At 50.3% G+C, this 57671-nt stretch carries 54 protein-coding genes (1 of these 54 running past the window's edge); 29 read left to right on the top strand and 25 right to left on the bottom strand.

All coding sequences use genetic code 11. The annotated features are described in order from the left end of the window. The 3 genes in view from rfaC to GW579_RS22630 are tightly spaced (at most 2 nt apart) and all read left to right on the top strand, a layout consistent with a single transcriptional unit that may run on beyond the window. A protein-coding gene (rfaC, locus tag GW579_RS22640; RefSeq protein ID WP_165062011.1) for a lipopolysaccharide heptosyltransferase RfaC crosses the window boundary here: on the top strand, nt 1-123 show its end. Its footprint begins 846 nt before the window's first position; only the last 123 of its 969 coding nucleotides appear in the window; the start codon falls outside the window, past its left edge; the stop codon is at nt 121-123. Between the two features lie 2 nt (nt 124-125). Next, the gene (locus GW579_RS22635) at nt 126-1043 is read left to right on the top strand and encodes a sugar glycosyltransferase (RefSeq protein ID WP_152324995.1); all 918 of its coding nucleotides are present in this window, start codon (nt 126-128) and stop codon (nt 1041-1043) included. Next, the gene (locus tag GW579_RS22630; RefSeq protein ID WP_235937450.1) at nt 1018-2184 is read left to right on the top strand and encodes an O-antigen ligase family protein; all 1167 of its coding nucleotides are present in this window, start codon (nt 1018-1020) and stop codon (nt 2182-2184) included. Before GW579_RS22635 ends, GW579_RS22630 begins: the two co-directional genes overlap by 26 nt. Nucleotides 2185-2235: 51 nt before the next feature. Here GW579_RS22630 and GW579_RS22625 read toward each other — a convergent pair whose 3' ends face one another. Continuing rightward, nucleotides 2236-3330 (bottom strand): glycosyltransferase family 9 protein, encoded by a 1095-nt coding sequence (locus GW579_RS22625; RefSeq protein WP_235937449.1) that lies wholly within the window; start codon nt 3328-3330, stop codon nt 2236-2238. 1 nt (nt 3331) lies between these two features. Beyond that, entirely contained in the window at nt 3332-4288 is a 957-nt protein-coding gene (locus tag GW579_RS22620) for a polysaccharide deacetylase family protein (RefSeq protein WP_165062009.1), read from the bottom strand. A 206-nt stretch (nt 4289-4494) separates the two neighbouring features. Here GW579_RS22620 and rfaQ point away from each other — a divergent pair, with 206 nt between their 5' ends. The 7 genes from rfaQ to coaD all read left to right on the top strand — a co-directional run bounded on the left by rfaQ (nt 4495) and on the right by coaD (nt 11491). Beyond that, a complete protein-coding gene (gene rfaQ, locus GW579_RS22615; protein WP_371819783.1) occupies nt 4495-5577 on the top strand; it encodes a putative lipopolysaccharide heptosyltransferase III in 1083 nt (360 codons plus the stop codon). Beyond that, entirely contained in the window at nt 5574-6704 is a 1131-nt protein-coding gene (locus GW579_RS22610; RefSeq protein WP_165062007.1) for a glycosyltransferase family 4 protein, read from the top strand. The genes rfaQ and GW579_RS22610 overlap by 4 nt, the downstream gene beginning before the upstream one ends. Further along, nucleotides 6704-7795 carry a glycosyltransferase gene (locus tag GW579_RS22605; RefSeq protein WP_165062054.1) on the top strand — a complete coding sequence of 364 codons (1092 nt, stop codon included), beginning with the start codon at nt 6704-6706 and terminating at the stop codon, nt 7793-7795. The genes GW579_RS22610 and GW579_RS22605 overlap by 1 nt, the downstream gene beginning before the upstream one ends. Before the next feature lie 51 nt (nt 7796-7846). Next, on the top strand, nt 7847-8833 hold the full coding sequence (locus tag GW579_RS22600) for a glycosyltransferase (RefSeq protein WP_165062005.1): 987 nt from the start codon (nt 7847-7849) through the stop codon (nt 8831-8833). A gap of 127 nt (nt 8834-8960) precedes the next feature. Continuing rightward, complete coding sequence (waaA, locus tag GW579_RS22595; RefSeq protein ID WP_193333112.1) at nt 8961-10235, top strand: lipid IV(A) 3-deoxy-D-manno-octulosonic acid transferase; 1275 nt, start codon at nt 8961-8963, stop codon at nt 10233-10235. Then, nucleotides 10235-11002: a glycosyltransferase family 2 protein gene (locus tag GW579_RS22590; protein ID WP_165062003.1), complete on the top strand. Its 768-nt coding sequence runs from the start codon at nt 10235-10237 to the stop codon at nt 11000-11002. Before waaA ends, GW579_RS22590 begins: the two co-directional genes overlap by 1 nt. A gap of 6 nt (nt 11003-11008) precedes the next feature. After that, nucleotides 11009-11491 (top strand): pantetheine-phosphate adenylyltransferase, encoded by a 483-nt coding sequence (gene coaD / locus GW579_RS22585; RefSeq protein ID WP_152324982.1) that lies wholly within the window; start codon nt 11009-11011, stop codon nt 11489-11491. Between the two features lie 7 nt (nt 11492-11498). Here coaD and mutM read toward each other — a convergent pair whose 3' ends face one another. From mutM to radC, 4 genes are all read right to left on the bottom strand, one after another. After that, nucleotides 11499-12308: a bifunctional DNA-formamidopyrimidine glycosylase/DNA-(apurinic or apyrimidinic site) lyase gene (gene mutM / locus GW579_RS22580; protein ID WP_165062001.1), complete on the bottom strand. Its 810-nt coding sequence runs from the start codon at nt 12306-12308 to the stop codon at nt 11499-11501. Nucleotides 12309-12448: 140 nt separating this feature from the next. Further along, a complete protein-coding gene (gene rpmG / locus GW579_RS22575; RefSeq protein WP_004392084.1) occupies nt 12449-12616 on the bottom strand; it encodes a 50S ribosomal protein L33 in 168 nt (55 codons plus the stop codon). Nucleotides 12617-12627: 11 nt separating this feature from the next. Then, the gene (rpmB, locus tag GW579_RS22570; protein ID WP_101079928.1) at nt 12628-12864 is read right to left on the bottom strand and encodes a 50S ribosomal protein L28; all 237 of its coding nucleotides are present in this window, start codon (nt 12862-12864) and stop codon (nt 12628-12630) included. Between the two features lie 264 nt (nt 12865-13128). Further along, on the bottom strand, nt 13129-13809 hold the full coding sequence (gene radC / locus GW579_RS22565; RefSeq protein ID WP_152324979.1) for a RadC family protein: 681 nt from the start codon (nt 13807-13809) through the stop codon (nt 13129-13131). Nucleotides 13810-13992: 183 nt separating this feature from the next. Here radC and coaBC point away from each other — a divergent pair, with 183 nt between their 5' ends. From coaBC to slmA, 3 genes are all read left to right on the top strand, one after another. Then, nucleotides 13993-15210, top strand: a complete 1218-nt coding sequence (coaBC, locus tag GW579_RS22560) for a bifunctional phosphopantothenoylcysteine decarboxylase/phosphopantothenate--cysteine ligase CoaBC (RefSeq protein ID WP_165062052.1) — start codon at nt 13993-13995, stop codon at nt 15208-15210. Then, a complete protein-coding gene (dut, locus tag GW579_RS22555) occupies nt 15188-15646 on the top strand; it encodes a dUTP diphosphatase (RefSeq protein ID WP_013577627.1) in 459 nt (152 codons plus the stop codon). Before coaBC ends, dut begins: the two co-directional genes overlap by 23 nt. 171 nt (nt 15647-15817) lie before the next feature. After that, nucleotides 15818-16414 carry a nucleoid occlusion factor SlmA gene (gene slmA / locus GW579_RS22550; RefSeq protein WP_152324977.1) on the top strand — a complete coding sequence of 199 codons (597 nt, stop codon included), beginning with the start codon at nt 15818-15820 and terminating at the stop codon, nt 16412-16414. Between the two features lie 63 nt (nt 16415-16477). Here slmA and GW579_RS22545 read toward each other — a convergent pair whose 3' ends face one another. The 4 genes from GW579_RS22545 to rph all read right to left on the bottom strand — a co-directional run bounded on the left by GW579_RS22545 (nt 16478) and on the right by rph (nt 20684). Continuing rightward, nucleotides 16478-17014 carry a GDYXXLXY domain-containing protein gene (locus GW579_RS22545; RefSeq protein WP_165061999.1) on the bottom strand — a complete coding sequence of 179 codons (537 nt, stop codon included), beginning with the start codon at nt 17012-17014 and terminating at the stop codon, nt 16478-16480. After that, a complete protein-coding gene (locus GW579_RS22540; protein ID WP_165061997.1) occupies nt 17001-19208 on the bottom strand; it encodes a DUF2157 domain-containing protein in 2208 nt (735 codons plus the stop codon). Before GW579_RS22540 ends, GW579_RS22545 begins: the two co-directional genes overlap by 14 nt. A 32-nt stretch (nt 19209-19240) precedes the next feature. Further along, nucleotides 19241-19882, bottom strand: a complete 642-nt coding sequence (gene pyrE, locus GW579_RS22535; RefSeq protein ID WP_152324973.1) for an orotate phosphoribosyltransferase — start codon at nt 19880-19882, stop codon at nt 19241-19243. 85 nt (nt 19883-19967) lie between these two features. Then, nucleotides 19968-20684 carry a ribonuclease PH gene (gene rph / locus GW579_RS22530; protein WP_152324971.1) on the bottom strand — a complete coding sequence of 239 codons (717 nt, stop codon included), beginning with the start codon at nt 20682-20684 and terminating at the stop codon, nt 19968-19970. 126 nt (nt 20685-20810) lie between these two features. On the opposite strand from rph, the gene GW579_RS22525 reads away from it, so the two are divergent. Next, entirely contained in the window at nt 20811-21674 is an 864-nt protein-coding gene (locus tag GW579_RS22525) for a YicC/YloC family endoribonuclease (RefSeq protein ID WP_152324970.1), read from the top strand. Between the two features lie 89 nt (nt 21675-21763). Here the strand turns inward: GW579_RS22525 and fabF are convergent, their stop codons facing one another. Together fabF and GW579_RS22515 are read right to left on the bottom strand one after the other, a co-directional pair. Then, nucleotides 21764-23038: a beta-ketoacyl-ACP synthase II gene (fabF, locus tag GW579_RS22520; RefSeq protein ID WP_152324968.1), complete on the bottom strand. Its 1275-nt coding sequence runs from the start codon at nt 23036-23038 to the stop codon at nt 21764-21766. A 139-nt stretch (nt 23039-23177) separates the two neighbouring features. Next, on the bottom strand, nt 23178-23798 hold the full coding sequence (locus tag GW579_RS22515; protein WP_152324966.1) for a TetR/AcrR family transcriptional regulator: 621 nt from the start codon (nt 23796-23798) through the stop codon (nt 23178-23180). A 344-nt stretch (nt 23799-24142) separates the two neighbouring features. Here GW579_RS22515 and GW579_RS22510 point away from each other — a divergent pair, with 344 nt between their 5' ends. Next, entirely contained in the window at nt 24143-24760 is a 618-nt protein-coding gene (locus GW579_RS22510) for a trimeric intracellular cation channel family protein (protein ID WP_152324964.1), read from the top strand. Nucleotides 24761-24781: 21 nt separating this feature from the next. Here GW579_RS22510 and ligB read toward each other — a convergent pair whose 3' ends face one another. Beyond that, a complete protein-coding gene (ligB, locus tag GW579_RS22505) occupies nt 24782-26479 on the bottom strand; it encodes an NAD-dependent DNA ligase LigB (protein ID WP_165061995.1) in 1698 nt (565 codons plus the stop codon). A 278-nt stretch (nt 26480-26757) separates the two neighbouring features. On the opposite strand from ligB, the gene gmk reads away from it, so the two are divergent. From gmk to GW579_RS22465, 8 genes are all read left to right on the top strand, one after another. Further along, a complete protein-coding gene (gmk, locus tag GW579_RS22500) occupies nt 26758-27381 on the top strand; it encodes a guanylate kinase (protein ID WP_104923929.1) in 624 nt (207 codons plus the stop codon). Nucleotides 27382-27435: 54 nt separating this feature from the next. After that, a complete protein-coding gene (gene rpoZ, locus GW579_RS22495; protein ID WP_015699238.1) occupies nt 27436-27711 on the top strand; it encodes a DNA-directed RNA polymerase subunit omega in 276 nt (91 codons plus the stop codon). Nucleotides 27712-27730: 19 nt separating this feature from the next. Next, nucleotides 27731-29839: a bifunctional GTP diphosphokinase/guanosine-3',5'-bis pyrophosphate 3'-pyrophosphohydrolase gene (spoT, locus tag GW579_RS22490; protein WP_120509389.1), complete on the top strand. Its 2109-nt coding sequence runs from the start codon at nt 27731-27733 to the stop codon at nt 29837-29839. A 5-nt stretch (nt 29840-29844) separates the two neighbouring features. Beyond that, entirely contained in the window at nt 29845-30543 is a 699-nt protein-coding gene (gene trmH / locus GW579_RS22485; protein WP_165061994.1) for a tRNA (guanosine(18)-2'-O)-methyltransferase TrmH, read from the top strand. Further along, nucleotides 30540-32621: an ATP-dependent DNA helicase RecG gene (gene recG, locus GW579_RS22480; protein ID WP_165061992.1), complete on the top strand. Its 2082-nt coding sequence runs from the start codon at nt 30540-30542 to the stop codon at nt 32619-32621. The genes trmH and recG overlap by 4 nt, the downstream gene beginning before the upstream one ends. Nucleotides 32622-32867: 246 nt before the next feature. After that, nucleotides 32868-34193, top strand: a complete 1326-nt coding sequence (locus GW579_RS22475) for a PTS sugar transporter subunit IIC (RefSeq protein WP_165061990.1) — start codon at nt 32868-32870, stop codon at nt 34191-34193. A 266-nt stretch (nt 34194-34459) separates the two neighbouring features. Beyond that, nucleotides 34460-35851 (top strand): uracil-xanthine permease family protein, encoded by a 1392-nt coding sequence (locus GW579_RS22470; protein ID WP_152324957.1) that lies wholly within the window; start codon nt 34460-34462, stop codon nt 35849-35851. Nucleotides 35852-36005: 154 nt separating this feature from the next. After that, the gene (locus tag GW579_RS22465; protein ID WP_165061988.1) at nt 36006-37697 is read left to right on the top strand and encodes a translocation/assembly module TamB domain-containing protein; all 1692 of its coding nucleotides are present in this window, start codon (nt 36006-36008) and stop codon (nt 37695-37697) included. A 68-nt stretch (nt 37698-37765) separates the two neighbouring features. Here the strand turns inward: GW579_RS22465 and fabY are convergent, their stop codons facing one another. The 5 genes from fabY to typA all read right to left on the bottom strand — a co-directional run bounded on the left by fabY (nt 37766) and on the right by typA (nt 42644). Next, nucleotides 37766-38698 carry a fatty acid biosynthesis protein FabY gene (gene fabY, locus GW579_RS22460; protein WP_152324954.1) on the bottom strand — a complete coding sequence of 311 codons (933 nt, stop codon included), beginning with the start codon at nt 38696-38698 and terminating at the stop codon, nt 37766-37768. A gap of 33 nt (nt 38699-38731) precedes the next feature. Continuing rightward, nucleotides 38732-39169, bottom strand: coding sequence for a D-aminoacyl-tRNA deacylase (dtd, locus tag GW579_RS22455; RefSeq protein WP_165061986.1), 438 nt, complete (start codon nt 39167-39169; stop codon nt 38732-38734). A 9-nt stretch (nt 39170-39178) separates the two neighbouring features. Beyond that, nucleotides 39179-40057 (bottom strand): virulence factor BrkB family protein, encoded by an 879-nt coding sequence (locus GW579_RS22450; protein WP_152324951.1) that lies wholly within the window; start codon nt 40055-40057, stop codon nt 39179-39181. Nucleotides 40058-40068: 11 nt separating this feature from the next. Then, nucleotides 40069-40656, bottom strand: coding sequence for a glucose-1-phosphatase (gene yihX, locus GW579_RS22445; RefSeq protein ID WP_165061984.1), 588 nt, complete (start codon nt 40654-40656; stop codon nt 40069-40071). 164 nt (nt 40657-40820) lie between these two features. Continuing rightward, nucleotides 40821-42644, bottom strand: coding sequence for a ribosome-dependent GTPase TypA (gene typA / locus GW579_RS22440; protein ID WP_152324949.1), 1824 nt, complete (start codon nt 42642-42644; stop codon nt 40821-40823). Nucleotides 42645-43115: 471 nt separating this feature from the next. Between typA and glnA the strand changes: the two genes are divergently transcribed. From glnA to glnG, 3 genes are all read left to right on the top strand, one after another. Beyond that, nucleotides 43116-44525 (top strand): glutamate--ammonia ligase, encoded by a 1410-nt coding sequence (gene glnA, locus GW579_RS22435; protein ID WP_152324947.1) that lies wholly within the window; start codon nt 43116-43118, stop codon nt 44523-44525. Between the two features lie 253 nt (nt 44526-44778). Next, complete coding sequence (gene glnL, locus GW579_RS22430) at nt 44779-45828, top strand: nitrogen regulation protein NR(II) (RefSeq protein ID WP_152324945.1); 1050 nt, start codon at nt 44779-44781, stop codon at nt 45826-45828. 7 nt (nt 45829-45835) lie between these two features. Beyond that, a complete protein-coding gene (glnG, locus tag GW579_RS22425) occupies nt 45836-47248 on the top strand; it encodes a nitrogen regulation protein NR(I) (RefSeq protein WP_152324944.1) in 1413 nt (470 codons plus the stop codon). Nucleotides 47249-47310: 62 nt separating this feature from the next. On the opposite strand, the gene hemN is transcribed toward glnG, so the two are convergent. Together hemN and yihI are read right to left on the bottom strand one after the other, a co-directional pair. Next, on the bottom strand, nt 47311-48684 hold the full coding sequence (gene hemN / locus GW579_RS22420; protein ID WP_165061982.1) for an oxygen-independent coproporphyrinogen III oxidase: 1374 nt from the start codon (nt 48682-48684) through the stop codon (nt 47311-47313). A gap of 187 nt (nt 48685-48871) precedes the next feature. Then, nucleotides 48872-49423, bottom strand: a complete 552-nt coding sequence (gene yihI, locus GW579_RS22415) for a Der GTPase-activating protein YihI (protein WP_152324940.1) — start codon at nt 49421-49423, stop codon at nt 48872-48874. A 580-nt stretch (nt 49424-50003) separates the two neighbouring features. On the opposite strand from yihI, the gene yihA reads away from it, so the two are divergent. Further along, on the top strand, nt 50004-50648 hold the full coding sequence (gene yihA / locus GW579_RS22410; protein WP_152324939.1) for a ribosome biogenesis GTP-binding protein YihA/YsxC: 645 nt from the start codon (nt 50004-50006) through the stop codon (nt 50646-50648). Nucleotides 50649-50810: 162 nt separating this feature from the next. Here yihA and spfP read toward each other — a convergent pair whose 3' ends face one another. The 5 genes from spfP to GW579_RS22390 form a co-directional block, all read right to left on the bottom strand. Next, nucleotides 50811-50858 (bottom strand): small protein SpfP, encoded by a 48-nt coding sequence (spfP, locus tag GW579_RS24025; RefSeq protein WP_071892919.1) that lies wholly within the window; start codon nt 50856-50858, stop codon nt 50811-50813. Nucleotides 50859-51038: 180 nt separating this feature from the next. Then, nucleotides 51039-53843: a DNA polymerase I gene (polA, locus tag GW579_RS22405; protein ID WP_165061980.1), complete on the bottom strand. Its 2805-nt coding sequence runs from the start codon at nt 53841-53843 to the stop codon at nt 51039-51041. A 388-nt stretch (nt 53844-54231) separates the two neighbouring features. Next, nucleotides 54232-54855 (bottom strand): thiol:disulfide interchange protein DsbA, encoded by a 624-nt coding sequence (dsbA, locus tag GW579_RS22400; protein ID WP_165061978.1) that lies wholly within the window; start codon nt 54853-54855, stop codon nt 54232-54234. 46 nt (nt 54856-54901) lie between these two features. Then, on the bottom strand, nt 54902-55888 hold the full coding sequence (locus GW579_RS22395; RefSeq protein WP_152324937.1) for a serine/threonine protein kinase: 987 nt from the start codon (nt 55886-55888) through the stop codon (nt 54902-54904). Nucleotides 55889-55980: 92 nt separating this feature from the next. Further along, nucleotides 55981-56250: a YihD family protein gene (locus tag GW579_RS22390; protein ID WP_152324935.1), complete on the bottom strand. Its 270-nt coding sequence runs from the start codon at nt 56248-56250 to the stop codon at nt 55981-55983. Between the two features lie 153 nt (nt 56251-56403). Here GW579_RS22390 and mobA point away from each other — a divergent pair, with 153 nt between their 5' ends. Both mobA and mobB read left to right on the top strand, forming a co-directional pair. Continuing rightward, on the top strand, nt 56404-57000 hold the full coding sequence (gene mobA / locus GW579_RS22385; RefSeq protein WP_165061976.1) for a molybdenum cofactor guanylyltransferase MobA: 597 nt from the start codon (nt 56404-56406) through the stop codon (nt 56998-57000). Continuing rightward, a complete protein-coding gene (gene mobB, locus GW579_RS22380) occupies nt 56990-57520 on the top strand; it encodes a molybdopterin-guanine dinucleotide biosynthesis protein MobB (protein WP_165061974.1) in 531 nt (176 codons plus the stop codon). The genes mobA and mobB overlap by 11 nt, the downstream gene beginning before the upstream one ends. Nucleotides 57521-57671: the final 151 nt, after the last annotated feature.

Below are 57671 nucleotides of genomic sequence, written 5' to 3'. Positions count from 1 at the left end.
GATCCTGGGCTGATCGGGGGATATGGGAAGAATCAGTTTATTTGCCGCCCGCTATCCGGGAATCAAATGGCGGACATTCTTCCTGAACAGGTAAAAACACTGCTCGATAAGGAGGCCGGTTAATCGTGGGATCTTTTTTCAAACAGATTTACCGATACACGCACCCGCGGTCATACAGGCACAATGAAAATTTATGGCCCTATATGAAAATAGGCAGAGCGCGTTCGGGGGAAATAACTAAACTCGAATATCGCGGCCAGTATGTACCCATAGCCGATCTTTCCTCCTTAAAAGGAAAGTTTTCCGGGCCGGTAATGCTGACTGCCACCGGGCCTTCCGTAAAAGAAATTGATTTTACCCAACCCCCTCTCCCGATTCCGGCTTTTGGCGTTAACGGAGCCTGGTCGCTGAGCCAATTTTTTGAATTCTCGTTTTACGTTATCGTAGACATGGGATTCTTCGATAAAAAGCCCGAAATCGTAGCTAACATTATTGCCGCACGTAATTTGACCTTATTTACGACGGCGCATGGCATAGCCAGAATCGTTGATCGCTTCGGATTAAAAAATATTCAGTGTACATTAGCGCTTATCGAAGATGCTGCTTGTAGAATTTACCAGCCTGCACTCAAACCTCATGAGCTAAAAGGTTTTTATGTTGTTAAAGAGAGCTCAGCTGAGTTTGCTCCGGACCGCGCAGATATCGGTTTTTCAACGGATATCCGGCAGGGGATTTTTGATGCCGGTACCGTGATTTACTGGGCATTACAGATTTCCCTGTATCTTGGTTTTACCGAACTGTTTATCGCAGGCCTGGATATGAACAACTTTGATAAACCCCGGTTTTATGAAAGCCAGAGCGATATGCAACCCACGAACCTTAAAGGTATTTTCACAAACCTTGTTTTACCTGCATTTCAACATGCCAGCTTATTACTTAAAGATAAGAAAATAAGAGTTGTTAATCTTTCAGTCAATAGTGCTATTCCAGACTACATTTTTGAAAAGGTTTCATATAATGATGCATTTTTTAAGAAGAATTAATGCAGAGCATCTTTATTATTTATTCTTTACATTGTTTCTTTTCTTCAGTGCAATTTTTTGCGGCTATACAAGATCGACCAACCTTTTCCATTTATCGGGAATAGTTTTCCTTTTCCTAATTTTCAGAAACAAAACATTTCGCGATACCCTTCTGCATAAAAAACAGATGCTTTATGGGCTGCTTTTTTGCTCAATTTATCTGTTGTATTTTTCGCTGAGCACCCTTTGGGGAGACATCCCGTCAAACCTTGAGTCAGCGTTAACACACAGTTTATACATTCTGATCTTTGTCGCCATGGTCGCGAAAATATTAAGCAGCGAGAAAAGAGAGATTGCTCTGGCAGCGATAATTTTCGGATTTGTTGCTTTGGCGCTTTTCTTAATTGTTGTTGATTATCAAAATTTACTGACCAACCGACTGATGAGCCCAATATCTCCCGGCCCGAGTAATGTCATCGATGTCGGCGGATACTTTTCAATCGGGATAATTCTCTCATTGCTGGCGTTCAAAGAGAGTAAGAAACCTGTGTTTATCATCACAGCCTCTATACTTTTCATCGCATTATTACTCACTCAAAGCCGCGGGCCCTTTATTGCTCTGGTGATCTCGCTGATCGTCACGTCACACTATAAAATTCTTTCCAGGAAAAACGTTTTAATTGCAGCCATCGCACTGGCCGTTGTCATTACAGCCATGTCATATATTGGCATTACTGAGATGGTCATTGAACGTTTTCAGGAGTTGTCATCGCAGGTTTACTTACGTCTCAGTATCTGGCGACATACGTTTGAAGTGATCTCTCCTGACATTGTTTTCGGTTACGGTTTTGATAAGAGTCTGAATTTCATTAATTACAGTGGCGAACACATCACAACGACACATAGCTTGTATCTTGGGAGCATGCTGAAAGGCGGGTTGGTCGGTGTCATTTCACTTCTGATGCTGCTGAGTTATATCGCTTACAGGGCGTTATGTTACATCAAGGAAGAAAGACGTTTTGAGGCAGCTATCTTCATATTCATGCTGATCTTTTATGTTTCGCAGGGAATGTTCAATATCAGTAATCCCAGCGAAAGCTGGTACTTATTCTGGTTCCCGATAGGTGTTTTGCTGGCCGGAGAAATAAAGAAAGCCCGATAGTAAATGGCGAAACAGAGCAAGGGAAAAATAGCTATTCCCTTGCTCTCACCCTCAGAGCGGTAACAATAATTCGATTCTTTCCAGAACATCCTCAGCATTAATGATAGCTAAAGGCTGTATTTTTATATCTGCTGCCAGATTTTTAATATCTGTAGAAACACGCATGACCTGATGCAATTCCATATCCTGATAAGGCCCCGTATGGTCAGGATTTGCTGTCACGAAAAGGCTGACAGTTTTGGTTTTCAGCGCGACGGCAAGATGAAGCGGTCCGGTATCTCCGGTAACGAGTACATCCATGTTTTCTATAATGCCCATCAATTGCTTCAGATCGGTTTTCCCGATATAGCTGGTGACCCGTTTTACTTCATCTTCCGACAATGAATTCAGGAAGAATTTTTCATAGGCCAGTTCTTTTTTTGTCCCAATCAGCACAACTTCATACTCTGGCCCCAATTGGAAAAGTACTTTCGCAAGCTCAGAAAATTTTGATATTGGCCAGCATCTTATTGGTTCAGAGGCGCCCATCTGAAAACCAATAATTTTCTTTCCGGCTTCTTTATTAAGATGCGTGAAATCAACTGGAATAACCATTTCATTATTGGATACATCGCAACCTAACAAACTGCACATATTCAATTTTCGTTGAATCAGATGGCAGCTTAAAAACGATCCTTCATTAACAAGCCACTTTTCCATCCCAATCTTCTTACCGCCGTATATATCCTTGACGATATATTGGGAGCCGGACATCACTGCGCTAAGAATGTCGTAGGGGGCTTTTGAGTGTAAGATTACCGTTAATTCAGGCGGCCGCTCTCTAAGTTGTGTGACCAGTTTTCTGACGTGTTTTACCTTCTCATCCCAATATACTATCCGGTCAAAAAAAAGACTTCCCTCAACGAGGGTTTTATTTTTTTCACTGGAGACCAGTGTAATGAACGCATCCGGATAGCGTTGTCTTACCGCACGAATGGCTGGCGTATTGAACATTAAATCGCCCAGCGCCGTGGTCGAGTAAATAGCAATACTTTTAAAATTCTCTTCTGCCGAGAATGACTTCCGGCTTTTCAGAGTGGGCTTAATCTTTACATAGCAATGTAAGAAAAGATTAATCCAAAATATTTTCATCCTTTTCTGCGACATCTTAGTTCATCTTCCATTGATAATATTCTGCCAGAGTCATCCCCTGTGCCCGTTCGCTTATCCAGCTAAACAGCTTTTCCAAATCGTCGTAGAGTCTTTCAATGTCTTGTTCGTTTTTGAACGTCGGGCTTCCGCCGGGCATGAACTCTGAAGAGTGCAGCATGAACTCGATATAGTCAGAACCCTGCATAAGAGTCTGCTCAGCAACCTTTTTCATATTCTCAACATTGCCACCGGATGGGCGCAACCAGAGCGTAGAAGGCGACCGGGTTTTTCCGCGAAGTTTATCGTAGCCGCTCTTAATATGATTGAGCATTCCCGAGTGCTTAAGCTGAATACTCATCGGGACTTCAAGAAGCGGAGAATTGCCCGCTTTTGCAATATCATTGAGGTCAATGAAATAAGCCTCTTTCGGAAAACGGCTGTAATCCGTTCCGCCTGCCCCTTCAGGGTTACCCGGTGAAGATGACCAGTTCACATGCGGCGTCACCGAACAATCAACCAGATATCCCTGCTCAACCAGCAGCGACGCATAAAACTCATTAAACGCCCAACGACCCGCGCGATGGCTGAGCATTTTTGTCTGGAAATTTTCTTCCAGCAGTTTCGTCATAAATGCCACTTTAGCCTTGATTTGGTCTTCCGGGAATTCGATCAGGTAAGGCTTGTGTCGCCAGTCATCATCGGTCAGCGCGACAAGCGGAGGGCTATTCCAGGCATGTAAATGCATGCCAACTTCACCTTGTCCCCGCCGGATCACATCACTGGCAAACTCCACATAAGCAGCATCCTGCGCCATTTCATAATTCGTCAGATAAACCGGCTTAAAGGCGTACTTTTCGCAAAGGCTCTGGAATCGCGGCAGAAAGCGGGTGTTCTCAGTGGAAATGCGCTCATGATTTTGCCAAAGATTGTCACCCTCGGTATCTATGGTGATGATAAATGCGGGTTTTTTCATTGAACTGGCCTAATTTTATCTTATTAATCAAACATACAGGATGACGGTTACGCGGGCATGCCAATGCAAACATACCGCTATGACAACAATTTATTGGATTGTTTCTATTTTTTGGGATTTTCACCCTCAACGCAAGAACCGTGTTGGGTGTAGCCTGAGGCTTCAGTGTACTTTAGAATCGTGCTTTGATTCCTAAACAGTGATGAATTATGACGACTGCTCAAGCACAAAATCCGGATTCCTCTATCAGGCGTATCCTTATCATCAAACTACGTCATCACGGCGATATGTTGCTGACGACCCCGGTCGTCAATACATTGAAGGCGCGTTATCCTGACGCTGAAATTGATATGCTGATATACCAGGAAACCCGGGATATGCTGGCGGCCAATCCTTCCATTCATCACTTGCATTGCATTGACCGCACCTGGAAAAAACTCGGCGTGTGGTCCCATATGGCTCATGAAATTCGTTTAATGAAACAGGTCATGTCCCGCCATTATGATCTGACGCTCAACTTAAGCGATCAGTGGCGAAGTGCCATTGCAACCCGACTTACGGGCGCGTCTGTCCGCCTGGGTTTCGATTTTCCAAAACGTCAGGGCGCATTTTGGCGTTTTTGCCACACCCAACTGGTCAGTACGAAAAACCATCATGCACTTCATACCGTTGAACAAAACCTCTCCCTGCTGGCCCCCCTTCAGCTTCCCTTGATAAGACCGGAAGCCACGATGAGTTATGCTCAGGAAGACGGTGAAAAGGTACAGCATTTATTACAGCAGAATCAGGTTTCTGGCCGTTATATTGTGGTGCAGCCTACCTCTCGATGGTTCTTCAAATGCTGGTCAGAAGAAAAGATGGCCGCCATGCTTACGCAATTGCACGCTGAAGGCTATCCACTGATAGTCACTTCCGGGCCGGACAAACACGAGCTCGCCATGGTCGATCGTATCCTGAAACTTTGTCCTCAGATCAATCTGATTTCTCTGGCCGGCAAATTAACGTTACCCCAGCTTGCCGCCTTGATTGATGGTGCCGCACTATTTATCGGCGTGGATTCTGTCCCGATGCATATGGCGGCGGCTTTGAAAACTCCTCTCGTCGCTCTGTTTGGCCCGTCAAAACTGGTTTTCTGGCGCCCATGGGAAGCCACAGGTGAAGTGATTTGGGCCGGTGATTTCGGGCCACTTCCTGATCCGGACAATATCGATACCAACACGTCCGAACGTTATCTGAATGCCATTCCCGTAGACGTCGTGACTGATGCGGCCAGGAGATTATTAGCATGAAAGCATTCCGGCTTGCTTTAGTTCGCCAGAAATACCGCCCTGACGGAGGCGCCGAACGGTTTGTTTCCCGGGCGCTGGAAGCACTTGAAAACCAAAATATCGAGCTTAATGTCATCACCCGCGAATGGCAGGGTGACATTAACCCCGATTGGAATGTGCATTTGTGCAACCCGTGGAAATTCGGTCGTGTAAGCAGGGAGCGCGGTTTTGCCAACGCGGCCCGGCAAATCTGGCAAAAAGAGAAATTCGATTTGGTGCAAAGCCACGAACGAATACCTGGCTGCGATTTATACCGGGCCGGTGATGGCGTTCATGTCAGATGGCTGGAAGAGCGTTCGCGATTGTTGCCTCAGTACAAAGCAAAAAGACTTTTCACCGACAGGTTTCACCGTTACGTCATGCAAGCCGAAAAGGATATGTATGCCGCGCCAGAGTTGAAAGCGGTTATCTGTAATGCCGAAATGGTTAAAAAGGAAATCATTGAGCGGTTTTCTGTGCCCGCAGAAAAAATTCACGTCATTTATAATTCTGTAAATAACCAACATTTCATACCGGCGACCGCCCCGCTGCGCGCTCAGCTTCGCCAGCAATATGGTGTGCCGGCGAATGCGACTTGCATGATCTACGTTGGCTCGGGCTTTGAGCGTAAAGGCCTGGACGCGGCAATTAAAGCCATTTCAGGAACGTCGCGACATCTTCTGGTTGTCGGCAAAGATAAAAATGAGCCACGGTATCGCGAATTAGCGGCTGCAAGCGGCTGCAAAGATCGGGTGCATTTCTTTGGCGTTCAGCAAAATACGCTGCAGTTCTATCAAATGGCTGACGGGTTGCTACTCCCTACTCTATACGATCCGTTCCCCAACGTGATTCTCGAAGCCATGGCCTGTGGCCTGCCCGTGATCACTACCCCAACCTGTGGTGGAGCCGAGTTTATAGAAAATGGGAGAAACGGATTCGTTTGTGATGCGCTGGATATCAATGACCTGCAGCAAGCGATTATGGCTCTGCCGTCGAATGTGGTAGATTCTCGCGAGTCTCTAAACTCACGGGAAACGGTCATGAACAATACGCCTCAGCACCTTTCAGAGCAGCTTCTTAACCTCTATAAAGAGCTTCTGAACCGATGATAAATATTCTGATTGTTATCGATGGTTTGCCAGGCGGCGGTGCCGAAAAGGTTGTTCTGACATTAGCCGAAGGCTTTCTGCGCGCCGGACACCGTGTTTCGCTATTTTCATTAAGAGACATTTGTGAGTATCCGCTGCCAGACGGTCTGACTTACCGGGTGATAAAAGATAAATGCCGTGCGCCGTGGCGTAAAATCACTGAGCTTACACGCCGTGCCCGGTTGCTTGATCAGGCCGTACAATCCAGCGACGAATTTGATTTGGTATTATCAAACCTGCACAAAACCGATCGTATCGTTTCCCGCAGCAAATACCTCCCCCGCCATAAAGTCTGGTTCTGTTTACACGGGATGTTCTCAACGTCTTATCTGGGACACCGGACCGGCCTGAGCCGCTGGCTGAAGAAACTCAAGATAAAAAAGGTCTATCAGGACCGGAATATCGTGACTGTTTCACAGGCCGTCGCGGATGATTTAGCCCATTTCGAACTCCGTCCCTCTCAGCTTAAGGTGATCTACAACCCGTTCGATATTGATGCAATCAGACTGGCTGCCGCACAGGAATGTGAGCTTCCTCCGGGATCGTACCTGATCCATGTGGGGCGTTTTCATGAGAATAAGCGTCACGACCGGCTGATTCAGGCTTATGCAGAAAGCCGCATCGAACTCCCTCTGGTTCTGCTGGGCCAGGGTTCAGAAGCGAAAACTGAAAAGCTGAAAACATTAGCTCAGGATCTCGGCGTAGAAGACAGGGTTCTGTTTCCCGGATTCAGGCCTAACCCTTATCCTTTCATTCGAAATGCAGCAATGCTGGTACTGAGTTCGGACAGCGAAGGGTTTGGGAATGTATTGGTTGAAGCCCTGCTTCTGGGCACCCCGGTCGTCAGCACACATTGTCCGGGCGGCCCTGCTGAAATCCTGCAAGGTGAACTTGCCCGCGGGCTGGCTCAGTTGAACAGCCATAATTTAGCGCAAGTGATGGTGGATATTTACCAGAATCCCCCGGAAATCAATCAGGAAACATTATCGGGCTTTGGCATTGCACCTATTTGCGAACAATATTGCTCGCTGGCAAAAAATGCTGAGAGCTAAATAAGAATTCATTCTGAGCACCCGCTGCTCTACGTTTATTCCAGGATAATTATGCTGCAGACCCCTTCACTGAGTATTATCGTTGCCGTTTATAACGGGGAGCAATTTCTCTCCCAATTTTTCGACAATATCATCCAGCAGGCATTAACCGATTTTGAGATGATTATTGTTAACGACGGTTCAACGGATAAAAGTGCAGAAATTATTGAATCCTATCGGACATCTTTTGAGGCGTACAAGGTATTCACGATTGAAAACCAGGGCGTTTCTATCGCACGTAATCACGGTTTGTCACAAGCCACCGGCCAGTATCTGGCATTTCCGGACATCGATGACAATATTCATCCCGGAATGTACCAGAAACTGCTGGAGATGGCTGAAAAGAACTCGCTGGATGTGGCAACCTGTAATGGACGCTATGTCTATGAAAATAGCGAAAAAAACAAAATAATCTTCCCACCAGAACGCTTATCTTCGACAGGCGTTATTTCGGGTGACGTCTGGCTGAAACAGGCGCTCAACTCCCGCAAGTTTCTGCATGTGACCTGGCTGAACATCTACAATCATGATTTTATTAAACGTCATCACTTTTCTTTCGAGCCAGGACTCAGACATCAGGATATTCCGTGGACGACTGAGATTCTGCTGGCGGCAGAACGTGTTCAATATACCAGCGATATTTTCTACGATTATTTAATCCATTCGAATTCGGTTTCACATAGAACAGACGGTGACGCAACTGAAGTCCGCTCTGCACATCATTACATGAAGATTCTTCGTATGCTGGATGATATTAATCATCGGTATCAGGAAAAAGTCGCTAAAATTCCAGCGTGTAAATGGCAAATAGCAAAAGAAGGTCTGGGCATTCTTCATACCGTCGACAAAATAAAAGACCCGGCATTGAAGAAAAAGCTGGTTGAGGAAATTTTCCAGCAAGGTGTCTGGAACCTGATGTGGCGAAACGCCAATACTTTCCGCCTCCGCTGGCGGCTGGGGCGTCGGTATTTCAAATTGCGAAAATTAATCAGTGGATAGATCCCGTAACGGTCGGTAACCGCATCTTGATGCGTGAGCCGCCCAGCCTCTGGCGTTAAAAGTATTAGCTTTGATTTGGCTAAAAACTTAGAATTCCAACCCTACTCGAGACTTCACGGATATTATGTTGCAAACGCTGTATACAGTTCTTCTATACCTCATCCAGCCTCTTATCTGGATCCGTTTGCTGGTACGTGGCCGGAAGTCACCGGCATACCGTAAACGCTGGGCTGAACGTTATGGCTTCTGCAAAGGAAAGGTGGTTTCTGGCGGCATCATGCTGCATTCCGTCTCAGTGGGCGAAACTCTGGCGGCAATTCCTTTAGTCCGCGCCCTGCGCCATCGTTATCCTTCATTGCCCATTACAGTCACCACGATGACTCCCACGGGCTCCGAGCGTGTTCAGTCCGCTTTCGGTGCTGGTGTTCATCACGTTTATCTACCTTATGACCTGCCTGGATCGCTGAACCGTTTTCTCAATGAAGTGAACCCCAAGTTGGTTATCATTATGGAAACCGAGCTGTGGCCAAACCTCATCAGCGCCCTGCATCGCCGTAAAATTCCCTTAGTGATTGCTAATGCACGCCTTTCTGAGCGTTCGGCTAAAGGCTACCAAAAGCTGGGCAAATTTATCCGCACTGTTTTACAACGCATCACGCTGATTGCCGCGCAAAATCAGGAAGATGGCGATCGTTTCCTTTCACTGGGATTAAAACGTAATCAGCTCGCGGTTACCGGCAGCCTGAAATTTGATATTTCCGTGACGCCGGAGCTGGCCGCTAAAGCCATCGCGCTGCGCAGTCAGTGGGCATCACGCCGCCAGGTGTGGATTGCGACCAGTACGCATGAAGGGGAAGAAACCCTGCTGTTGGAAGCGCATAAAGAATTGCTGAAAGCTCATCCGACGCTGCTGCTGATCCTTGTGCCGCGCCATCCGGAACGTTTCCCCGTTGCCTGTGAACTGACACGCAAAGCGGGTCTGACCTTCACACAACGCAGTACGGGGGAAGTGCCTTCGTCGGGAACGCAGGTCGTGATCGGCGATACGATGGGTGAGTTAATGCTGCTGTACGGAATTGCCGATCTGGCATTTGTTGGTGGCAGTCTGGTCGAACGCGGAGGTCATAATCCTCTGGAAGCCGCAGCACACGCCATTCCTGTCCTGATGGGTCCGCATACGTTTAACTTCAAAGATATCTGCGCCAAGCTCACGCAGGACGATGGGTTGATCACCGTGACAGATACACCGTCGCTGGTCAAAGAAATCTCCACGTTGCTGACAGATGAAGATTATCGTCTGTATTACGGGCGTCACGCGGTAGAAGTTTTGCATCAAAATCAGGGAGCGCTACAACGCCTGCTGCATTTACTGGAGCCTTATCTGCCCGTGCGGGGTCATTAATGGCCGATAAAAAACGTTTATCCGTCGTGCTGATTGCACGCAATGAAGCAGATCTGCTGCCCGAATGCCTTGAGTCTGTGGCCTGGGCAGATGAAATCATCCTGCTTGATTCAGGCAGTGAAGATGCCACGCCGGACGTTGCCCGTCAGTTTGGCGCCAAAGTTTTCACCAACGAGCAATGGCCGGGTTTTGGTAAGCAGCGCCAGTTAGCGCAAAGCTATGCGACTGGCGATTATATTTTGATGATCGATGCGGACGAACGGGTTTCCCCGGAACTGCGTCAGTCGGTGGAAAACGTTCTGAATAATTCTCAGGAAAACACGGTTTACAGTTTTGGCCGCAGTAATTTATTCCTCGGAAAATTTATGCGCCACAGCGGCTGGTATCCCGATCGTGTCAACCGCTTATATCCTTCAGCCTTCCGCTATAACGACGATTTAGTTCACGAATCGCTGAACACGGGCAATGCCGCCGTTATCCCTTTGCAAGGCGATTTGCTGCACCTGACTTGTCGGGATTTCTTTGCTTTTCAGCGTAAACAGCTTAGTTATGCCGAAGCATGGGCCCGTCAGCGCCATCAGCAAGGCCGCCGTTGCAGCTTTTTCTCTGTCATTTCACACACATCAGGCGCTTTCATAAAAACCTGGATCCTGCGGGCGGGTTTTCTGGATGGGAAACAGGGTTTGATTCTGGCAGGCGTCAATGCACAGTATACTTTCAATAAATATGCCGCCCTGTGGGCACTCAGCCATCAACTGCAAAAGTGAGCTTGTATGAGCACTAAGGCAATTTATCCCGGTACTTTCGACCCGCTGACTAACGGACATCTTGATATCGTGACGCGTGCTGCGTTGATGTTCGATCATGTCATTCTGGCGATTGCCGCCAGCCCGAGCAAAAAACCGATGTTTACTCTGGATGAGCGTGTGGCGCTGGCCACGCAGGTCACTTCTCATCTGAAAAATGTTGAAGTGATTGGCTTTAGCGATCTGATGGCGAACTTTGCCAAAGCGCAGGGCGCGAATGTCCTGGTGCGTGGCTTGCGTGCGGTGTCTGACTTTGAATATGAGATGCAGCTGGCAAACATGAACCGGCATTTGCTGCCGACGCTGGAAAGCGTATTTATGATGCCATCAAAAGAGTGGTCGTTTATTTCATCATCTCTGGTGAAGGAAGTGGCCCGCCACGGTGGCGATATCACGCCGTTCCTGCCTCAAAAAATCACTCAGGCTCTGATGGATAAGATCAGCGCCTGAGTCTGTTCTACCGCTGGCAGTTAGGGCAAAAAAACGTGGTACGCTGAGCGTGTTTCTTACTCTCGACAGGCGTACCGCATATCCTGCAAGGCTCGCCAGCGCGGCCATAAACCTGTAACTCCTGCGCGAAATACCCCGGTTTGCCATCCGACTGAAGGAAATCTTTCAGCGTGGTTCCACCCTGCTCAATGGAACGCAATAACACCGCTTTAATGGTTCTGACCAGTAACTCGGCCTCATCGAGTTTGAGCGAATGCGCCAGCCTGTCAGGTGAAATACCCGCAACAAACAGCGATTCGCTGGCGTAGATGTTGCCTACCCCGACCACCAGTTTGTTGTCCATCAGCCACGGCTTGATGGGGGATTTTTTTGTGCGCGACTTCTCCAGCAGATAACCGGCGGTAAAATCCGTACTTAAAGGCTCCGGCCCGAGGTGCGCTAAAACATTGCTGGCCGCCAGATCTGAAGACCATAACCAGGCTCCAAAACGCCGCGGATCGGTATAACGCAACACAAAACCGGTATCCATCACCAGATCGACATGGTCATGTTTACCCGGTTCGGTTTCTTCCGACAGAATCCGCAAACTGCCAGACATGCCCAGATGAATGATGATCCAGCCCGTCTTAAGCTCAACCAGCAGATACTTTGCACGACGTTGAACGCTCAGCACCAGTTGGTCACTGAGCGACAGAATCCCTGTAGAAACAGGCCAGCGCAGACGCGGATTACGCACGATAGCGTGCATGATCGTGTGGCCTTTCAGATAGGGTTCAATCCCTCTGCGGCTGGTTTCAACCTCAGGTAATTCCGGCATAATTTCTCCCTTAGCAGAATGATTCTCAGAGTGTGTCGCAGACATCAGCATCAGGCAAACAAAAGTCGCTCTGAGCGGAAATGGCCAAATTCAGACAATAAAAAACCCGGCCGGAGCCGGGTTTTATTAATCCACTAAAATTATTTAATTTTAGCTTCTTTATAGATCACGTGTTGACGGACAACTGGATCGAATTTCTTCAGTTCCAATTTTTCCGGCTTAGTACGCTTGTTCTTCGTGGTGGTATAGAAGTGACCAGTACCAGCAGAAGAAACCAGCTTGATCTTCTCGCGAACACCTTTAGCCATGATGCAGTTCCTTAATACTTCTCACCGCGGGCACGCAGATCGGCCAAGACCGTCTCAATACCCTTCTTATCAATAACACGCATACCTTTAGCAGATACACGCAGAGTTACAAAGCGCTTCTCAGCCTCAACCCAAAAACGGTGGGAGTGCAGGTTCGGCAGAAAACGGCGTTTGGTCGCGTTCAGTGCGTGGGAACGGTTGTTACCGCTCACCGGGCGCTTGCCAGTAACTTGGCAGACTCGGGACATGTCTATTCTCCAAAAATCAAATCAGCTCGAGCTTCGTATAGGGTATGGCCGCCTCGTCAGGCTTTAGAGCCCATCTCAGCAAACTCCACTGAGAACCGACTCACTGTCGTCGGGTAAAAACCAATTCATCAGGTTAGAAACCTGCTGAGATAGGCTCTTAACGCCAAACCCAAGATTCTCAAAGGTGGCGTAGTATACGCTCTGTAGCGTAAGTGCTCAAGTCCCGAACAGCTAAAGATCCCTAAGGATCTTCAAAAAACGACGCTAAATCCAACCGCGTTCAGCAAAAGAGACTGTTTCTCCGTGGCCTACAACCAAATGGTCAAGGACGCGAATTTCCAGCAGTTGGCACGCTCGAATAATCTGTTCAGTCACTTTCCGGTCCATCAGGCTGGGCTCAGCCCGACCGGATGGGTGATTATGCGCCAGAATTAGGGCTGCCGCATTAACCTTCATCGCACCGCGAACAATTTCGCGGGGATACACTTCTACGTGCCCAATAGTACCAGCAAACATCTCCTCATGGCGAATAACGCGATGCTGGTTGTCGAGAAAAAGTACCAGAAAGACCTCTCTTTCCCGAAAAACCAGTAAATTCTGCAGATATTCCCGCATGACCTCCGGGCTGAGCATCGCATTCTCCGCATTGAGGTGACGTAAATATGACCGGCGCGACAGTTCTGAAACTGCAACCAACTGTGCAAATTTCGCGACGCCCATCCCTTTAATGCCCGCCATTGAATCAAAATCAGCCATCAGCAACTGATGCAGAGAACCGAATTTTTCCAGAAGATTCTTCGCCAGCGCCATGACGTGCATTCCCTGGCAACCGGTACGCAGATAGATCGCCAGCAGCTCCTGATCGGTCAGCCCTTTTGCGCCCTGTTGCAGTAATTTTTCCCGTGGAGGCAATTCACCCGGCCAGCTTTCCTGTACTTTCGTCATCCTGACTCCTTTTAGGCGCCGATTCTGGCACAGAGCCCTGCCCGTCGGGGTTTCCGGTTTAAAAGCCTGCGAGGCGTTACGCAGAATTTTTATTCATCCGCTTAAGAGCATCGCCAATAGCTGTCATCATTCCGCGTTATGCTAAAATGTCGCTTCTTTCGGCTTACAACCAATCGGACAATGATGATGACGGGACTTTCCGGCAAACATATTGTGCTCGGTATCAGCGGTGGTATCGCTGCCTATAAAGCACCAGAACTGGTACGTCGCTTACGTGAAAGAGGCGCAGAAGTCCGCGTGGTCATGACACAAGCGGCGAAATCCTTTGTGACCCCCCTGAGCCTGCAGGCCGTTTCTGGCTATCCGGTCTCTGATGACCTGCTTGATCCTGCTGCCGAAGCGGCAATGGGGCATATCGAGTTGGGCAAATGGGCTGACTTAGTTCTGATTGCTCCCGCCACGGCTGATTTACTGGCACGAATGAACGCAGGTATGGCGAATGACCTGCTGACGACTGTCTGTCTGGCAACCGCCGCGCCCGTCGCTGTTCTGCCGGCTATGAACCAGCAAATGTATCGCGCTGCCGTCACTCAGGAGAACCTGGAAAAACTGGCCGCACGTGGCACGTTAATCTGGGGCCCCGACAGCGGAAGCCAGGCCTGTGGCGATATCGGCCCTGGCCGGATGCTCGATCCGCTGGTGATAGTCGATTTAGCCAATACCCATTTTTCTGCACATAAAGATCTGGCGCATCTGAATATTATGGTGACTGCAGGCCCGACCCGAGAACCTCTGGATCCGGTGCGTTTCATCAGCAATCACAGTTCCGGGAAAATGGGGTTTGCGATTGCCAAAGCCGCCGCTGAACGCGGTGCGCAGGTCACGCTGATAGCCGGACCGGTCGTGCAACCGACACCTCTGAACGTTCGCCGGATTGATGTAGAAAGTGCGCTGGAGATGGAGAAAGCAGTGCAAGCTTTTGCAGCCTCCCAGCAAATTTTTATTTCCTGCGCTGCCGTGGCCGATTACCGCGCTGAAATCATTGCTGATGAGAAAATCAAAAAGCAAGGCGATGAAATCACTGTAAAAATGGTGAAAAACCCCGACATTGTCGCGGGCGTCGCTGCCATGACGGAAAACCGTCCCTACGTCGTGGGGTTTGCCGCTGAAACCCAGAATGTGGAAGAATACGCGCGGCAAAAAAGGATCCGCAAGAATCTGGATCTGATTTGCGCCAACGACGTTTCACTTGCCGGACATGGTTTCAATACTGATACCAATGCCTTGCATCTTTTTTGGCAGGACGGGGATAAAATCTTACCGCTCAGCGATAAGTCCCTGCTTGGTCAACGTTTATTAGAAGAGATTGTCAGCCGTTATGATGAAAAAAATCGACATTAAAATTCTCGACCCGCGCATCGGTTCGACTTTCCCTTTACCTGCCTACGCAACGCCGGGATCCGCAGGTCTGGATTTGCGCGCCTGTCTGGACGCGTCGGTAGAACTGAAACCGGGCGAAACGACGTTGCTGCCAACAGGTCTGGCTATCCACATTGGTGATGCAAATCTGGCGGCGGTTATCCTGCCACGTTCAGGTTTAGGCCATAAACACGGCGTCGTTCTGGGCAACCTGGTCGGTCTTATCGATTCCGATTATCAGGGTCAGCTGATGGTTTCCGTCTGGAATCGTGGTCAGACTACATTTGTTATCGAACCGGGCGAGCGCATTGCTCAGATGGTATTTGTGCCTGTCGTTCAGGCAGAATTCAATCTGGTGGAAGATTTTGACGCCAGTGAACGCGGCGAAGGTGGTTTCGGCCATTCAGGTCGCCAATAAGAACCTGTTCAGCACCGCAGATTTTGACGCGATATTGAACAGATCCTTATCACTATCAGACCGTAACAACACCAAGGGAACGAAATAAGCCGCAGGATCACAGCGATTCATGCGGCAGTTGTGCGGTTTCTCCATGATTTTAGCCGTTTTTTAGCAAGGGTCTATTCAGACATGGCAGAGAAAGAAACGACAAAAAGGAACCGGCGTGAAGAGATTTTGCAGGCGTTAGCGCAAATGCTTCAGTCCAGCGATGGCAGCCAGCGGATCACCACCGCGAAACTCGCCGCCAGCGTAGGCGTTTCAGAAGCAGCTCTTTACCGTCATTTTCCCAGTAAGACGCGGATGTTTGACAGCTTAATCGAGTTTATCGAAGACAGTCTGATTACGCGTATCAATCTCATCCTGCAGGATGAAAAAGATACATTGAACAGAATCCGTCTGATTTTGCTGCTGATTTTAGGTTTTGCCGAACGCAATCCGGGGCTCACCCGCATTATGACCGGTCACGCACTGATGTTCGAACAGGATCGCCTGCAGGGTCGCATCAACCAGCTTTTTGAGCGAATTGAAGCGCAGTTGCGTCAGGTTTTACGGGAAAAGAAAATGCGTGAAGGCAGCGGGTTTATCAGTGATGAAACCCTGCTTGCCAGCCAGTTACTGGCATTTTGCGAAGGGATGCTTTCGCGGTTTGTGCGTTCAGAATTCAAGTATCGTCCGACTCAGGACTTTGATACACGCTGGCCACTGATTTCTGCTCAGCTGCAATAACGTCATTTTCCAGCACAGGTTACAGATGCAAAAAAGGGCCGAAAGGCCCTTTTGTTTTTGGTCCTACGGCTGGATCATTTTTCCATGTTCATCCAGCATCGCAGTCAGCAAGGCCGTACCGTCTTGCCCTACCCGAAATGCACCATAACGCGCGCTGGCGAAACGCTCACCGTGACCTTCCTGGAAAAAGTAAGCATTCGTTCCCACCGTCAGCATTCCGGCATTCATATGATACTTCACCCGTAACTCCCCTGGCTTCAGCGGCTCGCCGCTATCAAACCTCGCCCGAGTGACCTGCCGCTGCTCATTGACTGTCACAATAATTTTGCCACTGACTGGCAGGCAAGGCGTCTGTGGAACCGAATCACACACCTGACGTTGCCGGGATGACTCCTGCTGCAAAGCCTGCGTTATGGCATAACTGAGAGCCATATAATCCCCCTGCATGAGAGAACGCGGATCAACCGGTGCAAGCGGCAATATCATCACCGCCCCCTGTTTAAGTATCTGTTCTTTTTGCCAGATACCGGCATTCACGGCGATCAGCGCCAGCAGTATCACTAATCCCGCCAGCCATTTTCTCAAATTAGTGGTTTGCATACGCTTCCTCCTTCCGCGCCGATATCAGTTTTTTGGCGGCAAATGCCAGCGCAAGCAGCGCCACGCCAGTGACAAACATCAGAAGGGATTTCTGCAATAAACTGACACCGAGGAAGTAATACCAGTCAATAACATAAAGCGCGAGGAAACAGCCGCTGGCGGCCAAAACCCCCTGACTTCCCTGATAACGCGCCATCAGTAATAACCACAGGCCCAGGCCGATTCCCGGTGCATAATAAGCAGCGAAACCGCACAACAAAGCAGCAACCAGAAGCAGCGGCGCTGATGACGTCTTTTTCACCACCGTCTGATACAAACACCCGATGATTAAACCTGCGGCAATACCTGCGCCGGTTCCCGTCGAAAGCGTGAAATACCCTGCTGGCCGCCAGAAAAAATCAAAGAGAAGTGAGGAATTAATACCGGAAAAACACTGCAATATCAGGCCGGACGGGATCCCCCAGAGGAGAGGGGAAACAGCCTCAGCGCCTGCAGTGGCTGCTAAGTTAATTTGTTCCCTGATAATCCACAGCCAGAAAATCACAATGACAGCAATCAGCGCTGAAACCATACAAAAACTGGCGACTGGCGGTAAATACATCCCGGCCAGCAAATTGCCGGAAAGTATCAGCAAAAAAGTCGCCGCTGTTACCGCCATAAAGCGGAATGTACGATCTGCCATCGCCAGCGCCATCACTGCGAGAACCGGCAATGAACAAAGTGAGCCCACCAGAAAATACATATCCCAACTGGCTTCAAAGAGCATACAGAAGCCAAAGCACAGGCCACAGGTTGCCGCTATCGCCCATGCCAGTCCGATATGATGTTTGCTCACACCCTGCGCGCGAAGAAATCCGCCCGCGACCAAGGCAAGGATCAGCGAAGGGATAATCACAGTGGCAGCATTAGGGTCATTGAGCAGGCCGGCAACATAGAGCACCAGTATCAGCAGGAACAGAATGATCATGGCCGCCACCCAGCCACCGACCCCCAGCGTCAGCCGCAGATACCAGGGGAGATGAGAGGAGTGATCGTATTGCTGAATCTCTTCAATTTGCGTCTGATTAAGCAAATTATGTCGGCGTAACTGTTCGGTCAGCAATGCCACTTTCGTGAAGGAAACCTCGACCGGCTGGTTCTCATAGAGTTTACGCCGCCAGTGGAGCATCAAAGCGCCACATCCCGCCAGCCATAGAGCCATCAGACAGCCCAGCATAAACAGCCCCCCCACATCGTAAGAACTGTCGAACATCTGCATGATCAACACGCACCCGATGGCCGCTCCACTGGCCGTCCCCAGCGTCAGCATACACAGGTCAGGATGGCGGTAGCGGTAGAAGAAGTAGCCCGCCAGTAAAACGAGCAGCCATAACGCCGTCGCAAAGTGATGAGGGGGACCGTAACGCCAGCCGGATACATTTCCGGCAACGATGGAGGTCAGCATTAACAGGAGAAAACCGGCCATCACACGGGAGAACCAGCGACTGGCGAGCCACGACTTAGGATTGTGTTTAATTGCCCGCAGGGCAAGCACTTCACGCGTAACCAGACACAACACCTGCACAATCAAGTAACTATAAAGTGCGGTGGAGGGAAAATAGTCGAGACCATCAAATATCGCGCTGTCCATCAGGGACATAGACACCGTGACGTAATAGAGCTGAAAGGTAAGATTGGCAAGCAACCAGGAGCAGAACCACAAATTGTTCTGTCGGGCGATGAGGGCTAAAGGCAGGAAAACAAACAGCCAGGCTCTGAACAACTCCCAGCTGTCGGCGCCCGTCTGATAAATCTGCCCATAGAGGGCAAACAGCGCGCCAAAACTGAGAGCGGCCGCCAGTAAGGCACTACGCGCAAGTCCGTCATACCAGCGCCACCAGACCACGACGGTAAGCGCAACGACCAACAACTCTGCCAGCGCAAACTTTGCCATCTTCGGCATATCTGCCCAGTTCCAGGCGACAAAAAAGACGGCAGCCGCGACCAGCGATAACAATCCCAGCAGCGAGAGTAACGGCACCAGAAATCTTCGCCATTGCGGAAAATCAGGCCGGACACCGCAGAAATCATAAATACGCTGGCATTCTGCGGGTGTCAGGCATTTGCCTTTAACCAGCCGCTCCGTCTGGCCACAGAGAAACTCTGCTGCCCGCGAAGGCATCCATTCTTTACTGCCTGCTTCAGTTTGTGTCATGACATCCCTGCCTTATAAAGTTTTACCCGAGATTAAACGCCATACTCCTGCCGGTAAGCCCGCACAGCAGCCAGATGGTCAGCCATTTCCGCTTTTTCTTCCAGATACTCAATCAGGTCGGCCAGCGTAATAATTGAAATCACTTTGCAATGATAGTCCCGTTCAACTTCCTGAATCGCAGAGATATCCGCGCGGCCACGTTCCTGACGATCCAGAGAAATCAGAACGCCCGCTAGCGTTGCATTGTGAGCATTGATGATTTCCATGGACTCACGGATAGCTGTACCGGCGGTAATCACATCATCAACCAGCATGACGCGGCCCTGAAGAGGGCTGCCCACCAATAAACCACCTTCACCGTGATCTTTGGCTTCTTTGCGGTTGAAACAATACGGCACATCGCGTTCATGATGCTCAGCCAGCGCGACGGCAGTGGTGGTTGCAATCGGAATCCCTTTATAGGCCGGGCCGAAAACTAAATCGAAATCAATTTTTGAATCCATCAATGCTTCAGCGTAAAAACGTCCCAGTAACGCCAGATCACGGCCAGTGTTAAACAAACCGGCATTGAAGAAGTAAGGACTTATGCGCCCGGACTTCAGGGTAAACTCGCCGAATTTCAAAACCTGTTTGTTCAGTGCAAACTCAATAAACTGGCGCTGATAGGCTTTCATTGATGGTCTCCTCGATAATGTCTTATATCTGCAATTGTCAGCCCGCAGGCCATAAAAAAGGCGACTTCTCAGTCGCCTTAAAAAATTATTCCGCCAGCGCCGCTTTCTGCGCCTGGAAGATAGTGTCGATGCCCCCTCTGGCGAGGGCCAGTAAACTGAGCAACTCCTCATGACTGAACGGCTCGCCTTCTGCGGTGCCCTGCACTTCAATCATGCGGCCATCTTCCATCATCACGACGTTCATGTCCGTTTCAGCTGCCGAATCTTCGACATACTCAAGGTCGCAAAGCGCTTCGCCTTTGACAATACCCACAGAGACGGCGGCAACCATCCCTTTCATCGGATTGGCTTTCAGTTTACCCGCTGCTACCAGCGCGTTCAGTGCATCTGCCAGCGCCACACAGGCTCCGGAAATGGACGCAGTACGCGTGCCGCCGTCAGCCTGCAAAACATCGCAGTCCAGCGTGATGGTGAATTCACCCAGTTTTTTGAGATCCACTGCCGCACGCAATGAGCGGGCAATCAGACGCTGAATTTCAAGGGTACGACCGCCTTGTTTGCCTTTCGCGGCTTCACGCGCATTACGGCTGTGCGTGGAGCGTGGCAGCATACCGTATTCAGCCGTGATCCAACCTTGTCCCTGACCTTTCAGGAAACGCGGAACGCCTTCTTCGACCGTCGCGGTACACAGCACTTTGGTATCACCAAACTCCACCAGCACGGAACCTTCAGCGTGTTTAGTGTAATGGCGGGTCAGTGTTACGGGGCGTACTTGTTGTGCATTTCTGCCTGCTGGACGCATGGATAGTTCTCCGGGTCGCGAATCGTGTTTGGCTGCGCATTATACGGACTTCGCGAGGTAATGCCTATCATGACCCGCTTACCGGGGCTATAATCGCTGCATCTTTACATTAACAGGTACGCATACATGATCCGTAGTATGACCGCTTATGCCCGACGCGAAATTAAGGGTGACTGGGGCAGCGCCGCGTGGGAACTTCGCTCGGTAAACCAACGTTATCTCGAAACTTACATCCGTCTGCCAGAGCAATTTCGCAGCCTGGAGCCGGTTATTCGCGAGCGCATTCGTGCCCGGCTGACCCGCGGTAAAGTCGAATGTAATCTGCGTTTTGATCTCGATCCGGGCGCGCAAAGCACTCTGCAACTGAATGAAAAACTGGCGAAACAGCTGGTTGAAGCGGCGCAATGGGTAAAAATGCAAAGCGACGAAGGCGAGATTAATCCGCTGGAAGTTCTGCGCTGGCCGGGTGTCATGCTGGCCGAAGAGCAGGATCTGGATGCAATCAGCACTGAACTGCTGCTCGCGCTGGAAACAGCTCTCGATGATTTCATCGCTGCCCGCGAAAGCGAAGGCGCCGCACTGAAAACAATGATCGAACAACGCCTTGATGGCGTTAGCGCAGAAGTCATCAAAGTCCGTGCCCAGATGCCCAATATCCTGCAATGGCAGCGCGAGCGTCTGGTCAGCAAGCTGGAAGACGCGCAGGTACAGCTGGAAAATACCCGTCTGGAGCAGGAACTGGTTCTGATGGCGCAGCGTGTTGATGTTGCAGAAGAGCTGGACCGTCTGGAAGCGCACGTTAAAGAAACGCATAAAATCATGAAGAAAGATGAGGCGGTCGGCCGTCGTCTTGATTTCATGATGCAGGAATTTAACCGCGAGTCGAACACGCTGGCATCCAAATCGATCAATGCCGATGTCACAACATCCGCCATCGAGCTGAAAGTCCTTATCGAACAAATGCGCGAACAGATCCAGAACATTGAGTAAATCATCTGATCTGATGCAATAAAAAACGCCTCCCGTCAGCCTGACCGGAGGCGTTTTTTTATGCTTTAGCTCTGAAATTCAGAAAGAAATTAATCTTCCCAACGTTTCAGCAGTACACAAGCATTCACACCGCCAAAACCAAAGCCGTTGGACAGCGCGTAAGTAATGCCGTGCTTCTGTGCCGTATTGCCGACGATGTTCAGGCCTGCAGCCGCTTCATCTTTGTTTTCCAGATTCAGCGTTGGCGGAACAATCTGGTCGCGAACGGCCAGAATAGTGAAGATGGTTTCCAGACCACCCGCCGCGCCCAGCAAATGCCCGGTAGCAGATTTGGTGGACGTCACCGCCAGCTTACCGTCGGTGCCGAACAGGGTTTTAATCGCATTGATTTCACCCAGGTCGCCCACCGGCGTAGAGGTCGCATGCGCATTCAAATGCTGCACGTCTGAAGGCTGAATCCCCGCCTGACGCAAAGCAATTTTCATCGCACGACCGGCACCGTTGCCGTCTTCCGCACCGGAAGTCATGTGATAAGCGTCGCCGCTGGTACCGTAACCGACGATCTCAGCGAGAATTTTTGCACCACGCGCTTTCGCATGTTCCAGTTCTTCGATAACCAGCATGCCTGCACCTTCGCCCATCACAAAGCCGTCGCGGGCGCTGTCAAATGGACGGGATGCTTTTTCCGGATGATCTTCGTGGCCGGTAGACATCGCTTTTGCCGCCGCGAAACCACCCAGGCTCACGGTATCGATAGCCGCTTCAGCGCCACCACACAGTGCAACATCCGCTTCATCATTGCGAATCAAACGAACCGCATCACCGATTGCCTGAACACCCGCCGCACATGCGGTAACCGGCGCACCGATTGGACCTTTGAACTGATGTTTAATGGAAACCTGGCCAGATGCCAGATTCACCAGGAATGAAGGAATGGTGAACGGGGATAAACGCTTAGCACCGCGGCTGTCGTTGGTGCGCACAGCATGTGCAATCGCCGGGAAACCACCGATACCAGAACCGATGACGGTTGCAGTACGTTCCTGCTGTTCAGCGGTTTCTGCTTTCCAGCCTGAATTCGCAATCGCCATATCGGCAGCTGCCATGGCGAAAAGAATGAAACGGTCCATTTTCTTCTGGTCTTTCGGCACAACAAACAGGTCAGGATCGAAACCTGATTCAGGATCCTGTTCTTTAGTTTGTACCTGACCGCCAATTTTCACGGACAGTGTTTCAACAATTTCTTCCGGCAAAACGCGGATACCAGACTGACCGGCCAGCAGGCGCTTCCAGATAGTTTCGATATCACAGCCCAGAGGACTCACAGCCCCCATGCCGGTAATAACCACTCGACGATGAGTCATAAAACTTTCCTCTCTGTCTGTTGAAGACATAAGTTTCTGCTGAAACTTCCACCAGCGGGCAGAAACGATTTAATTAAAGGCTGACAGTATGTGACGAATTACGATTTTGTAAACCCGTAACTCGAAATTTTTGTCGTGACTATTTTGCCAGACTGCGAAGAACCAGACCGGTAATGGCCTGAACGCGTTCTTCCAGTTGCTCCGGCGTTTTTTGTTCCAGTAACAGCGGGTGAGAGAACGGAGTCGTTACGCTGGTGATGGCCATACAGACTTCATCCAACGGCGTTTTACGTTCAAATTCGCCAGACTCACGCCCGTCACTGACTATTTTTTCAACGATGGCATACATCATAGCCCGGTGATTTCGCGTGGATTTCCACTGCTGCGCAGAGGCTGTCGCAGCCAAGTCGTGTAACTTTCGATCCTGAAAGAAGAGATCCAGACTACGTGTTAACAACGTTTTAAAAATTGAACGCAGGCGCAGAGTTGCACTTTGGTCACTCTGGGCAATCAGCAGCAAAGCCTGATCAATCTGACCGACACGCTGGGAACAGATGGCTTCACCAATCGCCTGTTTTGACTCAAAAAATTTATAAATATAAGCACTTGAAACACCGATCGATTTCGCCAGATCCGCCACAGACGTTTTGGCATAACCATACAGACGAAAGTGCTCAAATGCCGCATCAATAATTTGTTCGCGCCGTTCGTGTTCAGCTGGTCCACGCTGAGTTAACGCAACCGGAATTTCGGGCTTCATACACTCCTCCGGACAGATAAAATCATTGGGTCTTGCGTCTTTTAGTGACGATTTTAAATAATCGTAACTTAAAAATAGACACTTTTCACCTTTATGGGAGAGACACTTCAGGTAGAAAATGAAAGAAGGATGAACAAACTGGCATGCGATAACTGTTTTTCTAATCTAAAATAAGCCAGAATCCTTCCCGAGCCTTTTGTTTAGCCTGACTGATGCGTAACTAACATTAGTTTTAATAATCTGAAATAAGATGCAAAAGAAAAATTCAATCGAGAGTTTATGAAAAGCTCATTACTCTACGCGGCTCCTGCTTTCTCACTTACTGATTTGTCCGGCGAACATTTATGTTACTCACAGTTCTTTATATTATTGGGATCACCGCAGAAGCCATGACGGGAGCTCTGGCGGCCGGGCGTCGTAAAATGGACTCCTTTGGCGTCATTATTATCGCAGCGGCGACTGCTATTGGTGGCGGCTCTGTTCGTGACATGTTGCTCGGACACTATCCTTTAGGTTGGGTTAAGCATCCGGAATACATCGTCATTGTTGCCGTTGCTGCCATTATGACGACCTGGCTGGCCCCACTGATGCAACATCTTCGCCGGCTATTTCTTGTGCTTGATGCCGTAGGCCTGGTGGTGTTTTCAATCATCGGGACGCAGGTTGCGCTTGATATGGGTCACGGCGCAATTATTGCTTCAGTCTGTGCAGTGATTACTGGCGTTTTCGGCGGCGTACTGAGGGATATGATGTGTAATCAGATCCCTCTGGTTTTCCAGAAAGAAATCTACGCAGGGATCTCTTTCGCCTCCGCCTGGGTTTATATCGGCCTGCAATACCTCGCGTTGCCGCACAATCTGGTGGTGATCATCACCCTGCTTGTCGGTTTTATCGCACGTCTTATCGCGCTGCGCTTTCGTCTCGGCCTGCCGGTTTTCAACTACCCGCACTCAGACCATTAAGTTACCGGCTGGCGTTGTACACTACTGAAAAGCAGGCAGTTCAGCCTGCTTTAGCCGCTCGGCCAGCGCCATAACCTGCGGGTGATGAATAAAGCCGTAAACCTGACGGGCCCGTTTTTGCCCAACCCCGGCCTTTGTTTCCCAATCACCGGAACTCAGTTGTTCCAGCTGACGCCAGTTTTGCCTTTGCTCCGCAAACTTCAGGGCAAAGGTAGGAAAACCCAATGCTGACAGCCAGTGTCTGAAACCTTTATCCCGTGCCAACTGGATTTGCGCCGCCAGCTTCTGCGCCTGCTTAACACTAATCCCCGGCACAGCCGCCATGTCCTTCTCATTCAGATTTAACCACGCCACCAGTGAATCAGCCGAAATCCTCTCGAACAACTTTTGCCACGTCGCACCACCAAACCCGGCCATATCTAGTCCTTCAGGACCGCTTAGCCAGACAAGGCGCGAGAGAAACTGCTGCGCGCAACCGGGCTCCGGCGTGAAGCAAGAAAGCGCATCATATTGTTGTGGATCAGGAAGGTTTATTTCGGGGCGTTCGCTCACGCGCCACGTGACATCATCAAGCCGCGGGATCCCCTGACCGGCCAGACTGATAGCCACCTGATCACCGGGCAACACATCCCATGATTTAAAGCGGGCAACCGAGCCTACACTGACTTTACTCACCGATTTATCGTCCAGTTTCAGCGTCTTCAGGTTCAGAATTACGGTGACTTTTCCACTTCGCCCCGTGGTTGTTGTAATACCGGAGACTTCTGTGAGTTGTCTTGCGGGCGGGTATTTCCACGCAACTGCCCATGTAGCGGGTTTATTCATCCAGTATTTTCCGGATGGCTCTTCTTGCTGGCGGATCACCACGCCGTCGGTCGCAAAAGGCAGCGGCTGGAGAAACCAGGTATCCCGCCATTTCGATACATCTTCCACAGAGTTAACTGCAAGTGTGAATTGAGAAACTTCAGGGAAACCTAAAGCACTAAGTTTTTGGAGGTGTTCCTGCATATCGGCAGGCCCGTCAGGCCAAGACCAGATGAAGATGCCAAACTCACTGAGCTGATCGGATATCGAATTTCGCATCATGGCGCCCGCCACTTTCGATCTCGCATTCATGCCACCTTCAACACTTTGTTGATGACCGGTCATCTTCAAATACAGCTCGCCCTGCAATACCAGTTCCGGGCTTTTGTCGGCAATATTGAGCGGAATTGACGGAATGGAAGCCGCTTTAACCGTCCAGTTCTGGCCTTTAGCACCATCGCCCCGGCTTAGCAGGGCCGCCAGTTTGCCATGCCGGTAAATCAGCGAAACGGCCACACCGTCGACTTTAGGCTGCACCCAGAGATTTTTACGGCCACGCATCCAGTCTGATACGCCCTGTTTATCGCGTAATTTATTGAGCCCGGTATGTGCTACGGCGTGAGCAATGGTGGCATCATCGCCACCCGGCACCGTAAGCTCAGGCAATGGCAATCCGGCGCACTGCAACCACTTACTCTGTTTCTGTCGCAGGTTATCGTAAACAGAATCTTCGATCGGGCTGCTTCCTGATTCATGGTACGCCTTGTCCCACTGAGCCAGTTGCTCCGAAAGCTTATGTGTTTCCCGGTTCAGCTGAGCCGCTGACCATGCAGGACAATCTTGCGGGAATATCTCACCGGCAACCGTTGGGAAAATAAAACAGAACACACTGATAAAAAGAGTGAAACGGCGCATAAGCACCTCCTTGTGGGTGCCAGTAAACGCTGTCGATATTTTATCTGCCAGTGCCAATGTTCGTTCTTGCGAGATGCTTTCCTGGTTATTTCATTCGTTGCTGTAATACAAAGAAATTTTGGAATACAGCGCGTAATTCCACAAAGTGGGGCTGTTTTCCCGGGCTTAGTTACGATGAAATACGTCGGAACGCTGCACCGAATGCGGCGAGCGTGTATACTGTGCGAGAGATCACTCTTCGCATACTTCCTATCAACCCAATCAGTTGAAATGTCATCATGGTTCAAGGCACGCTATATATTGTCTCCGCCCCGAGTGGAGCAGGTAAATCAAGTCTGATTCAGGCTTTACTGAAAACACAACCGCTCTACGACACACAGGTTTCTATTTCCCATACCACCCGTACAGAACGTCCGGGCGAGAAACATGGCGAGCACTACTTCTTTGTTTCTAAAGAAGAGTTTCGCGAGATGATTGAACGTGATGCCTTTTTAGAACACGCAGAAGTTTTCGGGAATTATTACGGGACTTCACGTGAAACCATTGAGCAGGTTTTGGCGTCTGGCGTTGACGTTTTCCTGGATATCGACTGGCAAGGTGCTCAGCAGATCAGGAAAAGAATGCCGCAAGCACGCAGTATTTTCGTATTGCCGCCATCAAAAGATGAGCTTGATCGCCGCCTGCGTGGCCGTGGTCAGGATAGCGAAGAAGTTATCGCAAAACGTATGGCGCAGGCCGTTGCAGAAATGACGCACTTTGCCGAATACGACTATTTAATTGTGAACGATGATTTTGATCTGGCGTTATCGGATTTAAAAACCATTATTCGCGCCGAACGTCTGCGTCTGAGCCGTCAGCGGCTCCGTCATGACGGATTAATCACCAAACTATTGGCAGACTGAAGTCACTTTCAGTATTATGCCCAGTCTTTCGTCACCCTGTGGAGTAGCACATATATGGCACGCGTAACTGTTCAAGACGCTGTTGAGAAAATTGGTAACCGTTTTGACCTGGTGTTGGTGGCTGCTCGTCGCGCACGCCAGCTGCAATCTGGTGGTAAAGATCCACTGGTCGCTGAGGAAAACGATAAATTCACCGTTATTGCCCTGCGCGAAATCGAAGAAGGCCTGATCACCAATCAGATCCTCGACGTTCGTGACCGTCAGGAGCAACAAGAGCAGGAAGCCGCAGAGATTCAGGCAGTGACTGCCATCGCTGAAGGCCGTCGTTAATTAACGAAACGGATCTCACTTGTATATCTTTGAAAGCCTGAATCAACTGATTCAAAAATACCTGCCGGAGGAGCAAATTAAGCGCCTCGTGCAGGCTTACCTCGTGGCGCGGGATGCGCACGAGGGGCAGACACGCTCCAGCGGTGAGCCTTATATTACTCACCCGGTAGCCGTGGCCTGTATTTTGGCTGAAATGAGGCTCGATCATGAGACTCTGATGGCGGCGTTATTACACGACGTTATCGAAGACACGCCTGCAACTTACCAGGATATGGAACAACTGTTTGGCAAAAGCGTTGCTGAGCTGGTTGAAGGCGTTTCAAAGTTAGACAAGCTGAAATTCCGCGATAAGAAAGAAGCGCAGGCGGAAAACTTCCGCAAAATGGTCATGGCGATGGTGCAAGACATCCGCGTCATCTTGATCAAGCTCGCTGACCGTACCCATAACATGCGCACGCTGGGCTCTTTGCGCCCGGATAAACGTCGCCGCATTGCCCGCGAAACGCTGGAAATTTACAGCCCGCTGGCACACCGTTTGGGTATTCACCATCTGAAAACCGAGCTTGAAGAGCTGGGCTTCGAAGCACTCTATCCAAATCGTTATCGCGTTATCAAAGAAGTGGTTAAAGCTGCGCGTGGTAACCGTAAAGAGATGATCCAAAAAATCCTCTCTGAGATAGAAGGCCGTTTAACCGAAGCCGGTATTCAGTGCCGTGTAAGTGGTCGCGAAAAACACCTGTATTCGATCTATTGCAAAATGCACCTTAAGGAACAGCGTTTCCATTCCATTATGGATATTTACGCCTTCCGGGTGATCGTTAAAGACCTTGATACCTGTTATCGCGTATTAGGCCAGGCTCACAGCCTGTACAAACCGCGTCCGGGTCGGGTTAAAGATTACATCGCCATCCCCAAAGCCAACGGCTATCAATCCCTGCATACCTCTTTAATCGGCCCGCACGGTGTTCCGGTTGAGGTACAAATCCGTACCGAAGATATGGATCAGATGGCAGAGATGGGGGTTGCGGCACACTGGGCTTATAAAGAGAACAGTGAAACCAGCACGACGGCGCAGATTCGTGCGCAACGCTGGTTGCAAAGTCTGCTAGAACTGCAACAGAGCGCGGGTAACTCATTTGAATTTATCGAGAGCGTTAAATCGGATCTGTTCCCCGACGAGATTTACGTCTTCACGCCGGAAGGCCGTATTGTCGAATTGCCTGCGGGCGCGACACCGGTCGACTTTGCTTATGCCGTGCATACCGATATCGGCCATGCCTGTGTGGGTGCACGTGTCGATCGCCAGCCTTATCCGCTCTCGCAGCCGCTGACCAGCGGTCAGACAATCGAAATCATTACCGCGCCGGGCGCCCGTCCGAATGCAGCATGGCTCAACTTTGTCGTCAGCTCACGCGCTCGCGCCAAAATTCGTCAGATGCTCAAGAACCTGAAACGTGATGATTCCGTTTCGCTCGGCCGACGTCTGCTGAACCATGCGCTGGGTGCCGGTAAGAAATTGTCAGACATTCCGCCAGAGAATATCAAAAACGAACTCGACCGCATGAAGCTCGCAGCGATGGACGATTTGCTGGCTGAAATTGGTCTCGGCAACGCCATGAGCGTCGTCGTGGCTAAAAATCTGATGGGTGATCAGTCTTCAATGGCAACATCGGGCACACGTAATCTGCCAATCAAAGGCGCAGACGGCGTACTGATTACCTTCGCGAAATGCTGCCGCCCTATTCCGGGCGACCCGATTATTGCTCACGTGAGTCCGGGTAAAGGACTGGTTATTCATCACGAGTCCTGTCGTAACATTCGCGGTTATCAGAAAGAACCTGAGAAATTCATGGCCGTTGACTGGGACGATCACCAGGAAACCGATCAGGAATTTATTGCGGAAATCAAAGTCGACATGTTCAACCATCAGGGCGCTCTGGCAAATCTGACCGCTGCGATTAACGCCGCGCAGTCAAATATCCAGAGCCTGAGCACTGAAGAAAAAGACGGCCGCGTATACAGTGCCTTTATCCGCCTGACGACCCGCGACCGCGTTCATCTGGCGAATATCATGCGTAAAATTCGTATCATGCCGGACGTCATCAAAGTTACCCGCAACCGAAACTGATTGTTATGACCCCAGAACGTTATGCGCGTATCCGTGAAATGCTTGCGGCCCGACAGCCAGACCTGACGGTCTGCATGGAACAGGTGCATAAACCGCATAACGTTTCTGCTGTCATCCGGACCGCCGACGCCGTCGGCGTTCACCAAATCCACGCGGTCTGGCCAACGACCCGAATGAAGACGTTAGTGTCTTCCGCTGCAGGCAGCAACAGCTGGGTTCAGGTCAAAACACACAAAACAATTCAGGATGCCGTCGCACAAATGAAGGCGCAAGGTATGCAAATTCTTGCGACCAACCTGTCTGAAAAAGCCGTCGATTTCCGCGCGATTGATTACACCCGCCCGACCTGCATTTTGCTGGGGCAGGAAAAAACCGGTATTACTCCCGAAGCGCTGGCTCTTGCAGACAGCGATATTATTATACCGATGATCGGGATGGTACAGTCGCTGAATGTGTCTGTGGCCTCCGCTTTAATCCTGTACGAAGCTCAGCGTCAGCGTGAAAATGCCGGAATGTATACTCGCGATAAAAGCGTTTTAAGTGAGAAAGAACAGCAACGTCTGCTCTTTGAAGGTGGCTATCCGGTCTTATCTCATGTGGCACAACGTAAGAAATTACCGCGCCCGTTCATTGATGAGAAGGGTCAAATTATTGCTGATGATGAATGGTGGTCAGCGATGCAAATGACGGTGAAAAAAAGATGAAAGGCCGCCTGCTCGACGCCATCCCGCTGACGTCGCTTTCCGGCGTCGGAGCCAGTCAGGCAGACAAACTCGCTAAACTCGGTCTTGAAACTATTCAGGATTTATTGCTACATCTCCCTTTACGTTATGAAGACCGTACCCGCCTCTACACCATCAATGATTTACAGCCCGGCATTTTCGCGACTATAGAAGGCGAAGTGCTGCGCAGTGATATCAGTTTTGGCCGCCGCAGAATGCTGACCTGTCAGATAAGTGACGGCACCGGCATGGTGACATTACGCTTCTTCAATTTTAACGCCGCGATGAAAAACAGTCTGGCTGCAGGCCGTCGTGTCACCGCGTATGGTGAAATTAAACGCGGCACAATTGGCGCCGAAATTATTCATCCGGAATATCGTATTCAGGGTGAAAACAGCGAAGTGGTTTTGCAGGAATCGCTGACGCCAGTTTATCCGACAACGGAAGGCATCCGTCAGGCCACACTGCGTAAACTGACCGATCAGGCGCTGGAATTACTCGATACCGTGCCCATCGCTGAAATGTTGCCGGAAGAACTGAGCCGCTCGTTAATTCCGCTTCCACAGGCGCTGCATTTACTGCACCGGCCGCCACCAGATATTCAGCTGGCCGATCTGGAGAAAGGACATCACCCGGCACAACGACGTCTGATTATGGAAGAGTTGCTGGCGCACAATCTCAGCATGCTGGCCGTTCGCGCCGGCACGCAAAGCTATAAAGCCATGCCGCTGCATCATGACGATCGCCTGAAAAATCAGTTTCTTGCCTTGTTGCCGTTCAGCCCGACCGGCGCACAACAGCGCGTGGTGGCTGAAATCGAACAGGATTTGGCAAAAAACTATCCGATGATGCGTCTGGTTCAGGGCGACGTCGGTTCAGGTAAAACGCTGGTAGCGGCACTTGCCGCGCTTTGTGCGATTGCGCAGGGTCAGCAGGTCGGGCTGATGGCGCCCACAGAATTACTCGCCGAGCAGCATGCTAATAATTTCCGTCAGTGGTTCGAACCGCTGGGTATTCAGGTCGGATGGCTGGCCGGAAAACAAAAAGGCAAAGCCAGACTGGCGCAGCAGGATGCGATTGCCAGTGGTCAGGTTTCGATGGTCGTCGGGACTCACGCGATCTTTCAGGAACAGGTTCTGTTCTCCTCATTATCGCTGGTGATCATTGATGAACAACACCGCTTTGGCGTTCATCAGCGGCTGGCACTATGGGAGAAAGGTCTGCAACAGGGATTCCATCCGCATCAGCTGATCATGACCGCAACGCCAATCCCGAGAACGCTGGCGATGACCGCTTACGCCGATTTGGATACGTCAGTAATCGATGAACTTCCGCCTGGCAGAACGCCGGTAACGACGGTTGCGATCCCTGATACTCGCCGCAGCGATATCATCAGCCGCGTTAAAAGCGCCTGTGAGCAGGAAAACCGCCAGGCTTACTGGGTTTGTACGCTGATTGAAGAATCCGAAATGCTGGAAGCTCAGGCAGCGGAAGCCACATGGGAAGGGCTGAAAGAAGCCCTGCCTGCGCTGAATATCGGGCTGGTTCATGGCCGGATGAAAGCGCAGGAAAAACAAGCCGTTATGCAGGCGTTCAAAAAGGGCGAGGTGCAGCTTCTGGTGGCGACAACCGTCATCGAAGTGGGCGTCGACGTGCCCAACGCCAGCCTGATGATCATCGAAAACCCGGAACGCCTCGGGCTGGCGCAGTTACACCAGCTGCGTGGCCGCGTCGGGCGTGGTGCTGTCGCATCCCACTGCGTGTTGTTATACAAAACACCGCTCAGCAAAACAGCGCAGAAGCGCTTGCAGGTTTTACGCGACAGCAACGATGGTTTTGTCATTGCTCAGCAGGATTTAGAAATCCGCGGGCCGGGTGAATTACTGGGCACACGCCAGACAGGTAGCGCTGAATTTAAAGTGGCTGACTTGCTGCGCGATCAGGCTATGATCCCCGACGTACAGCGCATTGCACGGTATCTCCAGCAGCAGTTCCCTGATCATGCCAAAGCGCTGATTGAGCGCTGGCTGCCGGAAAGAGTGCGTTATACCAACGCATAATTCTTATGCTTTTCGACTTTTCTTTTTCTTTCTGAAACGCCAAAACATTATTGAAAATGATGTTTTGGCTTCAATGTATTAACCCAACTTTTGCTCATTTCTGCCTCAAAACCATCAAGCCTTCTGGTTATTTGATGACCTTCACAGACTGGGGTAAAGTCGGTAACCGGTTTCACACCCCGCCACTACACTGATGATAATTAAGGTAAGCCTGTCAGATCCCCTCACCATAAGGCCAAAATCATCATGAGTATCAGCCAGTCCCTCTTTGATTTTATAGAACAGAAAATCAGCCCGTTTGCGGCCCGGTTATCTTCCCAGCGCCATGTCATGGCGGTGCGTGACGGGTTTATTTCAGCAATGCCGTTTATGATTGTTGGGTCCTTTTTGCTGGTTTTCGTTCACCCGCCTTTCTCTCCTGAATCCTCATGGGGATTTGCCCGAAGCTGGCTGGAACTGTCGGCAAAATATGAAGTACAGATTCTGACGCCGTTTAATATGACGATGGGGATTATGTCGATCTACATCGCTGCGGCCATTGCCTATAATCTGGCGCGAAGCTACAAGCTTGACCCGTTTATGACCGCGATGCTGTCGCTGATGTCTTTTCTGCTGGTGGCTGCGCCTCAGATTGATGAGAAAATGTCTACAGCCGCACTGGGCGGCGTAGGGATTTTCACCGCAATTCTGGTGGCGATTTATGTGACCGAACTGACACGCTTGCTGAAAAAATACAATATTGGCATACGGCTACCCGAGCAGGTTCCTTCCAACATCAAGCATTCGTTTGATTTGCTGATCCCGATTATTGCGGTGGTGGTGACTCTTTTCCCGCTGAGTTTGCTGGTGCAGTCGGGCTTCGACATGCTGTTACCGCAGGCAATTATGGCGCTGTTCGAGCCGTTGATTTCCGCCGCTGACTCCCTGCCCGCCGTACTTCTGGCGGTACTGATTTGCCATCTGCTGTGGTTCGCCGGTATTCATGGTTCGGCTATCGTGTCAGGAATGTTGCAGGCTTTCTGGCTAACCAATCTGGGGTTGAACCAAACGGATCTCGCCGCAGGTTTGCCGATGACGCACATCATGACCGAAGCGTTCTGGAACTTCCTGATCGTCATCGGCGGCTCCGGCGCGACAATGGGACTGGTGCTGCTGTTTTGCCGCAGTAAGTCCGCGCATCTGCGTACAATGGGGAAACTCAGCCTGGTTCCCAGCTGCTTTAACATCAATGAGCCGGTGATTTTCGGCACGCCGATTGTCATGAATCCGGTATTTTTCATTCCCTTCCTGCTGGCACCGATGGTGAATGCCGTTATTGCCTACACCGCTGTCTCAACCGATCTTCTGCCACATATGATTTCGCTGGTTCCATGGACGTCCCCTGCGCCGATTGGTGCTGCCTGGGCAATGGGTTGGGACTTTAAAGTGTCGCTTCTGGTCATCATGCTGATGGCGCTTTCGATGGTGGTTTACTATCCGTTCTTCAAGGTTTATGAGAAGCAGTTGCTGACGCAGGAAAAAGCAGCGGAAGCTGAAGCCGTGTTTACGGAAAAAGCAGATGTCACTCAGTAAGCGATAAGTGAAGAAACAGAAAGCCTGAAACAGGCGCCGTGGCTTTTATCCCGGCGCCTGTTTTTCTTCAGTCTCCCACCGGAATTACCCGATTTCCCGTACAAAACAGAACAAGACCTTCTCAGAAAAAACCTCAGCCGGGCAAACAGTTCACAAAAGATTTTTTAACGAAGATTTCACAGTTTAAATTGTCGTTAGCAAACGTTTGCTTTTGTCGCGTATTTCAATAAAAATGCCCGCTTTGCCGCTTATTGGAATGCCATAACATGAGTTCGCAAACCACAGAACAAGACTCTCAGCAACCAGACCTTTCCCCCCAGCCAAAAAGTGAACTGATTTACCGGCTCGAAGACCGTCCGCCAATACCTCAGACTCTCTTTGCCGCCTGTCAGCATTTACTGGCGATGTTTGTCGCGGTGATCACCCCCGCATTACTGATTTGTCAGGCGCTGGGATTACCTGCGCAGGACACTCAGCACATTATCAGCATGTCGCTGTTTGCTTCGGGCCTGGCTTCCATTCTGCAAATTAAAACCTGGGGTCCCGTCGGTTCCGGCCTGCTTTCAATTCAGGGCACCAGCTTTAACTTTGTCTCGCCGCTGATTATGGGAGGTCTGGCGCTGAAAAACGGCGGCGCTGATGTTCCGACAATGATGGCCGCGCTCTTCGGCACATTGATGCTGGCTTCTTGTACCGAAATCGTTTTGTCGCGATTCCTGCACCTTGCCCGCCGCGTCATCACCCCGCTGGTTTCCGGCATCGTCGTCATGATTATCGGTCTTTCGCTGATTCAGGTCGGGCTGACGTCAATTGGTGGCGGCTATGCGGCGATGAGTAATCATACTTTTGGCGCACCTAAAAACCTGATTCTGGCCGCCGTCGTTCTGGTGGTTATCATTCTGCTCAACCGCCAGCGTAATCCGTATATGCGTGTCGCTTCTCTGGTTATCGCCATGGCGGTAGGGTATCTGGCGGCCTGGATGATGGGCATGTTGCCTGACGTGGCACCAGCCGCGCAGAGCAACTGGATTACGTTACCGACGCCGTTGTATTACGGCCTTGGCTTCGACTGGAATCTGCTCATCCCGCTGATGCTTATCTTTATGGTGACGTCGCTGGAAACCATCGGTGATATCACTGCGACATCTGACGTTTCCGAGCAGCCGGTCAGTGGCCCTCTGTACATGAAGCGCATCAAAGGCGGCGTGCTGGCTAACGGCCTGAACTCAATGCTGTCAGCCGTATTCAATACCTTCCCTAACTCCTGTTTCGGCCAGAACAACGGCGTGATTCAGCTGACCGGCGTAGCCAGCCGTTATGTTGGCTTTGTGGTTGCGCTGATGCTGATCGTACTGGGGCTTTTCCCTGCAGTTGCCGGGTTTGTGCAGCACATTCCTGAGCCTGTTTTAGGCGGCGCAACCATCGTGATGTTCGGTACGATTGCCGCTTCGGGCGTGCGTATTGTTTCCCGCGAGCGCCTGAACCGCCGCGCGATTATGATCATGGCGCTTTCACTGGCCGTCGGCATGGGCGTTTCCCAGCAGCCGCTGATCCTGCAATTCGCGCCAGACTGGATTAAAACGCTGCTGTCTTCCGGCATCGCGGCGGGCGGGATTACTGCGATAGTTCTGAATCTGGTTTTCCCTCACGAAAAGTAATCACGGGATGTAATCCACGTGCAACAGCGGCAGCGGGTCTGGAACCCCTGCCGCTTTTTATTGTCTCCCTTCTGCTAACCTGTTGAGAAAAGTCGCTGTTTGCGGCATAAACAAAGAATCTTTTTTCCTTTTTCCCGTTACAGGGCTCCAGACGATGAGATTTATCGGTAAAATTTTGCTGACGTTCGCCTTACTTCTGGTGCTGGCGATCGTACTGGTGTACGTCCTATTACAAACCCGCTGGGCTGCCGGCTGGGTCAGCCGCTGGATAAGCGACAACAGCGAGTACCGGCTCTCGGTAGAAAAGCTGGATCATAACTGGTCAATGCCTGGCCGCATCACGCTGACGAATGTCATCTTCGGGCAAAAAAATCAGCCTGAAATTCTGAACGCCGGAGAAGTGGATCTCGATTTGAGCTGGCGTCAGATTACTGACCCTTACTTTTTCGATCACGTTGTTCTGGCCAATGGCCGCCTGAACGTGAGCCCTTCCGCCATCAAGCTGCCCTTACAGGCCAATACGCTGCAACTGAGCAAGATGGCACTGACCGGCAATACCGCAGGCCTCGATATTCAGGGGCAGCAAATTAATGCCGGTATTTCGCCGTGGCAACCGAAACCGAATCAGCTTTTGGGTGATAAAGCCGATTTCCAGCTGAGCGCATTGAGCCTGACCGTAAACGGGCTTCCGGCTGAAAACGTGCTGATTCAGGGCAATATCAACAACAAGAATCTGACACTGAGTAATTTTGGTGGCGATCTGGCGCGCGGTCAGCTGACCGGTAAGGCGACGCAGGACGCCGACGGCAGCTGGAATATCGAGAATCTGCGCCTGAGCAATGTCCGCCTGCAAACGTCAAAATCGCTTTCTGCATTCTTTGATGATTTCCAGACATTGCCGAAAGTGACGATTCAGCGCCTGGATTTGATCGACGCCCGGCTGCAAGGCACTGACTGGGCTTTCAGTGATGTAGACCTTTCCGTGCAAGACCTGACGCTGGAGAAAGGCGACTGGCAAAGCGATGACGGCGAAATCACGCTGAACGCGACGGACATGATTGACGGTAATCTGCATATTCAGGATCCAATCATCAGCCTCGACCTTTCCCCGCAGGGAATTTCCATCAAACAGGCCACCGCACGCTGGGAGCGTAGCTTGCTGAGAACGACCGGTAACTGGCTGCGTGCGAACAAACGTCTGCAGCTGGATGAGCTTTCCGTTGCCGGGCTGGAATACACGCTGCCTCAGAACTGGAAACAACTCTGGCTTCAGGCGTTGCCGGCTCCGCTGGCCGAAATTTCTGTCAGCCGGTTCATCGCTAACCGTAACCTGATTATCGATATCAACCCGCAATTCCCGTTCCAAATCACAGCGCTTGATGGTTTGGGCAGTAATTTGTTGCTGGCGCGCGACCATCAGTGGGGAGTCTGGGGCGGGAAGCTGAATCTCAACGCCAGTGAAGCGACGTTCAACCGTAATGATGTTCGCCGCCCTTCCATAACGCTGGATGCGAACGACAGTCAGGTGAATATTTCCGAGCTGAGCGCCTTCACCAAAGAAGGATTACTGGAAGCGACGGCAACGGTAGATCAGCAACCACAGCGCCATTTCTCCGTGAAAATGACAGGACGTGCGGTGCCGGCAAATGAGCTGGAAAACTGGGGATGGCCGCACCTGGCGCTGGACGGTAATGCCAATATGCAGCTCAATTTGCAAGGTCAAATGCCCGCCAATGTCGATTTCAAACCGACACTCAGAGGCACTTTGCAGGTTACCGGCAGCAACGGACAGACTTTGAATCAGCAAATGGTTAACGGGCTGGTTTCAGGCGCTGCGCCGGAATAATCAATTCCGCATCTGAACGTAAAAAGGCACCGTTTGCACGGTGCCTTTTTGTTTTTACGGAAAGCGAATCAGTTGATTTCAGGTTCCAGCGGCGCGCCGGGAGCGGCGGGAAGAACAAGATAAGTGCCTTCAAACACGGCGCCGTCAGTCTCGTCGCCGTATAAATTCACTTCAAGCTGCACGCGCGCTTTGCGTCCGCGGGCCAGCCGGTCAAGGTCGCCCCGGACAGAGCCCAAATCGGCGATGGCACGCGGTCTGCCGGTCACCGGCGTGCTGTAACGGATATGCGCATCGGCCAGCACGATAGTGCCGCCCAGATGGCGCTCACGCAGCAATAACCAGATGAGTCCCCAGCCGGTCAGTGTGGCCAGCGAGAATAAGCTACCCGCAAACAAGGTGTGATGAGGATTCTGATTGCCCGTTTCCGGCATCGTGGTTACGAATCTCTGGCCGGTGTACTGGCTGATACGCACACCCATTTTTTCACTCAACGGGATGTGATCATACCAGGCCTGCTGCAACTGACCGCACCAGTCTGGGCGGTGTAAAATATCGTCCAGCGTTTCAATGGGTTTAATCATCAGGAAATGGCGAACCGGTGTCGTTTGTGGCGTGGTGATTTCGCCCTGATTCACAAAACCCAGCTTGGCGAAGAATTCCACGGCATCTTCACGCGCGCTACACACCACACGCTTCACGCCTTCCTGCCGGGCGACAGACTCCAGCGTCATCGCCACCAGCGTCCCCAGTCCTTTGTCCTGTACATTCGGATCAACGGCCAGAAAACGGATTGAAGCCTCGTTATCGGCATTAATATATAAACGACCGACCGCAACCGGATCGCCGTTTTCATCCACAACCATCTGGTGATGCGCAATCGAATCGTAGGCATCACGTTCTGAACCTTCCGGTTGATGCAACGGCTTGCGCAGCATTTCCCAGCGGAATCGGTAATAGGCGGCCAGCTCTTTTTCGGTCGTCGGTACTCTCAGGTGATACATAGATGCTTTCTCTCCGGCGTTATGCCTTATCGATCAGACTTGTAGCCAGAAGGTCACCGGCCCGTCATTCACCAGTGCCACTTTCATATCCGCGGCGAAACGGCCCGTTTCGGTAGCAATACCCTTCTTACGGCATTGCCCGCAAAAATACTGATACAACCGGTCGGCTTCCTGCGGCTCTGCGCCCTGTGAGAACCCCGGACGCATGCCTTTTTGAGTGTCCGCCGCCAGCGTAAACTGCGAAACCACCAGCAAACTGCCACCAGCCTGCTGGACGTTCAGGTTCATTTTGTCATTCTCGTCACCGAATATCCGGTACCCGATCACCCGTTCACAAAGACGTTTGGCTTTTTGTTCGTCATCGCCCCGCTCAACCCCCAGCAAAACCAGCAACCCTGGCCCGATTTCACCACAGACGCTTCCGTCGATGGTCACGCTGGCATTCAATACCCGCTGAATTAACGCAATCATACAAATCCTTCAGACTGATTTTTCTGCTGCTACTTGCTGAGCAGACTGCAATTTTCTCAGGGAACGAAACTCGCCAAGCGTAACGGTGATTTCCGCGCCAAGAAGCACGATACACCAGCTGACATAGACCCAAAGAAATAAAATTGGAATCACCGCCAGTACACCGTAAATCAACTGATACGATGGGAAAAGCTGAATATACAGAGTGAAGATTTTTTTACTCAGTTCAAATAAGGCACCGGAAACCAGGGCGCCTACCAGCGCATCTTTGGCCGGCACCCTGACCGTGGGCACGACCTGATATAAGAGCCAGAAAGTCACCCAGGAAATCAGCAAAGGCAGGATCCGCAGCGCATGATCGATAAGGGAATGCACGCCACTCAGGTTAAGCCAGTTCAGCGAAAGCAGATAAGAACTGACCGCAACGCTGGCTACCAGCAGAATCGGGCCGAGCGTTAATACCATCCAGTACACTGCAAAGGAGAACACAATCGGGCGCTTGGTTTTGCTGTCCCAGATTTTATTCAGCACGCTGTCTACAGAAGCTATCAGAAGCAACGCAGTGACGATTAATCCACAAGTGCCCACCGCGGTCATTTTACTGGAGTTGGCCACAAACTGTTCAAGATAGCGCTGGATGGTATTGCCCGTTGCCGGCATGAAGTTAGAAAAAATGAAGGTTTTCAGTTGCGCACTGATTTCCGAAAAAACCGGGAATAATGCAAACAGCGAAAATACCACGGCGATCAGCGGAACCAGTGAAAGCAAAGAGACATAGGCTAAATGGCCCGCGAGAAGCGTCAGGCCATCTTTATCTGAACGCTTTAAGAGCAGGACTGTGAATTTCCATAATGATTTTGGGTAGTGCCTCAATGCCCTTTTGTGCATCCTTACATCCTTCAGGAAAAGTATTTCGGTACTGTCTGGTTATCTTCCACCCACACAGCCTCAATGCCTGCCGCACGGGCGGCTTCTATATTCTCAGCAACATCATCAAAGAATACTGCTTGGCTGGCAGAAAATCCTTCTTTCTCAAGCACATGCTGGAAAATTTCCGGTTCAGGTTTACGCATACCCAGATTTTGCGAAAGATACATCGCATCGGTATTGGCTTCAATTTCCGGGTAATGCTGAGGCCAGAAATCCAGATGTAAGCGGTTAGTATTCGACAGCACGACAACGCGATGGCCTTCTTCGCGCAGTTTCTTGAATACCGTGATCACCTCAGGCCTCAACCCGACAAATATGGCTTGCCAGCCCGCGCTGAACTGCTCGAAACTGAGCGCAATGCCCATTTCATGACATAAGTCGGCGGCAAACTGTTCATCGCTGATTTCGCCACGCTCGTGCTTCTGGAATACCTCGCCCATCGAGAATCGCTCCATCAGCGTAGCCAATGGCGTACCGCTCAGATGGCTCCACACGCCAAGAACACGTTTGAAATCAATATCAATAATGACGTTTCCCATATCAAAAATGTACAGCATTGCACGCTCCTGATTTCAAAGATGACTTTTAACTTTAGCGGTAAAACGTACAGGTGAACAGTGACAGATGCGTGGGGTTTAGCGCAGGTTTGGAAAAAAAATACAAAAAAAACAGGGTACCCAAAGGCACCCTGTTTCTGTGTAACGGTATGCGTAAAAGAAGATTAACCTTCTTTTGGACCACGCATTGCACGTTTACGGTCGTTCTCGGTCAGGTGACGTTTACGGATACGCACAGACTGAGGAGTCACTTCGACCAGTTCGTCATCATCGATGAATTCCAGAGCTTGCTCCAGAGACATTTTGATAGCAGGAACCAGAGTCGTTGCTTCGTCAGTACCGGACGCACGCATGTTGGTCAGTTTCTTACCGGTCAGGCAGTTCACGGTCAGGTCGTTAGAACGTGAGTGAATACCGATGATCTGGCCTTCATACACTTCTGCGCCGTGGCCCAGGAACAATTTACCGCGGTCTTGCAGGCTGAACAGTGCGAACGCAACTGCTTTACCCTGACCGTTGGAAATCAGAACGCCATTCTGACGCTGACCGATTTCGCCCTGACGGACGTCATCGTAGTGGCTGAACGTGGAGTACAGCAGACCGGTACCTGAAGTCATGGTCATGAATTCAGTACGGAAGCCGATCAGGCCACGTGCTGGGATCAGGTAATCAAGACGGATACGACCTTTGCCGTCTGGGATCATGTCTTTGACATCGCCTTTACGCTCACCCATGGCCTGCATGACAGAACCCTGGTGTTGCTCTTCGATATCCAGTGTCACGTTCTCGAATGGCTCTTGCATGCGGCCATCGATTTTACGGTTGATTACTTTAGGACGGGAAACCGCCAGCTCGAAACCTTCACGACGCATGTTTTCGATCAGAACCGACAGGTGAAGTTCACCACGGCCTGAAACGCGGAATGCATCAGCATCTTCAGTTTCTTCAACACGCAATGCTACGTTGTGCACCAGTTCTTTGTTCAGACGGTCAAGGATCTGACGTGAAGTCACATACTTACCTTCTTTACCACAGAACGGAGAGGTGTTAACGCAGAAGTACATGGTAACGGTTGGTTCATCAACGCTCAGCGCTGGCAGAGCTTCAACATTTGCCGGGTCACAGATAGTGTCGGAAATGTTCAGCTCACCCAAACCGGTGATCGCGATGATATCGCCAGCTTCAGCAACGGTCGCTTCGATACGCTCAAGACCCATGTGGGTCAGAACTTTACCGACTTTACCGTTACGGGTTTTACCTTCGCTGTCGATCACAGTGATCTGCTGGTTAGGTTTAACAGTACCGCGTTTGATACGACCGATGCCGATGACGCCAACATAGTTGTTGTAGTCCAGCTGAGAGATTTGCATCTGGAAAGGTGCTTCCATCTCAACTTGTGGCGGAGATACGTGGTCAACAATCGCCTGGTACAGCGGGGTCATGTCTTCGGCCATATCGTTATGGTCGTTACCCGCGATACCCATCAGTGCAGATGCATAGATGATTGGGAAATCGAGTTGTTCGTCAGTTGCGTCCAGGTTTACGAACAGGTCAAAGACCTGATCAACAACCCAGTCAGGACGCGCGCCAGGGCGGTCAACTTTGTTGATTACCACGATCGGCTTCAGACCATTAGCGAATGCTTTTTTGGTCACGAAACGGGTTTGCGGCATTGGGCCATCCATTGCATCCACAACCAGCAGCACCGAGTCGACCATTGACATCACACGCTCTACCTCACCGCCGAAGTCGGCGTGTCCTGGGGTATCCACGATGTTGATGCGGTAGTCTTTCCAATTAATGGCGGTGTTTTTTGCGAGGATGGTAATCCCACGCTCTTTCTCCAAATCGTTGGAGTCCATTACGCGTTCGGTAGCTTCTACACGTTCTCCGAAAGTACCGGATTGTTGCAGCAGCTTGTCGACCAGGGTGGTTTTACCATGGTCAACGTGGGCAATAATGGCGATGTTACGCAAATTTTCGATCACAGCTTTGCCTCAGGCATTAGAAATAGCGCGCTATTGTACACGTATTAAGCGAGGTTCTAAACAAGATCACAAGGATCTTGTTGAAACAACTTGTGGATGGCTACTTTGTGATCCCTTTCACGGTGCAAAAGAACCCCTGAACCATTATGACGCACCTTTTTGGTGCCTTGCATCTCACGATTAGCACCATTGTAGTGCAGAAATTCCGTTATGGTGCATACTTATCGAGTGCAAAAGCCCTGTAAAATGGCGTTGTTTGCATTTTCTCAAAGTTGGCACACTTTTCGCTAATAGTTTTTAGAGTAAAAATTTTTTAGGGTAAAAAGTTTTTACTGGGTGAAAGAGTCTGACCAGACAAATAATAGTGCTGTTTAGGCCACACGCCAGTTCAAGTAAAGCTGTTATTTCCAACTAAAGACCAAAAATGGTTATTCGTTCCACGACGATAATGAGAAATTCGGGAGAACTAGTATGTCCGCTGAACACGTTTTGACGATGCTGAATGAGCATGAAGTGAAATTCGTAGATTTACGTTTCACAGATACCAAAGGCAAAGAACAGCACGTCACCATTCCTGCACACCAGGTTAGCGCTGACTTCTTCGAAGAAGGCAAAATGTTTGATGGCTCTTCAATCGGTGGCTGGAAAGGCATTAACGAATCTGACATGGTTTTGATGCCAGATGCGAGCACTGCTGTTCTTGACCCGTTCTACGAAGAAACCACGCTGATCATTCGTTGCGACATCCTTGAGCCAACTACGCTGCAAGGTTATGACCGCGACCCTCGTTCTACTGCAAAACGTGCAGAAGATTTCCTGCGCTCTTCTGGTATCGCGGACACCGTTCTGTTCGGGCCAGAGCCAGAGTTCTTCCTGTTTGATGATGTGCGCTTCGGCAGCAGCATCTCCGGTTCCCACGTTGCTATCGATGATATCGAAGGCGCATGGAACTCAAGCACCAAATACGAAGGTGGCAACAAAGGTCACCGTCCTGCTGTGAAAGGCGGTTACTTCCCGGTTCCTCCGGTCGACTCCTCCCAGGATCTGCGTTCAACCATGTGTCTGACCATGGAAGAAATGGGTCTGGTTGTTGAAGCTCACCACCACGAAGTAGCAACTGCTGGCCAGAACGAAGTGGCAACCCGCTTTAACACGCTGACCAAAAAAGCTGACGAAATCCAAATCTACAAATACGTGGTTCACAACGTGGCTCACGCATTTGGCAAAACTGCGACCTTCATGCCAAAACCAATGTTTGGCGATAACGGTTCCGGTATGCACTGCCACATGTCTCTGTCCAAGAACGGTAACAACCTGTTCGCTGGCGACAAATACGGCGGCCTGTCTGAAATGGCACTGTTCTACATCGGCGGTATCATCAAGCACGCTAAAGCAATCAATGCCTACGCTAACCCGACAACCAACTCCTACAAGCGTTTGGTTCCGGGCTACGAAGCACCCGTGATGCTGGCGTATTCTGCGCGTAACCGTTCTGCCTCTATCCGTATTCCACACGTATCCAGCCCTAAAGCCATGCGTATCGAAGCACGCTTCCCTGATCCAGCGGCTAACCCATACCTGGCGTTTGCTGCACTGATGATGGCCGGCCTGGACGGTATCATCAACAAGATCCACCCTGGCGACGCGATGGATAAAAATCTGTATGACCTGCCACCGGAAGAAGAAGCAGAAATTCCAAAAGTTGCAGGTTCACTGGAAGAAGCTCTGAACGCACTGAACGAAGACCGCGAGTTCCTGACCCGTGGCGGCGTGTTCACTGATGACGCTATCGATGCTTACATCGGTCTGCGTAAAGAAGAAATGGATCGTGTGCGTATGACTCCGCACCCTGTTGAGTTCGAACTGTACTACAGCGTTTAATTTCTGATTAAACCCTGAACTCAGCGCCAGCTGTTGATCTGGCGCTGAGCGTAATACACGACTGATGGCCTGGTTGTAACAAAGCCTTTAGCGTCAAAATTAAGTAAGACGATTTTATTTGTTGCCGTGGAAACTTTCAGCCCATCTCCGGATGGGCTTTTTTCTCCACACTCTTTCCTGCTTAACCCCTCTGGCCCGTGATTTCGCCGGGTAGCGAGATAAAATGCACCAATCAGGTGCGGGAGACTGCGGTATGGCAACTGGCAAGCTGCCCGATGCTGGGCAGATCCTGAATTCCTTAATCAACAGCGTTCTGTTATTGGACGACGAATTGGCTGTGCATTACGCCAATCCAGCCGCTCAGCAGTTACTGGCGCAAAGTTCCCGCAAACTCTTTGGTACTCCTTTGCCGGAACTGGTGGGATATTTTTCGCTCAATATCGACTTAATGCGTGAAAGTCTGACAGCCGGACAGGGCTTTACAGACAGCGAAGTGACTCTGGTTGTCGATGGCCGCGCGCACGTACTTTCACTGACTGCGCAGATGCTGCCGGAAGGTTTTATTCTGGTCGAACTGGCGCCGATGGATAATCAGCGACGCCTCAGTCAGGAACAATTGCAGCATGCTCAACAGGTTGCAGCACGGGATTTGATCCGCGGCCTGGCCCATGAAATCAAAAACCCGCTTGGCGGGCTGCGTGGTGCTGCCCAGTTATTATCCAGAGCACTGCCCGATCCGGCTCTGCTGGAATACACCAAAGTCATTATTGAGCAGGCCGACCGTCTGCGTAATCTGGTTGATCGCCTGCTGGGGCCACAACGCCCAAGCCAGCACGTCACACAAAGCATTCATCAGGTTGCCGAACGTGTTTGCCAGCTGGTGTCGATGGAAAAACCGGATAACGTTCAGCTGGTCAGAGACTATGACCCGAGCCTGCCAGAACTGGCGCACGATCCGGATCAGATAGAACAGATTTTGCTGAACATCACCCGCAACGCATTGCAGGCGCTCGGGGACGAAGGCGGCACAATTACTTTGCGCACACGCACGGCTTTCCAGATTACGTTACACGGCGTGCGTTATCGTCTGGTGGCCCGTATCGATATTGAAGATGACGGCCCTGGCGTACCGGCGCATTTGCAGGACACCCTTTTTTACCCCATGGTCAGTGGCCGCGAAGGGGGCACCGGTTTGGGCCTCTCCATCGCGCGCAGTTTGATTGATCAGCATTCGGGTAAAGTTGAATTTAACAGTTGGCCAGGACACACCGAATTCTCGGTTTTCCTGCCTATTCGCCAGTGAGGTTATTATGCAACGAGGGATAGTCTGGATCGTCGATGACGATAGCTCCATCCGCTGGGTACTTGAACGCGCGCTCACTGGAGCCGGTTTAACCTGCACCACGTTTGACAGCGGCAATGAAGTGCTTGATGCCATTGCGACTCAAACCCCTGACGTTTTGTTATCAGATATCCGTATGCCCGGCATGGACGGTTTAGCGCTGTTAAAACAGATTAAACAGCGCCATCCGATGCTTCCGGTCATCATAATGACAGCGCATTCCGATCTGGATGCCGCGGTCAGCGCCTATCAGCAAGGTGCGTTTGATTATCTGCCAAAACCGTTCGATATCGACGAAGCCGTTGCGCTTGTCGAGCGTGCGATCAGTCATTATCAGGAACAACAACAACCCGCGCGCAGCCAGCCCGCCAGTGGCCCGACAGCTGATATTATTGGTGAAGCGCCAGCCATGCAGGACGTGTTCCGTATCATCGGCCGGTTATCACGCTCTTCAATCAGCGTGCTGATAAACGGGGAATCCGGAACCGGTAAAGAGCTGGTCGCCCATGCTTTGCATCGTCACAGCCCGCGCGCCAAAGCACCGTTTATCGCTCTGAATATGGCAGCAATCCCGAAAGACCTGATTGAGTCCGAATTATTTGGCCACGAAAAAGGCGCATTTACCGGGGCGAATACCATCCGCCAGGGACGTTTTGAGCAGGCCGATAACGGCACGCTGTTCCTCGATGAAATCGGTGATATGCCGCTTGATGTTCAAACCCGCCTGCTGCGCGTGCTGGCTGACGGGCAGTTCTATCGGGTCGGCGGCTATGCGCCGGTAAAAGTGGATGTCAGGATTATCGCGGCTACCCACCAGAATCTGGAGTTACGGGTTCAGGAAGGCAAATTCCGTGAGGACTTATTCCACCGTCTGAACGTGATCCGCGTCCATCTGCCTCCGCTGCGTGAACGTCGTGAAGATATCCCGCGTCTGGCGCGTTATTTCCTGCAAGTTGCGGCGAAAGAACTGGGCGTTGAAGCAAAAAACCTGCATCCGGAAACAGAAACCGCGCTCACCCGTCTGCCGTGGCAAGGCAACGTGCGCCAGCTGGAAAATACCTGTCGCTGGTTAACTGTCATGGCCGCCGGTCAGGAAGTGCTGATTCAGGATTTACCGAGTGAATTGTTTGAAACGGCAGCGCCAGAGACGGGTGGGCAAAGCCTGCCGGACAGTTGGGCAACGTTGCTGGCACAATGGGCCGATCGCGCCCTGCGTTCCGGTCATCAAAACCTGTTGTCAGAAGCACAGCCGGAGATGGAACGTACGCTGCTGACTACGGCGCTGCGCCATACTCAGGGGCACAAACAGGAAGCGGCACGTTTACTGGGCTGGGGACGAAATACCCTGACCCGTAAACTGAAAGAACTGGGTATGGAATAAAAGGCAGATGCCTGAAAGCAAAACAGCCGCAAATGCGGCTGTTTTTGTTTATGCGGCGAGCGTCAGATAACCCGGGAAAATTGCTGCTGGCGAACCTGGCGGCGCAGGTAAATATCAAAACACATGCAGATATTGCGGATCAGCAGACGGCCGCGCGGCGTGACCTGAATATGCGTATCACTCATCTCAACCAGCCCGTCTTCGGTTAGCGGTTTGAGCAGCGCCAGATCGTCGGCAAAATAATCATTAAAGCGGATGCCATAACGTTGTTCGATATCCGCGAAATACAGCTCGAAATGGCAGATCAGCGATTTAATGACATCGCGGCGCAGGCAGTCATCATCGGTCATTTCCAGACCGCGCCATAAGGCATTCCCCTGATCTTCCACTCTGGTGTAATACGTTTTAAGGTCTTTCTCGTTCTGTGCATAGGTATCGCCCAGCATACTGATGGCTGACACCCCCATTCCCAGTAAATCGCTGTCGCCCTGCGTGGTATATCCCTGGAAATTGCGGTGCAGTTTGCCTTCGCGCTGGGCTATCGCCAGTTCGTCGTCAGGACGGGCAAAATGATCCATCCCGATAAAGCGGTAACCGGACGCCGTCAGTGAGGCGATGGTTTCCTGCAGAATCTTCAGTTTCTCTTCTGCGCCCGGCAAATCGGCGTCTTTGATTTTGCGCTGAGCGGCAAACAATTTTGGCATGTGGGCGTAATTGAACACGCTAAGACGATCCGGGTTCAGCTCTGCCACGCGTTGCAGCGTATAAGCAAAGCTTTCCGCCGTTTGTTTCGGCAGGCCGTAAATCAGGTCGATATTGGTGGAGTTGAAACCCAGAGCACGTGCGCGTTCAATCAGCGCAAAGATGAAGTCTTCATCCTGCTCGCGATTCACCAGACGCTGCACTTCTTTGTTGAAATCCTGCACACCCATACTGAGACGATTAAAGCCTTCGCTGCGCAGATGATCGAGTACATCCAGCTCAATTTCGCGCGGATCCACCTCCAGTGACATTTCTGCATCGGGCAGGATATCAAAGTGTGCCCGCAGAAGGCCCATCAGGCGGCTTATCTGCGCTTTATTAAGGTAAGTCGGAGTACCACCGCCCCAGTGCAGCTGGTTGACCTGACGGCCTTTAAAGAGCGGCGCACGGTGGCTGATCTCTTTCTCTAGGACGTTAAGGTATTCTTCGGCTTTATGCTGTTGGCGGGTCACCAGTTTATTGCAGCCGCAGAAATAGCAGAGCTTATGACAGAAAGGAATGTGCACATACAGCGAAAGGGAACGCTCTGGATAACGCGCAGCCGCTTTTTTAAAGGCCGCATCATCATAGTTTTCGCTGAATTCGAGCGCAGTTGGATAGGATGTGTATCGCGGACCTGAATAGTTGTACTTCTGGATCAGCGCTAAATCCCAGACGGTGGTCTGTTCTGACATGGGTAACTTACTCCTTCCGGCGTCGGATGCTGCCGGTTTCCCTTACAGGCAGGCTTTTGGCCTGCCTGAAAAAGGTCGCTCTGCGCAAACGTGCTTTGGTTTTCGATAACCGCCGTAGTTTACCGAATAACCAAAGCATATAACATGCAAAGAGTAAGGCTATTGCCGGGATGACCCAGCGCACAGCTTAGAAACCGTCTTTTGGATTTCCGCGCTTAAGCAACTGCATCATGTCTTCGTTCTTCTCTTCTTCTTCGTCATCTTCATCGTCGCCGAGTTCAATGCCGAGGATTTCCATCAGAACATCAATACGATCCAGCGTCTGATCAACGTAAGCCTGATCTTCTGCGCTCAGTGCTTTGCCGTCATCGATAAGGTCCAGGAGTGAATCCAGCCGCTCATCATTTTCCAGCAACGTCAGTTCTTCTTCCGGCGTCATTTTTGGTTTTGCATCTTGTTTCGGCTGCGCGGCTTTTTTAGCTTTCGCCGCATTGTTCGTTACTGTCTCAACGATTAATGGCACTGCTTTCTTACTGCCGATGCGCGGATCGGCTTTCTTAGCGCCAGAACCGTTTTGATTCTGAGCCGCATCCGGATTGGCACGTGAGCCTGCTTTATGGCCACGGCGCTTGTTATCACGCTTGCGTTCGCGCGCTTCGATATCAAGCTCTACACGACTTTTCTTCTTCGTTTTAGCTGTCGCGGTTTTGGCGCGTGGTGCTTTCGCTGGCTGTTTCATGGCATCTGCTCTTAGGTGTGTACATTTAGTATAGATTTGCGGCGGAATCTAGCAGAAAGCGAACAAAGAAAAAAGGCAGCAAGTTAACCTTGCTGCCTTTTTCTTTCCTTCAACAGAAGGACATTCCTCAAACACTTTCCCTGTATAGCGTCAACGTCCCGGTTTTTCCTTTGCCTTTCAGAGCCTCCGGCCCCGTTCGTCCTTAAATCGCAATGCATTTCCCGTGATCCGTGAATGCAGAACTCATCCGTGTTTCCCTACTTGCCTTCATCGCGTAAGAATTACTTTACCCGACTGGCGCAAAGGCTCAAGATACCCGCCAGCCGCCAGTGAAGTTTCGGAAACACTCAAATTTTATCTTCTTGATTACGATAAGAATTAAAAAACTACGGCGATAAAACAAGCGAAATAACCCGCATCATGAATAGCAAATGTCTTACATCATGAAGGCAATTTCCCCCGCCTTCATCTCTGTGGTCCCTTCGCCTCATCATTCGGATTTCAAAAACACGAACACATCTCGGCTCTGTTGCAGTTATAATCGCCAGCCAGATACTCATGCCTCACGGAGACGCACGTTTTGACCAGCCAAACTTACAACTATCATATGACCCATTTCGTCATGAGCGCCCCGGATATCCGGCACCTGCCAGCTGACGAAGGCATTGAAGTCGCATTTGCTGGTCGTTCAAACGCCGGCAAATCCAGTGCGCTGAATACGCTGACGCAGCAAAAAAGTCTCGCACGTACCAGTAAAACGCCGGGACGTACTCAGCTGATCAACCTGTTCGAAGTCAAACCCGGCATCCGTCTGGTCGACTTGCCGGGTTACGGCTATGCAGAAGTACCGGAAGAAATGAAACGCAAATGGCAGCGCGCACTGGGCGAATATCTGCAAATGCGTAATTCGCTGAAAGGTCTGGTTGTGCTGATGGATATCCGTCATCCGCTTAAAGATCTTGATCAGCAGATGATTCAGTGGGCAGTGGATGTTGGTACGCCGGTAATGTTGCTGCTGACCAAGGCCGACAAACTGGCTTCCGGTGCGCGTCAGGCGCAAATCAAGATGGTCCGTGAAGCGGTAAAAGAATTCATGGGCGATATTCAGGTTGAAGCGTTCTCTTCCCCGAAGAAAATGGGCGTGGATAAACTGAGCGATAAGCTGAACAACTGGTTCAACGAGATCCCACCGGAAGTGCTGGAAGAAGAATTGTCCGGCGAATAACGTTACCGGCCATTATAAAGGCACGTGTAAGTAAAGAACATCATCAGGGTGACCAGCAGGTCGCCCTTTTTTATGGATAGCGTTTGAGGGTAGCCTTCGCAACGCCATGAAAAGCACAATAAAAAACGCCCCAGACATAAATGCCTGGGGCGGCTAAAATATTCAGCCAAATCCGATTACGTGAAGTAAAAGGTCTGAAAGATAGAACATCTTACCTCTGTACCCTACGAGAGAAACTTTACCCTATTTCCTGACGGGGAAAAAGAACTTTTTGTAGTTTACTTACACAAAAATCGCGGATTATGCGATCACCTTCAAGGTCTGAGCACATAATCCTGTAGCTTAATTACAAAAAAAGCTTAATTACTATCCACTTAGTCAAATGACCACTTAGTGAGCCTGGTCCCAGTTTTCACCCGTTCCGACATCCACTTTGAGCGGAACAGCGAGCTCCATGCTCGACTCCATCAAATTACGAATTTTCTCACTTGCTGCATCGACATCATCCTTATGCACCTCGAACACCAGTTCATCGTGTACCTGCATGATAATGCGGGCACGAGGAGCATCGGATTGCTTGAGCCAATCAGCAACGCAGATCATCGCGCGTTTGATAATGTCCGCTGCCGTTCCCTGCATCGGGGCGTTGATTGCGGCACGCTCGGCGCCTTTACGACGCATGGCGTTACTGGATTTTATATCCGGCAGATACAGACGGCGGCCATCAAGCGTTTCAACATAACCCTGCTCAGAAGCCTGAGTACGTGTACGTTCCATGTATTCAAGTACGCCCGGATAGCGCTCAAAATACAGATCCATATAACGCTGAGATTCTTTACGGGGAATGTTCAGCTGACGGGATAATCCAAAAGCGCTCATACCATAAATCAGACCAAAGTTAATCGCCTTAGCGCTACGACGTTGTTCACCGGTGACGCTTTCCAGTGGCGTACCAAAGACTTCTGCCGCGGTTGCACGGTGGATATCTTTACCTTCAGCAAACGCTTTCAGTAAACCTTCATCTTTGGATAAATGCGCCATGATACGCAGTTCAATTTGCGAATAGTCGGCAGCCAGAATGATGTAATCTTTTGGCGCAATAAAAGCCTGACGAATACGACGCCCTTCGTCATTACGCACAGGAATGTTTTGCAGGTTTGGATCGCTGGATGACAGACGACCGGTAGCGGTTACCGCCTGATGGTAAGAGGTATGAACCCTGCCAGACTGCGGGTTGATCATCAGAGGCAACTTATCGGTATACGTTGACTTCAGCTTTGCCAGACCACGATATTCCAGAATCACTTTTGGCAGTGGATAATCCAGTGCCAGCTCAGCCAGAACTTCTTCATTCGTTGATGGAGCCCCGCCTGGCGTTTTCTTCAGAATTGGCAATTTCTGTTTTTCATACAAAATAGCCTGGAGTTGCTTGGTCGAAGAAAGGTTGAAAGGTTCTTCCGCCAGCTCGTGCGCTTTGTTTTCCAGCTCGTTCAGGCGGATGGCCAGCTCTTTGGAATGAGCGGCCAAAATATTCTGATCAATCAAAACACCGGTGCGCTCGATATGAGACAAAACTGGCACCAGTGGCATTTCAATTTCAGTGAAAACTTTCTTCAGTGATTCACTTTCCTGAATACGTGGCCAAAGCGCCTGATGCAATTGGAGCGTAACATCAGCGTCTTCCGCTGCATACGGCGCGGCTTGCTCCAAAGCGATCTGGTTGAAAGTCAGCTGATTTTTGCCTTTCCCGGCTATCTCTTCGAAACCTACAGTTTTATGGCCGAGGTAACGATCTGCGAGGCTGTCCATATCATGGCGGCCAGATACGCTATCGAGAACGTAGGATTCAAGCATCGTGTCGTAGGCAATGCCTTTCATTTCGATGTCATAGCGCAATAAGATGCCCCGATCGAATTTCAGGTTCTGCCCGACTTTCAGTTGCTTCTCATCTTCCAGCAGCGGTTTAAGTTGCTTAAGCACTTGATCGCGATCAAGTTGTACCGGCGCGTCCAGATAATCATGAGCAACGGGCAGATAAGCGGCTTTGCCTGCTTCTGTCGCGAAAGACAGACCAATCAGGTTGGCCGTCAGCGTATCCAGACCATCGGTTTCTGTATCGAATGCAAAAACATCAGCGGCTTTCAGATAACCGATCCATTCATCGAGCGTTGCCTGATCCAGAATAGTAACGTAGCCCTCTTGCGAAAGCTGGTTAGGTTCGACAGCAGATGTTGAAGTCGTTTCTTCATTCTGCGCAGCTTTCTTAGCTGCTGCTGGCGCTTTTCCTGCCGATTTTTTAGCGCTCAGCCAGGTACCGGATTCGACGTCCGCCAGCCAGCGCTTAAATTCATAGCGGCCAAACAGTTTGTGGAGTTCATCGGCATCAGGCTCAGAAACCGTCAGTTCGGCACAAGACAGATCCAGCTTAACGTCGGTTTTAATGGTCGCCAGCTGATAAGAGAGGTAAGCAACCTCTTTATTATCCGCCAGTTTTGCAGCCATGGTTTTTGAACCCCGGAAGCTTAATGTCGATACTTTATCCAGATCTTCATACAACGCATCAAGGCCACCAATGCCCTGTAACAGAGCTTGCGCTGTTTTCTCTCCAACGCCCGGCACGCCCGGAATGTTATCCGAAGAATCGCCCATCAAAGCCAGGAAATCGATAATCAGTTCAGGCGGTACACCATATTTCTCAACGACTTCTTCAGGCCCGAGAATCGCATTATTCATGGTGTTAATCAGCGTCACGCCCGGCGTCACCAGCTGCGCCATATCTTTATCGCCGGTACTAATGAGAACCGCATGGCCTGCCTTTTCCGCTTCCAGTGCCAGAGTACCGATCACGTCGTCAGCTTCTACGCCGGAAACCACCAGCAGGGGTAAGCCCATGGCTTTAACCATCTGGTGCAAAGGTTCAATTTGCGAGCGCAGATCATCAGGCATTGGAGGACGATGGGATTTGTACTGTTCAAAAAGTTCGTCACGGAAGGTTTTGCCTTTCGCGTCGAAAACCACAGCGACATGGCTTGGTGTGTATTGCAGCAATAAACTGCGCAACATGTTAAGCACACCGTACATCGCGCCTGTCGGTTCACCCGCAGAGTTCGTCAGCGGCGGGAACGCATGATAAGCGCGATAGAGGTAAGACGAACCGTCCACCAGGATTAAGGGGTTTTCTGCTATCTGGGCCATAACTCTTCTTTATTCGTGATCAGACATGCTCTAAGGATGCCATAGCCAGCCGGAAAGACGAACCTCAGGAGGAAAAATCATTGCGAACTTGCGACGGATCTCGAAGGATCTTCCTGTGGATAAGTTTGTGAATAGTTTCCAAAGGGGATTATTATCTGAAATGTACTGGAAAATATTACAGAATTTTAACTACTGGTTTCATCAGGTTATAGAAAGTAGGCGGGGGATTTTCGTGTAATAGAAACTTAATAGCTTTTGTGGATAGTTATATTTATTAAAAACAATTACCGGCAGAAGACATTTATATTTTCGTCAGTAATCATTTCTGATTTTTAATTTTATAAAAATAGAACGCCAGCCCTAAGGCTGGCGCTGGGATCAAAACGTCTTATTTTTTGGTCGATAAGAAGTTAATCACATCAGAATATTGTTTGACGTAACTGTCCATTGAGCTGGTATCAAGTCCGTCATTTTTAACCATATATTTGCCGTTCACAAATACAGAAGGTACGCCTTGCAGACCCAGATCGGCAGCGGCTTTTTCCTGTTGAACAACCAGTGATTTCACTACAAAGCTGTTAAGCGCAGCATCGTAGTCTTCACCTTTCACACCGGCCTGAATAAACACCTTACGGATATCATCAGCATTCTGAACAGACTGTTGTTTCTGAACGGCATCAAACATCAGCGGGCTGACTTTATCCTCAACACCCAGAGCAATAGCAACAGCCCATGCCTGAGTTAATTGTTTACCCAAAGGCCCCAGGAATTCCACGTGGTATTTGGTGTATTTCACATCTTTTGGCAGGTTCTTACGGATGCTGTCTGATACATGCCAGACTTGTTCGAACTGATAGCAGTGCGGGCAATAAAATGAGAAGAACTCGAGTACCTGTGGTTCATTAGCAACGGTTTTATCTAAAGTAACGTACTGTGCACCATCAGAAAACTGTGCTGCAGATACACTGAAGGCCATAACCAAACCAACCAGTGCCAGGAATATCTTTTTCATATAAAGCCTATCTCCATTTAATTAAACTTCGAACATTAATCGTGACTCAGTACATTGGCATCAGCTGTAAAGGAGGTGCCTGTAATTTCCTAATTTGCTCGGTGAAAGCGGATATCTGACCACGCCAAAAATCTTCGTCCTGCATCCACGGGAAGCTTTTTGGAAACGCAGGATCACCCCAGCGCTTCGCGACCCAGGCCAGATAATAGACCATGCGCATAGCACGCAGCGGCTCAATTAACGCCAGCTCGCTGGAATCAAAATCGGCGAATTCCTCATAAGCTTCCAGCAAGATATCTAACTGAATTCGTTGTTCACTTTGCTCGCCATGTAACAACATCCACATATCCTGAACGGCCGGGCCGGTGCGGGCATCATCCATATCGACAAACAGCGGACCATCACGCCAGAGAATATTTCCCGGATGGCAATCACCGTGTAAACGTATCGACTGCCAGTCCGTATGCCAGAATTCCCGCGTTGTACGGATCAGGTTATCAGTAGCGGATAAGAAAGGTTCGCGCAGGCTGGCGGGTATCAGGGAACATTGCGCGAGAACTTCGCGCGGCTGCGTCAGATACTCATCCAATCCTATCGTCGGACGAACTTTGAACGGGCTCTGACTACCAACCTGATGAATGCGGCCGAGGAAACGGCCCACCCATTCCAGCTGGTCCAGATTATCGATTTCATACTGACGACCGCCCACGCTGGGAAACACTGTGAACAGGTAACCCTGATGGCGATGGAGGGTATCTTTATTGATTGAAAGCGGAGCGACAGCCGGTATTTCAGCATCAGCCATATCAAGCGAGAAACGATGCTCTTCGTAAATTTGCTCTTCGCTCCAGCGTTCCGGGCGGTAGAATTTCACGACGTAACGTTTTCGGTCTTCACCAAGAAATTGGTAAACCCGGTTCTCGTAGCTGTTCAATGCAGTGAGGCCGGACTCAGCAATAAGACCGACACTCTCTAAAGCATCAAGGATAAGATCCGGCGACAATGCCTGAAAATTAAATGCTGAATTGTTCATGACTTCATTCGGATTGGCCGCACAGAAAAATGACAATGGGAAATAGTATCATCTATTTTTAGCGGCACGCATGAAGTTCACATAAGTTTACATCAATCTTTAATCACGCCACGGGCACGTAAAAGAGCGGTTTTAAAGTCATCCTCATAGTCTTTCTTAAGCCCCGGGATTTCAGCTGTGCTGTCGGTACCACGCATTTTAAGGTGATAAATCAAGGTATCATCGCTCAGTTCACCCAACTGTCCCTGATAACCACATTCCGTTGCCAGTTTCTGAATAAACTCCATCAGGTTCAGATCACAGTCTTCTTTCCATGCCGGGTGCAGTAGTTCGATCAACTCGTTTACGCGATGCTCTTTCATGATATTCCTTCTCCACTTGTTTTCAGACCTTAAAAATAACAGGGTTATTTCGTCAGGGAAAGTACAAGCTCACCGCAGAAAAGTTTAACCTGCGCGCGGCCAAATTATGGCGTTACAATAACTGCAATAATGAGGTTTCAACGGGCAAATATTATGGATCGTAGTAGCATCACTGGCGTTATTTTAGCCGGCGGTCGGTCGAGCAGGATGGGTGAAGATAAAGGACTGATTGATATTCATGGTCAGCCTTTATTTGAACACATCGCTCAAAGATTACGCCCACAAGTCGGAGATATTCTGATCAGCTGTAATCTGAACTCTGAGCGTTACGGAAGGGATTTCCAGACAGTCCCGGATATCAAACAGGATTTCTCAGGCCCTCTTGCCGGTATGCTTGCAGCGTTATCGGTGAGCAAAACCGAATGGGTACTCTTTGTTCCCTGCGACGTTCCGGCTTTCCCTGTCGATCTCAGTGAAATGTTATCTGTCGGGCTTTCCGGACAGAAAGCGGCTTATGCTCGTGACACAGAACGTGAGCATCCAACACTTTGCCTGTTAAACAGGAGCCTGATACCAGCACTCACGACGTATCTTAAAAACGGTGACAGGAAGCTCATGATTTTTCTTCATAGTATTGGAGCAAAATCGGTGCTGTTCAGTGATTCTGCCGCCTTTTCCAATCTCAACACGCCGGAAGATGTGGCTAACTGGAAAACCCACAACCCGGATCTCTCTCAAGATGATAAATAAAAAAACGCCTTTGCTTGGGATCGTCGCTTATAGCGGAACCGGAAAAACAACCTTGCTGAAACAGCTCATTCCCTATCTGCGACAGCGTGGCGTACGGACCGGTCTCATTAAACACACCCATCATGATGTGGATGTGGATACGCCGGGGAAAGATAGCTTTGTGCTACGTAAAGCGGGCGCAGACCAGACTATGATTGCCAGCAGCAGCCGGTGGGCGCTGATGACTGAAACGCCGGAACAAGACGAGCCGAATCTTGAATATCTGGCAGCGCGTTTCGACAGTAATAATCTGGATATGATTTTAGTAGAAGGATTTAAGCATGAAGAAATTGATAAAATAATGCTGTACAGAAAAGAAACAGGGAAATCGCTGGAGAGTCTGATAGATCTGCATGTTATTGCTGTCGCAAGTGATGATCTGTTCATACCGGTTTCACAGGCAATCAGCATTCTGAATATAAATGAGGTAGATAAAGTAGGAGAATTTGTACTTCAGTGGCTGAAAAATAAGCAAAACTAGGGTATCTCTTCTTTTGTTTCTCCAAATTTCCCATAGCAAAAAGCCCTGTACGTCAGTACAGGGCTTTCCACTTATTTGATGCCTGGCAGTTCCCTACTCTCGCATGGGGAGACCCCACACTACCATCGGCGCTACGGCGTTTCACTTCTGA

This window comes from Rahnella contaminans, assembly GCF_011065485.1.
GTDB classification, from domain to species: Bacteria; Pseudomonadota; Gammaproteobacteria; order Enterobacterales; family Enterobacteriaceae; genus Rahnella; species Rahnella contaminans.
Note: the sequence above shows the minus strand (reverse complement) of the source record. Positions and strands in the feature narration are given on the sequence as shown.

Coding starts and splice junctions, on each gene's coding strand:
- GW579_RS22630 (WP_235937450.1), top strand. CDS start 1,018: ATGATGCATTTTTTAAGAAGAATTAATGCAGAGCATCTTTATTATTTA.
- GW579_RS22625 (WP_235937449.1), bottom strand. CDS start 3,330: ATGTCGCAGAAAAGGATGAAAATATTTTGGATTAATCTTTTCTTACAT.
- GW579_RS22620 (WP_165062009.1), bottom strand. CDS start 4,288: ATGAAAAAACCCGCATTTATCATCACCATAGATACCGAGGGTGACAAT.
- GW579_RS22610 (WP_165062007.1), top strand. CDS start 5,574: ATGAAAGCATTCCGGCTTGCTTTAGTTCGCCAGAAATACCGCCCTGAC.
- GW579_RS22600 (WP_165062005.1), top strand. CDS start 7,847: ATGCTGCAGACCCCTTCACTGAGTATTATCGTTGCCGTTTATAACGGG.
- GW579_RS22590 (WP_165062003.1), top strand. CDS start 10,235: ATGGCCGATAAAAAACGTTTATCCGTCGTGCTGATTGCACGCAATGAA.
- coaD (WP_152324982.1), top strand. CDS start 11,009: ATGAGCACTAAGGCAATTTATCCCGGTACTTTCGACCCGCTGACTAAC.
- mutM (WP_165062001.1), bottom strand. CDS start 12,308: ATGCCGGAATTACCTGAGGTTGAAACCAGCCGCAGAGGGATTGAACCC.
- rpmG (WP_004392084.1), bottom strand. CDS start 12,616: ATGGCTAAAGGTGTTCGCGAGAAGATCAAGCTGGTTTCTTCTGCTGGT.
- rpmB (WP_101079928.1), bottom strand. CDS start 12,864: ATGTCCCGAGTCTGCCAAGTTACTGGCAAGCGCCCGGTGAGCGGTAAC.
- radC (WP_152324979.1), bottom strand. CDS start 13,809: ATGACGAAAGTACAGGAAAGCTGGCCGGGTGAATTGCCTCCACGGGAA.
- coaBC (WP_165062052.1), top strand. CDS start 13,993: ATGATGACGGGACTTTCCGGCAAACATATTGTGCTCGGTATCAGCGGT.
- dut (WP_013577627.1), top strand. CDS start 15,188: ATGATGAAAAAAATCGACATTAAAATTCTCGACCCGCGCATCGGTTCG.
- slmA (WP_152324977.1), top strand. CDS start 15,818: ATGGCAGAGAAAGAAACGACAAAAAGGAACCGGCGTGAAGAGATTTTG.
- GW579_RS22545 (WP_165061999.1), bottom strand. CDS start 17,014: ATGCAAACCACTAATTTGAGAAAATGGCTGGCGGGATTAGTGATACTG.
- GW579_RS22540 (WP_165061997.1), bottom strand. CDS start 19,208: ATGACACAAACTGAAGCAGGCAGTAAAGAATGGATGCCTTCGCGGGCA.
- pyrE (WP_152324973.1), bottom strand. CDS start 19,882: ATGAAAGCCTATCAGCGCCAGTTTATTGAGTTTGCACTGAACAAACAG.
- rph (WP_152324971.1), bottom strand. CDS start 20,684: ATGCGTCCAGCAGGCAGAAATGCACAACAAGTACGCCCCGTAACACTG.
- GW579_RS22525 (WP_152324970.1), top strand. CDS start 20,811: ATGATCCGTAGTATGACCGCTTATGCCCGACGCGAAATTAAGGGTGAC.
- fabF (WP_152324968.1), bottom strand. CDS start 23,038: ATGACTCATCGTCGAGTGGTTATTACCGGCATGGGGGCTGTGAGTCCT.
- GW579_RS22515 (WP_152324966.1), bottom strand. CDS start 23,798: ATGAAGCCCGAAATTCCGGTTGCGTTAACTCAGCGTGGACCAGCTGAA.
- GW579_RS22510 (WP_152324964.1), top strand. CDS start 24,143: ATGTTACTCACAGTTCTTTATATTATTGGGATCACCGCAGAAGCCATG.
- ligB (WP_165061995.1), bottom strand. CDS start 26,479: ATGCGCCGTTTCACTCTTTTTATCAGTGTGTTCTGTTTTATTTTCCCA.
- gmk (WP_104923929.1), top strand. CDS start 26,758: ATGGTTCAAGGCACGCTATATATTGTCTCCGCCCCGAGTGGAGCAGGT.
- rpoZ (WP_015699238.1), top strand. CDS start 27,436: ATGGCACGCGTAACTGTTCAAGACGCTGTTGAGAAAATTGGTAACCGT.
- trmH (WP_165061994.1), top strand. CDS start 29,845: ATGACCCCAGAACGTTATGCGCGTATCCGTGAAATGCTTGCGGCCCGA.
- recG (WP_165061992.1), top strand. CDS start 30,540: ATGAAAGGCCGCCTGCTCGACGCCATCCCGCTGACGTCGCTTTCCGGC.
- GW579_RS22475 (WP_165061990.1), top strand. CDS start 32,868: ATGAGTATCAGCCAGTCCCTCTTTGATTTTATAGAACAGAAAATCAGC.
- GW579_RS22470 (WP_152324957.1), top strand. CDS start 34,460: ATGAGTTCGCAAACCACAGAACAAGACTCTCAGCAACCAGACCTTTCC.
- GW579_RS22465 (WP_165061988.1), top strand. CDS start 36,006: ATGAGATTTATCGGTAAAATTTTGCTGACGTTCGCCTTACTTCTGGTG.
- fabY (WP_152324954.1), bottom strand. CDS start 38,698: ATGTATCACCTGAGAGTACCGACGACCGAAAAAGAGCTGGCCGCCTAT.
- dtd (WP_165061986.1), bottom strand. CDS start 39,169: ATGATTGCGTTAATTCAGCGGGTATTGAATGCCAGCGTGACCATCGAC.
- GW579_RS22450 (WP_152324951.1), bottom strand. CDS start 40,057: ATGCACAAAAGGGCATTGAGGCACTACCCAAAATCATTATGGAAATTC.
- yihX (WP_165061984.1), bottom strand. CDS start 40,656: ATGCTGTACATTTTTGATATGGGAAACGTCATTATTGATATTGATTTC.
- glnA (WP_152324947.1), top strand. CDS start 43,116: ATGTCCGCTGAACACGTTTTGACGATGCTGAATGAGCATGAAGTGAAA.
- glnL (WP_152324945.1), top strand. CDS start 44,779: ATGGCAACTGGCAAGCTGCCCGATGCTGGGCAGATCCTGAATTCCTTA.
- glnG (WP_152324944.1), top strand. CDS start 45,836: ATGCAACGAGGGATAGTCTGGATCGTCGATGACGATAGCTCCATCCGC.
- hemN (WP_165061982.1), bottom strand. CDS start 48,684: ATGTCAGAACAGACCACCGTCTGGGATTTAGCGCTGATCCAGAAGTAC.
- yihI (WP_152324940.1), bottom strand. CDS start 49,423: ATGAAACAGCCAGCGAAAGCACCACGCGCCAAAACCGCGACAGCTAAA.
- polA (WP_165061980.1), bottom strand. CDS start 53,843: ATGGCCCAGATAGCAGAAAACCCCTTAATCCTGGTGGACGGTTCGTCT.
- dsbA (WP_165061978.1), bottom strand. CDS start 54,855: ATGAAAAAGATATTCCTGGCACTGGTTGGTTTGGTTATGGCCTTCAGT.
- GW579_RS22395 (WP_152324937.1), bottom strand. CDS start 55,888: ATGAACAATTCAGCATTTAATTTTCAGGCATTGTCGCCGGATCTTATC.
- GW579_RS22390 (WP_152324935.1), bottom strand. CDS start 56,250: ATGAAAGAGCATCGCGTAAACGAGTTGATCGAACTACTGCACCCGGCA.
- mobA (WP_165061976.1), top strand. CDS start 56,404: ATGGATCGTAGTAGCATCACTGGCGTTATTTTAGCCGGCGGTCGGTCG.
- mobB (WP_165061974.1), top strand. CDS start 56,990: ATGATAAATAAAAAAACGCCTTTGCTTGGGATCGTCGCTTATAGCGGA.